Origin of the sequence: Herbaspirillum sp. SJZ107, assembly GCF_006715485.1 — a bacterium.
Taxonomy (GTDB): domain Bacteria; phylum Pseudomonadota; class Gammaproteobacteria; order Burkholderiales; family Burkholderiaceae_D; genus Telluria.
The window spans coordinates 1,874,990-1,930,549 of the sequence record NZ_VFNH01000001.1; the positions used below are offsets into that span (position 1 = coordinate 1,874,990).

Annotated in this window: 55 protein-coding genes (2 of these 55 only partly in view); 25 read left to right on the forward strand and 30 right to left on the reverse strand. The window is 68.5% G+C overall.

Going from position 1 to position 55,560, the window contains the following annotated elements; translation table 11 throughout:
* The 6 genes from FBX97_RS08375 to FBX97_RS08400 form a co-directional block, all read right to left on the reverse strand.
* Positions 1–401 carry the 5' portion of a hypothetical protein gene (locus tag FBX97_RS08375; protein ID WP_141830251.1) on the reverse strand. Its footprint begins 190 nt before the window's first position, so only the first 401 of its 591 coding nucleotides appear in the window; its start codon is at positions 399–401; its stop codon lies beyond the left edge, outside the window.
* The gene (locus tag FBX97_RS08380) at positions 389–1,579 is read right to left on the reverse strand and encodes a PilW family protein (RefSeq protein ID WP_141830253.1); all 1,191 of its coding nucleotides are present in this window, start codon (positions 1,577–1,579) and stop codon (positions 389–391) included. Before FBX97_RS08380 ends, FBX97_RS08375 begins: the two co-directional genes overlap by 13 nt.
* On the reverse strand, positions 1,576–2,016 hold the full coding sequence (locus tag FBX97_RS08385) for a prepilin-type N-terminal cleavage/methylation domain-containing protein (protein WP_255517355.1): 441 nt from the start codon (positions 2,014–2,016) through the stop codon (positions 1,576–1,578). The genes FBX97_RS08380 and FBX97_RS08385 overlap by 4 nt, the downstream gene beginning before the upstream one ends.
* Entirely contained in the window at positions 2,013–2,645 is a 633-nt protein-coding gene (locus FBX97_RS08390) for a Tfp pilus assembly protein FimT/FimU (RefSeq protein WP_185748509.1), read from the reverse strand. Before FBX97_RS08390 ends, FBX97_RS08385 begins: the two co-directional genes overlap by 4 nt.
* Positions 2,633–3,061 carry a type IV pilin protein gene (locus tag FBX97_RS08395; RefSeq protein WP_141830259.1) on the reverse strand — a complete coding sequence of 143 codons (429 nt, stop codon included), beginning with the start codon at positions 3,059–3,061 and terminating at the stop codon, positions 2,633–2,635. The genes FBX97_RS08390 and FBX97_RS08395 overlap by 13 nt, the downstream gene beginning before the upstream one ends.
* Before the next feature lie 188 nt (positions 3,062–3,249).
* Complete coding sequence (locus tag FBX97_RS08400; RefSeq protein WP_185748510.1) at positions 3,250–3,771, reverse strand: N-acetyltransferase; 522 nt, start codon at positions 3,769–3,771, stop codon at positions 3,250–3,252.
* A gap of 180 nt (positions 3,772–3,951) precedes the next feature.
* On the opposite strand from FBX97_RS08400, the gene FBX97_RS08405 reads away from it, so the two are divergent.
* Together FBX97_RS08405 and FBX97_RS08410 are read left to right on the forward strand one after the other, a co-directional pair.
* Positions 3,952–6,282, forward strand: a complete 2,331-nt coding sequence (locus tag FBX97_RS08405) for a GH92 family glycosyl hydrolase (RefSeq protein WP_141830263.1) — start codon at positions 3,952–3,954, stop codon at positions 6,280–6,282.
* Positions 6,283–6,321: 39 nt separating this feature from the next.
* Entirely contained in the window at positions 6,322–6,669 is a 348-nt protein-coding gene (locus FBX97_RS08410; protein WP_141830265.1) for a hypothetical protein, read from the forward strand.
* A 51-nt stretch (positions 6,670–6,720) separates the two neighbouring features.
* Here FBX97_RS08410 and FBX97_RS08415 read toward each other — a convergent pair whose 3' ends face one another.
* Positions 6,721–7,086 (reverse strand): hypothetical protein, encoded by a 366-nt coding sequence (locus FBX97_RS08415; protein WP_141830267.1) that lies wholly within the window; start codon positions 7,084–7,086, stop codon positions 6,721–6,723.
* A gap of 75 nt (positions 7,087–7,161) precedes the next feature.
* Positions 7,162–8,142, reverse strand: coding sequence for an aldo/keto reductase (locus tag FBX97_RS08420; protein WP_141830269.1), 981 nt, complete (start codon positions 8,140–8,142; stop codon positions 7,162–7,164).
* Between the two features lie 201 nt (positions 8,143–8,343).
* Here FBX97_RS08420 and FBX97_RS08425 point away from each other — a divergent pair, with 201 nt between their 5' ends.
* A complete protein-coding gene (locus tag FBX97_RS08425) occupies positions 8,344–9,054 on the forward strand; it encodes a hypothetical protein (RefSeq protein WP_141830271.1) in 711 nt (236 codons plus the stop codon).
* Between the two features lie 24 nt (positions 9,055–9,078).
* Positions 9,079–9,975 carry a DUF817 domain-containing protein gene (locus FBX97_RS08430; RefSeq protein ID WP_141830273.1) on the forward strand — a complete coding sequence of 299 codons (897 nt, stop codon included), beginning with the start codon at positions 9,079–9,081 and terminating at the stop codon, positions 9,973–9,975.
* Between the two features lie 29 nt (positions 9,976–10,004).
* Here FBX97_RS08430 and FBX97_RS29545 read toward each other — a convergent pair whose 3' ends face one another.
* Positions 10,005–10,160, reverse strand: coding sequence for a hypothetical protein (locus tag FBX97_RS29545; protein WP_185748511.1), 156 nt, complete (start codon positions 10,158–10,160; stop codon positions 10,005–10,007).
* Between the two features lie 274 nt (positions 10,161–10,434).
* On the opposite strand from FBX97_RS29545, the gene FBX97_RS08435 reads away from it, so the two are divergent.
* Positions 10,435–11,268, forward strand: coding sequence for a metallophosphoesterase (locus FBX97_RS08435; RefSeq protein WP_141830275.1), 834 nt, complete (start codon positions 10,435–10,437; stop codon positions 11,266–11,268).
* 15 nt (positions 11,269–11,283) lie between these two features.
* Here FBX97_RS08435 and FBX97_RS08440 read toward each other — a convergent pair whose 3' ends face one another.
* Genes FBX97_RS08440 through FBX97_RS08450 form a run of 3 tightly spaced genes read right to left on the reverse strand, consistent with a single transcriptional unit; the run spans position 11,284 to position 14,123 of the window.
* Positions 11,284–11,667: a nuclear transport factor 2 family protein gene (locus FBX97_RS08440; protein WP_141830276.1), complete on the reverse strand. Its 384-nt coding sequence runs from the start codon at positions 11,665–11,667 to the stop codon at positions 11,284–11,286.
* Positions 11,640–12,530: a protein phosphatase 2C domain-containing protein gene (locus tag FBX97_RS08445; RefSeq protein WP_141830278.1), complete on the reverse strand. Its 891-nt coding sequence runs from the start codon at positions 12,528–12,530 to the stop codon at positions 11,640–11,642. The genes FBX97_RS08440 and FBX97_RS08445 overlap by 28 nt, the downstream gene beginning before the upstream one ends.
* Positions 12,531–12,563: 33 nt before the next feature.
* Positions 12,564–14,123: an FAD-dependent monooxygenase gene (locus FBX97_RS08450; protein ID WP_141830280.1), complete on the reverse strand. Its 1,560-nt coding sequence runs from the start codon at positions 14,121–14,123 to the stop codon at positions 12,564–12,566.
* Positions 14,124–14,291: 168 nt separating this feature from the next.
* Between FBX97_RS08450 and FBX97_RS08455 the strand changes: the two genes are divergently transcribed.
* On the forward strand, positions 14,292–14,834 hold the full coding sequence (locus FBX97_RS08455) for a hypothetical protein (protein WP_141830282.1): 543 nt from the start codon (positions 14,292–14,294) through the stop codon (positions 14,832–14,834).
* A gap of 18 nt (positions 14,835–14,852) precedes the next feature.
* On the opposite strand, the gene FBX97_RS08460 is transcribed toward FBX97_RS08455, so the two are convergent.
* The gene (locus FBX97_RS08460) at positions 14,853–15,773 is read right to left on the reverse strand and encodes a LysR family transcriptional regulator (RefSeq protein ID WP_141830284.1); all 921 of its coding nucleotides are present in this window, start codon (positions 15,771–15,773) and stop codon (positions 14,853–14,855) included.
* Between the two features lie 139 nt (positions 15,774–15,912).
* Between FBX97_RS08460 and mdcA the strand changes: the two genes are divergently transcribed.
* From mdcA to mdcH, 9 genes are all read left to right on the forward strand, one after another.
* A complete protein-coding gene (gene mdcA / locus FBX97_RS08465) occupies positions 15,913–17,559 on the forward strand; it encodes a malonate decarboxylase subunit alpha (protein WP_141830286.1) in 1,647 nt (548 codons plus the stop codon).
* Positions 17,559–18,422, forward strand: coding sequence for a triphosphoribosyl-dephospho-CoA synthase (locus tag FBX97_RS08470; protein ID WP_141830288.1), 864 nt, complete (start codon positions 17,559–17,561; stop codon positions 18,420–18,422). Before mdcA ends, FBX97_RS08470 begins: the two co-directional genes overlap by 1 nt.
* A gap of 11 nt (positions 18,423–18,433) precedes the next feature.
* The gene (locus tag FBX97_RS08475; RefSeq protein ID WP_141830290.1) at positions 18,434–18,730 is read left to right on the forward strand and encodes a malonate decarboxylase subunit delta; all 297 of its coding nucleotides are present in this window, start codon (positions 18,434–18,436) and stop codon (positions 18,728–18,730) included.
* Positions 18,727–19,578, forward strand: coding sequence for a biotin-independent malonate decarboxylase subunit beta (locus FBX97_RS08480; RefSeq protein ID WP_141830292.1), 852 nt, complete (start codon positions 18,727–18,729; stop codon positions 19,576–19,578). The genes FBX97_RS08475 and FBX97_RS08480 overlap by 4 nt, the downstream gene beginning before the upstream one ends.
* Entirely contained in the window at positions 19,578–20,393 is an 816-nt protein-coding gene (gene mdcE, locus FBX97_RS08485) for a biotin-independent malonate decarboxylase subunit gamma (RefSeq protein WP_370457203.1), read from the forward strand. The genes FBX97_RS08480 and mdcE overlap by 1 nt, the downstream gene beginning before the upstream one ends.
* Positions 20,394–20,483: 90 nt before the next feature.
* The gene (madL, locus tag FBX97_RS08490) at positions 20,484–20,900 is read left to right on the forward strand and encodes a malonate transporter subunit MadL (protein WP_141830296.1); all 417 of its coding nucleotides are present in this window, start codon (positions 20,484–20,486) and stop codon (positions 20,898–20,900) included.
* Between the two features lie 11 nt (positions 20,901–20,911).
* Positions 20,912–21,676 (forward strand): malonate transporter subunit MadM, encoded by a 765-nt coding sequence (gene madM, locus FBX97_RS08495; protein WP_141830298.1) that lies wholly within the window; start codon positions 20,912–20,914, stop codon positions 21,674–21,676.
* Between the two features lie 13 nt (positions 21,677–21,689).
* Positions 21,690–22,343, forward strand: a complete 654-nt coding sequence (locus FBX97_RS08500) for a malonate decarboxylase holo-ACP synthase (RefSeq protein WP_141830300.1) — start codon at positions 21,690–21,692, stop codon at positions 22,341–22,343.
* Entirely contained in the window at positions 22,340–23,260 is a 921-nt protein-coding gene (gene mdcH, locus FBX97_RS08505) for a malonate decarboxylase subunit epsilon (RefSeq protein ID WP_141830302.1), read from the forward strand. The genes FBX97_RS08500 and mdcH overlap by 4 nt, the downstream gene beginning before the upstream one ends.
* 8 nt (positions 23,261–23,268) lie before the next feature.
* Here mdcH and FBX97_RS08510 read toward each other — a convergent pair whose 3' ends face one another.
* From FBX97_RS08510 to paoA, 5 genes are all read right to left on the reverse strand, one after another.
* The gene (locus tag FBX97_RS08510) at positions 23,269–24,264 is read right to left on the reverse strand and encodes an alpha/beta fold hydrolase (RefSeq protein ID WP_141830304.1); all 996 of its coding nucleotides are present in this window, start codon (positions 24,262–24,264) and stop codon (positions 23,269–23,271) included.
* A gap of 66 nt (positions 24,265–24,330) precedes the next feature.
* A complete protein-coding gene (locus FBX97_RS08515) occupies positions 24,331–27,417 on the reverse strand; it encodes a PAS domain-containing protein (RefSeq protein ID WP_141830306.1) in 3,087 nt (1,028 codons plus the stop codon).
* Positions 27,418–27,658: 241 nt separating this feature from the next.
* Positions 27,659–29,860, reverse strand: coding sequence for an aldehyde oxidoreductase molybdenum-binding subunit PaoC (paoC, locus tag FBX97_RS08520; RefSeq protein WP_141830308.1), 2,202 nt, complete (start codon positions 29,858–29,860; stop codon positions 27,659–27,661).
* 10 nt (positions 29,861–29,870) lie between these two features.
* Positions 29,871–30,824, reverse strand: coding sequence for a xanthine dehydrogenase family protein subunit M (locus FBX97_RS08525; RefSeq protein ID WP_141830310.1), 954 nt, complete (start codon positions 30,822–30,824; stop codon positions 29,871–29,873).
* On the reverse strand, positions 30,821–31,483 hold the full coding sequence (gene paoA, locus FBX97_RS08530; protein ID WP_141830312.1) for an aldehyde dehydrogenase iron-sulfur subunit PaoA: 663 nt from the start codon (positions 31,481–31,483) through the stop codon (positions 30,821–30,823). Before paoA ends, FBX97_RS08525 begins: the two co-directional genes overlap by 4 nt.
* A gap of 335 nt (positions 31,484–31,818) precedes the next feature.
* On the opposite strand from paoA, the gene FBX97_RS08535 reads away from it, so the two are divergent.
* A complete protein-coding gene (locus tag FBX97_RS08535; RefSeq protein ID WP_141830314.1) occupies positions 31,819–32,226 on the forward strand; it encodes a hypothetical protein in 408 nt (135 codons plus the stop codon).
* On the forward strand, positions 32,223–33,017 hold the full coding sequence (locus FBX97_RS08540) for a DUF2145 domain-containing protein (RefSeq protein ID WP_185748513.1): 795 nt from the start codon (positions 32,223–32,225) through the stop codon (positions 33,015–33,017). The genes FBX97_RS08535 and FBX97_RS08540 overlap by 4 nt, the downstream gene beginning before the upstream one ends.
* 9 nt (positions 33,018–33,026) lie before the next feature.
* On the opposite strand, the gene FBX97_RS08545 is transcribed toward FBX97_RS08540, so the two are convergent.
* Positions 33,027–33,839, reverse strand: a complete 813-nt coding sequence (locus FBX97_RS08545) for an SDR family oxidoreductase (RefSeq protein WP_141830316.1) — start codon at positions 33,837–33,839, stop codon at positions 33,027–33,029.
* Between the two features lie 193 nt (positions 33,840–34,032).
* On the opposite strand from FBX97_RS08545, the gene FBX97_RS08550 reads away from it, so the two are divergent.
* From FBX97_RS08550 to FBX97_RS08565, 4 genes are read left to right on the forward strand one after another with little or no spacing between them, the layout of a single operon-like run.
* On the forward strand, positions 34,033–34,722 hold the full coding sequence (locus tag FBX97_RS08550; protein ID WP_141830318.1) for a CerR family C-terminal domain-containing protein: 690 nt from the start codon (positions 34,033–34,035) through the stop codon (positions 34,720–34,722).
* Positions 34,719–36,017: an HlyD family secretion protein gene (locus tag FBX97_RS08555; protein ID WP_141830320.1), complete on the forward strand. Its 1,299-nt coding sequence runs from the start codon at positions 34,719–34,721 to the stop codon at positions 36,015–36,017. Before FBX97_RS08550 ends, FBX97_RS08555 begins: the two co-directional genes overlap by 4 nt.
* The gene (locus tag FBX97_RS08560) at positions 36,014–37,579 is read left to right on the forward strand and encodes an MDR family MFS transporter (RefSeq protein ID WP_141830322.1); all 1,566 of its coding nucleotides are present in this window, start codon (positions 36,014–36,016) and stop codon (positions 37,577–37,579) included. Before FBX97_RS08555 ends, FBX97_RS08560 begins: the two co-directional genes overlap by 4 nt.
* Before the next feature lie 18 nt (positions 37,580–37,597).
* Positions 37,598–39,112 carry an efflux transporter outer membrane subunit gene (locus FBX97_RS08565; protein ID WP_221631768.1) on the forward strand — a complete coding sequence of 505 codons (1,515 nt, stop codon included), beginning with the start codon at positions 37,598–37,600 and terminating at the stop codon, positions 39,110–39,112.
* A 138-nt stretch (positions 39,113–39,250) separates the two neighbouring features.
* Here FBX97_RS08565 and FBX97_RS08570 read toward each other — a convergent pair whose 3' ends face one another.
* From FBX97_RS08570 to FBX97_RS08580, 3 genes are read right to left on the reverse strand one after another with little or no spacing between them, the layout of a single operon-like run.
* Complete coding sequence (locus FBX97_RS08570) at positions 39,251–41,467, reverse strand: molybdopterin cofactor-binding domain-containing protein (protein ID WP_141830324.1); 2,217 nt, start codon at positions 41,465–41,467, stop codon at positions 39,251–39,253.
* A complete protein-coding gene (locus tag FBX97_RS08575) occupies positions 41,464–41,946 on the reverse strand; it encodes a (2Fe-2S)-binding protein (RefSeq protein ID WP_141830326.1) in 483 nt (160 codons plus the stop codon). The genes FBX97_RS08570 and FBX97_RS08575 overlap by 4 nt, the downstream gene beginning before the upstream one ends.
* Positions 41,943–43,250 (reverse strand): c-type cytochrome, encoded by a 1,308-nt coding sequence (locus tag FBX97_RS08580; protein ID WP_141830328.1) that lies wholly within the window; start codon positions 43,248–43,250, stop codon positions 41,943–41,945. The genes FBX97_RS08575 and FBX97_RS08580 overlap by 4 nt, the downstream gene beginning before the upstream one ends.
* Before the next feature lie 158 nt (positions 43,251–43,408).
* Between FBX97_RS08580 and FBX97_RS08585 the strand changes: the two genes are divergently transcribed.
* Positions 43,409–45,382 (forward strand): CocE/NonD family hydrolase, encoded by a 1,974-nt coding sequence (locus FBX97_RS08585; protein ID WP_255517356.1) that lies wholly within the window; start codon positions 43,409–43,411, stop codon positions 45,380–45,382.
* Positions 45,383–45,441: 59 nt separating this feature from the next.
* The gene (locus FBX97_RS08590) at positions 45,442–46,767 is read left to right on the forward strand and encodes an amidohydrolase (RefSeq protein WP_141830330.1); all 1,326 of its coding nucleotides are present in this window, start codon (positions 45,442–45,444) and stop codon (positions 46,765–46,767) included.
* A gap of 12 nt (positions 46,768–46,779) precedes the next feature.
* Here FBX97_RS08590 and FBX97_RS08595 read toward each other — a convergent pair whose 3' ends face one another.
* Positions 46,780–47,613 carry an SDR family NAD(P)-dependent oxidoreductase gene (locus FBX97_RS08595; RefSeq protein ID WP_141830332.1) on the reverse strand — a complete coding sequence of 278 codons (834 nt, stop codon included), beginning with the start codon at positions 47,611–47,613 and terminating at the stop codon, positions 46,780–46,782.
* 82 nt (positions 47,614–47,695) lie between these two features.
* Positions 47,696–48,811, reverse strand: a complete 1,116-nt coding sequence (locus FBX97_RS08600) for a hypothetical protein (protein WP_141830333.1) — start codon at positions 48,809–48,811, stop codon at positions 47,696–47,698.
* Positions 48,812–49,065: 254 nt separating this feature from the next.
* On the opposite strand from FBX97_RS08600, the gene FBX97_RS08605 reads away from it, so the two are divergent.
* Positions 49,066–50,154, forward strand: coding sequence for a DUF5694 domain-containing protein (locus FBX97_RS08605; RefSeq protein ID WP_141830335.1), 1,089 nt, complete (start codon positions 49,066–49,068; stop codon positions 50,152–50,154).
* Here FBX97_RS08605 and FBX97_RS08610 read toward each other — a convergent pair.
* From FBX97_RS08610 to FBX97_RS08635, 6 genes are all read right to left on the reverse strand, one after another.
* Complete coding sequence (locus FBX97_RS08610; RefSeq protein ID WP_141830337.1) at positions 50,151–50,504, reverse strand: DUF5710 domain-containing protein; 354 nt, start codon at positions 50,502–50,504, stop codon at positions 50,151–50,153. The genes FBX97_RS08605 and FBX97_RS08610 overlap by 4 nt on opposite strands.
* Before the next feature lie 135 nt (positions 50,505–50,639).
* Positions 50,640–51,539 carry an ABC transporter permease gene (locus FBX97_RS08615; protein ID WP_141831051.1) on the reverse strand — a complete coding sequence of 300 codons (900 nt, stop codon included), beginning with the start codon at positions 51,537–51,539 and terminating at the stop codon, positions 50,640–50,642.
* Entirely contained in the window at positions 51,539–52,369 is an 831-nt protein-coding gene (locus tag FBX97_RS08620) for an ABC transporter ATP-binding protein (protein WP_141830339.1), read from the reverse strand. Before FBX97_RS08620 ends, FBX97_RS08615 begins: the two co-directional genes overlap by 1 nt.
* A gap of 33 nt (positions 52,370–52,402) precedes the next feature.
* Positions 52,403–53,416, reverse strand: coding sequence for an ABC transporter substrate-binding protein (locus FBX97_RS08625; protein WP_141830340.1), 1,014 nt, complete (start codon positions 53,414–53,416; stop codon positions 52,403–52,405).
* A gap of 35 nt (positions 53,417–53,451) precedes the next feature.
* Positions 53,452–54,330, reverse strand: coding sequence for a TauD/TfdA family dioxygenase (locus FBX97_RS08630; protein WP_141830342.1), 879 nt, complete (start codon positions 54,328–54,330; stop codon positions 53,452–53,454).
* Positions 54,331–54,423: 93 nt separating this feature from the next.
* Positions 54,424–55,356 carry a polysaccharide deacetylase family protein gene (locus tag FBX97_RS08635; protein ID WP_221631770.1) on the reverse strand — a complete coding sequence of 311 codons (933 nt, stop codon included), beginning with the start codon at positions 55,354–55,356 and terminating at the stop codon, positions 54,424–54,426.
* A 142-nt stretch (positions 55,357–55,498) separates the two neighbouring features.
* Between FBX97_RS08635 and FBX97_RS08640 the strand changes: the two genes are divergently transcribed.
* Positions 55,499–55,560 carry the 5' portion of a glycoside hydrolase family 9 protein gene (locus tag FBX97_RS08640; RefSeq protein ID WP_141830344.1) on the forward strand. Its footprint extends 1,684 nt past the window's final position, so 62 of the gene's 1,746 nt are visible here — the first part of the coding sequence; its start codon is at positions 55,499–55,501; the stop codon falls past the right edge of the window.

The window sequence follows — 55,560 nt, forward strand, 5'->3', positions numbered from 1 at the left end:
TTGGCGTCGTCGTACGGCAGGCGCGCCAGGCACAGGCGGTGGATCACGTACTCGATCGCGCTGCCGTCCGGTGCGGCGATCGACTTGCTGCCGTCCCAGAAGGCGTCGTCGCGCGGCGACTTGCTGGTGTCGGTCAGCGCCACGTAGCCGTTGGCCGGGCTGTCGGCGTTGAGCAGCGCCTTGCCCGTGCGGGCCGTGGTCTGCAGCCAGTCGAAGCCGCTGTGCAGGCCGAGGTCGACCGACTGGCTCAGGGTGGCGTCATAGGCCAGGTTGCCGGTGGCGAGCGAGGTCGAATGGATCGACTTCATCAGGTAGATCGAGGACACCAGCATCACCGCCAGGATGATCAGTACCACCGGCAGTGCCACGCCGCGCTGGCGGGCGCGCATCACTTGTTCCATGCTTCGGGCCTCCAGCCGGCGTTGCGCAGGTTGACCACGGTCTCGAACACGCGGTAGCGGTAGCAGCGCCAGTCGTTGGGATCGCCGGCCACGGCGACGTCGACGGTGACCGGGACCGCGGTCACGCTCTGCGGGATGGCGGTCTTGAATACCTGCGGTTTTTCCGCGGTCGAGGTGCAGGCGCTGCCGGCAGCGGCGCGCTCCACCGCCTTGCTGCGCGCGACCACGGCCAGGCGCACCGCGGCAACGTGCTGGTAATCGATGGCGTTGCCGATCGTGCCGTTGGCGTCGGCGTCGATCATGGTCGACGACCAGCGCATCACCTGCATGCCGTTCTGCGGCTGGAAGGCGGTTCCGGTACGGGTATCGAAACCGTACTGCGCCTTGATCGACACGATGTTGTCGGTGACCGCCGCGGCGCCCGCCGACGAGCCGCTCAGGTCGGTCGAGCGCAGCTGCAGGAAGCCGTTCGATACCGACCAGCTATGGAAGGACAGGTCGTCCGGCTTGCCGAGGTTGAACATGCGCGCCTGGCCGCCGGTGAAGCCCACGCCCAGGTTGCCGCTGTTGAAGCGGTAGCCGGTGCCGAGCGCGACGTCGACGTACTGCGGCCCCGGCGGCGGCAGCAGGTCGCGCGGATTGCTCGACAGCTGCGCCAGCGCGCAGCGCCCGCCGCCCACCAGTTCCGGCGCCACCACGACCACGTCGCCCTGCGAGAAACCGTAGGGCACGCGGTCGACGGTGACGCGGGTGCCGCTGGCGTAGCTGGCCGTCAGGCGCAGGGTCGCGGTGCCGGTCAGCGAGCTGCCGGCATAGAAACTGATGCGGTCGGGCGCACTGCCGTTCGCTTCGATCACCACCGGCGCCAGCGGCGTGGTCCCGGCCAGCGCGCCGGGCGCCAGTGCGTAGCCGCCGGTGTCCGTGAGCCTGGTGTCGCAGCCGGCCAGGATCGAATCGTTCAGGCCGAAGCCGGCCTGGTTGGCGTCGCCGCTGATCGAAAACAGCGCCACCATCCCGTTCTGCATCGAATCGGAGCCGCCCAGTTCGGTCTCGCGGGTCTTTTCCGAACCGGCCACCATGCGCACCGCGAATGCGAGCGCCAGCATGCCGATGGCCACGCTGACCATCAGCTCGACAATGGAGAAGCCGCTGCTGCGGCGCAGGAAGCCGGGCGTCATGTGGCGGCCGCCAGATAGGAAGTGATGACGTGCTGGTTGGCGGCGGTATTCGCCTTGCGCATCCAGGCGATCGTGATCGTGACCCGGGTGCGGGTGGTGTTCGCGACCTGCGCCACCTCGACCTTGATGCCGGCGCCCGGGATCTGGCGCCGCGTCTCGTCGTACCAGGGCTGCAGGCGGCTGCCCGGCTGGCCGCCCATCGCCATCGCATAGGCGCCTGCGTTGGCCTGGTCGGCCGCCATCACGCCGAGCAGCTTGTCGGCGGCCATCGTCGCTTCGGCGCGCATGCTGGTGTCGGCCAGCGCCGAGTACGAGCGCGCCTGCAGGCCGACGATGCCGAGCAGGCCGACGCCGAGCAGCACCACGGCCACCAGCGCCTCCAGCAGGGCGATGCCGGCCTGGCGCCGGCGTGGAATGCGGAATGGGCGAACGATCATTGCGGTGGACATTTCTTGGGCGAGCGGTCGGCAGGATCGGGATTGCAGACGGTGGCGATGCCGCCCAGCGTCAGCGCCACCGCGATCGGGGCAAAGGCGCCGCTGCGGCGGGCCGAGGGCGCCAGCTGGATGCGGCTGATACGCGGCGACATGCGGCCGTCGACCCAGCCCAGCGGCGTGAAATACACCTCGTCCGCCCCTGCAGACAGCACGCTGCCGACCATGGCGTCCGACGGCGGCAGGTTCGATGCGCTGCGCAGCAGCGAACGGAAGCCGCCGGTCCCGTCGGGATCGTCGGCGCTCGGTGCGGTCGTGCTCGACCACGAACCGGTGCTGTCGGTGCACGGCACCGAATCGTTCGGGAAGCAGATGTCGACGCGCCAGTCCATCTGGCCGTTGGCGTTGTCGATCAGGACCAGGCGGCTGGCGCTGTTGTGCGACAGCGCCTGGCTGCGCGCCATCGCCAGGCCGTCCTTGTAGAAGCCGGCGGCGTCGACCGCCTTGCGCGCCAGGATCCAGTTCGACATGCTCGGCACGCCGACGGCCAGCACGATGCCGGAGATGACCAGCACCAGGGCCATCTCGATGAAGGTGAAGCCGGCGCTGCCGGCTGGCCTTACTGGACGCACTGCCCACCCTTGCGGTCGATCCAGCAGCTGGTGCTGCTGCCCCATGCGGCCGGCGCAACCGTGCCGCGCTTGCCGCCCTGGTCGATGGTATAGGTAAAGCCGGTGGCCTTGGCGCGTCCGGTGGCGGTCACGGTGTAGGCCGAATCGCTGGCGCCGCTGAAACTGAAGGTGAAATTCTCGCCCGCCGGCGGCATGCGCGAGGGCGTGTCCTGGTCGAAGCCGACGTAGGTGTGCTTGTTCGACCAGTATTCCTCGGCGCTGGTCTGCACCGACGCCAGGCCGGTGAAGGCTTCGGTCAGGCGCGCACGCATCACGTAATTGCTGTAGGCCGGGATGGCGATGGCACCGAGGATGCCGATGATCGCAACCACGATCATCAATTCGATCAGCGTGAACCCCGTAGTGTTTCGTTTCATGACGGCCAGTCTTTCACCATAAATTATTTCCGTAAGTCAATATTAGCGCAAAATGTTCGACAGTGGACCGTCGGAATGCGGCAACACATTGTTTTGTTGCGGAAAGTCGGCGCAAAAACTGCAAGCTTTTAGCATCCGATTAATGGGTTTTGACAAGGCGTCAACGGTTCGCGGCGCCGGCGCCCGGTTCAGTCCGGCGTGGCGCCGGTCAGGCGCTTCGTCATGTAAAGAGCGCTGCCCGGATAAGTCGCCAACCCGGCGCACGGCGGACGCCCGGCATCGGGCTCGAAACCCAGGCCTTCCCAGAAGCGCCGGGTGTCCTGCACCGACACCAGCGCCGCGTGCCGCAAGCCCTGCCCGGCCGCCGCGTCCAGCAACTGGCGCACCAGCCGCCGCGCCAGCCCGCGGCCGAGCGCCTGCGGCGCCACCGCCAGGTCGTGCAGGTAGAGCGTGTCGGGCCTGGCCGCCGGCGCGAACGGCGCATCCAGCGGCGTGACCCGGCCCAGCAGCGAGGGATAGGCGAACAGGTAGGCGCACACCGCATCGCCGTCGCAGGCCACCAGCGTGGTCGCCGCCGCCGCGCGCAGGCGTGCCAGCACCACCGCCGCCGGTTCCTGCATCGACGGCGGATAGCAGGCCGCCTGCACCGCCAGCACGGCAGCCAGCTGGTCTTCACCCATCGGGCGTATCTGCATCGCTTGCGCCGGCATTCCCTCTCCTCTTCTGTGCCGTTCGGTCAACCCGGCATTATGCATGAGGGTCCGCGGGCCCGCGCGGCGCCCTTTGTTTACTAGCGCCGCTAAATACAGCCCGTAAATCGTCTCTCTATTGCCTACATCAAACTTTTCAGGCTATGTTTCTACATTGACATTTCGATGCCTGGAGTCCGCATGATTTCTCGTCCCACCCTCGGTGCCATCGCGCTGGCTGCCGCAACCCTGTGCGCCGGCGCCGCCCACGCCGCCCCCGCCGGCAGCAAAGCCGCCGAAGTCAACGTCTTCATCGGCACCGGTGGCGACGGCCATACCTTCCCCGGCGCCACCCGCCCCTTCGGCATGATCCAGCTGAGCCCGGACACCCAGGTGCGCCACTTCAAGCAGAGCTATCCCTGGGCCGCCGGCTACCGCTACGAAGACGATTCCATCCTCGGCTTTTCGCATACCCACTTCTCGGGCGCCGGCCATTCGGACCTCGGCGACGTGCTCCTGATGCCGACCGGCGACGAGCTGAAACTCGATCCGGGCTATCCGGAACGCCCGTTCAGCGGCTACCGTTCGCGCTTCTCGCACAAGGACGAGCATGCCGAGCCGGGCTACTACAGCGTCAAGCTGCTCGACAACGACGTCGACGTCGAGCTGACCGCCAGCGAGCGCGTCGGCCTGCACCGCTACCGCTTCAAGCCGGGCAGCACGGCCAAGGTAATCCTCGACCTGCGCTCCTCGATCTATGACTACGCCGGCAAGAACCTGTGGTCGCGCCTGCGCCTGCGCGGCACCGATACCATCACCGGCATGCGCGAGACGCGCGGCTGGGCACCGGGACGCCAGCTCTACTTCGCCATCAAGTTCTCGCGTCCCCTGCAGGCACACCAGCTGCTGAACCGCGAGGAAGGCGTCGAATACCGCGGCTTCGCGGCACCCGGCAAGACCCCGGCCGAGAAAGTGCTGGTCGAAGGCAAGGCGCTGGAAGCGACCTTCGATTTCGGCCAGTTGAAAGATGCGCCGCTGCTGGTGAAGGTGGCGGTGTCCGGCGTCAGCGAAGACGGCGCGCTGGCCAACCTCGACGAGATGCCGGGCTGGGACTTCGACGCCGAGCGCCAGCGCGCCAGCCAGGCCTGGGAACAGGCGCTGGGCGCGGTCGACATCGAGGCGCCGCAGCCGATGAAGCGCATGGTGTACACCAGCCTGTATCACAGCCTGCTGGCGCCGACCCTGTTCATGGACCGCGACGGCAAGTACCGCGGCCCGGACAACGCCGTGCACCAGGCCGACGGCTTCCGTTTCCACTCGACCTTCTCGCTGTGGGACACCTACCGCGCCCTGCATCCGCTGCTGACCATCATCCAGCCCGAGCAGCGCAATGCCGACTTCGTGCGTTCGCTGATCGCCTCGCAACAGGCCAGCCCCTACGGCATCCTGCCGGTGTGGCAGTTCGCGGGCCTGGAAACCTGGTGCATGATCGGCTACCACGCGGTGCCGGTGATCGCCGACGCCTACATGAAGGGCATCAAGGGCTTCGATCCGAACCAGGCGCTGCAGGCCATGACCGCCAGCGCCGAATACGGCCCCTACGGCGGCCTGCAGCACTACATGAAGCTCGGCTACGTGCCGATCGACCTCGAACCGGAAGCGGCATCGAAGACCGTCGAATACGCGTTCGACGACTGGAGCATCGCGCGCATGGCGGAAAAGATGGGCAACAAGGACGTGGCGGCACGCTACTTCAAGCGCGCCCAGAACTGGCGCAACGTGTTCGACCCGAAGACCGGCTTCGTGCGCGCCAAGAAGTCGAACGGCGACTTCCGCACCCCGTTCAACCCGGTACAGTCGAATTTCGGCAGCGACTATACCGAGGGCAGCGCCTGGCAGTATTCCTGGTACATGCCGCACGATAACGCCGGCCTGGTGAAAATGCTGGGCGGCGACGCCGGTCTGGTGGCGAAGATCGACCAGGTGTTCGATGCCAAAGTCGATCCGACCGTATACGCGCACATGGAAGACATCTCCGGCCTGATCGGCCACTACGCCCACGGCAACGAACCCTCGCACCACGTCGCCTACCTGTACAACTACGCCGGCGCACCCTACAAGACCCAGGCGCGCCTGCAGCAGATCGTCACCAGCCAGTACACCGACGCACCCAACGGCCTGGCCGGCAACGACGACCTGGGCCAGACCTCGGCCTGGCTTGCCTTTACCTCGATGGGGTTCTACCCGGTGGCGCCGGGGACCAACGAGTACGCGATCGGCCGGCCCTTCGTCGAGCGCGCGACGCTGAACCTGCCGAACGGCAAGCGCTTCACGGTGCGCGCCGTCAATTTGTCCGATGCCAACCCGTATGTCGGCAGCGTCACGCTGAACGGCCAGCCGCTGGCGCGTACCTTCCTGCGCCACGAAGACATCATGGCCGGGGGCGAACTGGTGTTCACGATGCAGGCGCAGCCGAACACGGCCTGGGGCAAGGACAAGCGTGCACGTCCTTATACGCAGACCGCTTATTGAGCCGGCGTGACAATTCATCGACTCCTACGGGTTGCAGCCGTGATCGATCGCTCGGCACGCAGGCGAATCTCGCTGTTCGCCGCTGCCGGCGCGCTCGCCATTGCCGGCTGGGCGGCGCAGGCGCCGCAGGAAACGGTCCGAAAAGCGCCGCTGCCCAGCACCGAACCGGAATGTGTCGCGCGTGGCGGCGAGTGGATCTTTGCCGGGCCGCAGAACATCGTGAAGTACTGCGCGCTGTCCACGAACGATGGCGGCAAATCCTGCAAGACCTCCAGCCAATGCCAGAGCGAGTGCGTGGAAAGGGAGACCGGCAACGTCTGCGCCGACACCCACAGCGGATGCTTCGCGCCGACCGGCCGCGGTACGGCCACCCAGTGCGTCAACTGAAACGGCGCCCACGCCGGGCAGGCGGCCGCTGCTTGCCGCACCGGGGTAATCTCAGCCTGCCACCGGCGTCGCCCGGGTCCGCGCATGCGATTTGCCCGGCCTTACCCGCAAGGGTGCGCGCGGCGTGTCCGGCTTGACCGAGGCCAGAGGCCCATCGTACGGTACGACGCTCGGGTCGATCTCGACCGCGTCGGCGCCTCCATGGTCGCCGCGCAGGAACTGGGCGATCGCCAGGTTGACCAGCGCGCGTTTACCGATCCCGACATCGCCGTCCCTGTTCGTATGCAGGAACACGTAGGTGGTGCCGGCAGCCGTGGTGATCTCGACCTTCTTCGGCAACGAGAATCCATAGCGGCCGCTGGCCCACAGCTTGACGATGCAAGGCCCGCCGTCGGGTGAAAGAAAGCTGAAGTTCATGCTCGAAGCGTAACGCCAGCGGGGCCGGCGTACGCTTCGAATTTGTTCCAAACCGTAACAGGCATTCCTGGTGGCTTACACGAAACCGGCCACGGCGTGCGGCACGTACGGCGCCTCCAGCCGGGCGATCTCGTCCGCCGTCAGGTGCACCTCGAGCGAGGCCACCGCGTCTTCCAGGTGCGACAGCTTGGAAGCGCCGACGATCGGCGCCGTCACGCCGGCCTTTTGTGCCACCCAGGCCATCGCCACCTGGGCACGCGGAATGCCGCGCGCCTCGGCCACAGCCTTCACCGCTTCGGCGACGCGGCGGTCGGCGTCTTCGGTGGCGGCGTACAGCTTGCGCATGTAGTCATCGGTATCCGAGCGCTTGCTGGCCTCGTCCCAGTCGCGCGTCAGGCGGCCGCGCGCCAGCGGACTCCACGGAATCACGCCCACGCCTTCGGCCACGCACAGCGGCAGCATCTCGCGCTCTTCCTCGCGGTACAGCAGGTTCAGGTGGTTCTGCATGGTGGAGAAACGGGTCCAGCCATGGCGGTCGGCCAGGTACAACGCCTTGGCGAACTGCCAGGCGTGCATCGACGACGCGCCCAGGTAGCGCACCTTGCCGGCCTTGACCACGTCGTGCAGCGCTTCCAGGGTTTCCTCGATCGGGGTGTCGTAGTCCCAGCGGTGGATCAGGTACAGGTCGATGTAGTCGGTGCCGAGGCGGCGCAGGCTGGCGTCGACCTCGGTCATGATCGCCTTGCGCGACAGGCCGCCACGGTTCGGCCCTTTGCCCATCGGGTAGTAGACCTTGGTCGCGATCACGGTGTCCTCGCGCCGCGTGAATTCCTTCAGGGCGCGCCCGACGATTTCCTCGCTGGTGCCGTCCGAGTACATGTTGGCGGTGTCGAAGAAGTTGATGCCCAGCTCGACGGCGCGGCGGATGATCGGCCGGCTGTCGTCTTCGTTCAGGGTCCAGGGATGGGTGCCGCGCTCGGGCACGCCGAAGGTCATGCAGCCGAGGGCCAGCTGGGAGACCTGCAGGCCGGTGTTGCCAAGTCGTTTGTATTGCATGTTCGCCTCTCGTAAAACGTCCACCTTACCAGAGCGCGCGCCGGCTTGCCGGCAAGGTCCGGTTTACGTTCCCGTATAGACGCAGGGGTGCGTTTTTTAGACTTTTTTTACGGCCAGCGGCGCAGACTGGGTCTTCCTCAACAGCCAGGAACATGCGATGTCAACGATTCCCTTGTCCATTTGCCCGCTGCGGAGCCGCGCATGATCGCCGTCATCGCCAGCGAAACCGGCGGCACGCTCGACAGCCTGCTGGCCGAGAACCTCGCCGTGGCCTGCCGCCGCGCCGGCCGCCGCGTCCTGCTGGTCGACGCCGCACCCGAGCAGGCCTGCCGCGCCTGGGCACGGGCACGCGCGGCCACCCACCTGCGTCCGCTGCCGGACGTGCTGGGGCTGCGCGGCATGGGTTTCGGCGAGCGCCTGGCGCGCGAACTCGACGGCAATAGTGGCACCCGCCACGACGACGTGCTGGTCGGCGCCGGCAGCTGCGACAGCCCGGAATGCCGCAGCGCCCTGGTCGCAGCGCAGGTCGCCCTGGTGCCGATCGCCGCCGCCGACGCCGACCCGGCGCACCACTACCGCCTGATTGCACGCCTGAATGCGGCGCGCATGTTCAACCCGGACCTGCGCGTGCTGTTCGCCGCCGTCACCGACGACGGCACGCTGGCGGATGCCGACCTGGCGCGCGTGCGCGCCTACGCGCGCGAGGTGATGGGCGGCCGCCTGGCGCAGACGGTACTGCCGGCTGCGATCCTGCACGGCGCCGCCGTCGCCGCCGGCGCCTGCGCCTGCGATACGGACGGCGCCCGCGCCGCGCTGGACGCCCTGTGCGACGAAGCCTTCGGCGGCCGCCGCAGCCACCACCACGGACGCCACGAGGCACGTTGCGGCAAGGTGCAAACTGTGCAAGGATGAGCGGTCGCCACTTCCGCTCATCCCATGCGCCCCATCGCCGCCCTGTTTGCCCGCACCGCAGTGCGCGTCCCCGGCGGCCTGCTGGCCGCCTTCGATGCGCGCCTGGTCGACGCCCGCGCACGCGCGGTGGACGGCTGGCGCCGTGCCGGCGCCGAATTCCTCGCCTTCGGGATCAAGGAAGCGCGCGCCTGCCTGTTCGCCGGCCTGTTCTTCGCCGCGGTGGCGCTGGTACCGCGTGCCGGCATCCTCGGCCTGCCGCGCTACGACGTGCTGCTGGTGGCGGCGCTGGCGATCCAGGCGTGGATGCTGGGCACCGGCCTGGAAACCCGGGATGAACTGAAGGCGGTCTGCCTGTTCCACGCGGTCGGCTTCGCGCTCGAAGCCTTCAAGACGTCCGCCAGCGTGCAGTCATGGAGTTATCCGGATGTCGCTTACACCAAGCTGCTGGGCGTGCCGCTGTTTTCCGGCTTCATGTACGCGGCGGTCGGCAGCTACATCATCCAGGCCTGGCGGCTGCTGGACCTGCGCATCCGCCATCACCCGCCGCACTGGATGGCGGCGTTGGTGGCGCTGGCGATCTACGCCAATTTCTTTACCCACCATGCGATCGGCGACTACCGCTGGTACCTGGCAGCTTGTGCGCTCGGCCTGTATGCGCGCACCACGGTGGTGTTCCGCCCGCTCGACCGCGAGCGCCGCATGCCGCTGGTGCTGAGTTTCGTGCTGATCGGATTCTTTATCTGGCTCGCGGAAAACCTGAGCACGTTCTGGGGATTATGGCGCTATCCGAACCAGCTGGGCGCGTGGTCGGCGGTGCATGTGAGCAAATGGAGTTCGTGGTCGCTGCTGGTGATCATGACGTTCACGATCGTGGCGAACTTGAAGCACATCAAGGCGCGTATTCACGTGCCCGAGGCTTGACACAGAGCGCGGCCGGGAGGCCGCGCCCGTTACATCGAAGCGACTTCGAGCAGCGTCGGGATGCTGGCAAAGGCCACCGCTACCGGCAGTGCGCACAACACGAGCATCACGCCAATACGCACGCGGCGCGCACGCTGTTTCTGCTCGGCGAAACGGGAGAGACGAAAACCTGGATCGGATTTCATGGAGGTCCTTTCATGCATGATGAATAGCCAATCATAATACGAAGCCAACTTTACGCGCGACACGAATGGAACCCGGCGCGGTCAAAACGCTGACCGGTTGCACGCCGCATCCACCGTGCCGTTTTTCGCCACCGACCCCGGAACCGCAACCGAAATTTACGTGGCGAAAGAATCAGGTTACACCCACGGCGTGCGGAAAACCATGCCCAAGCAACATGAATTTGATTTAGGTCGGATTTCGTGTGTTTTCGGCCACGGGCCTTATACTAGGCGGATGCGCATACAGCTTTTTTCCGACCTCCATCTCGAACGCTACCCCGACTTCCAACCGCAGATCGCGCCGGACACCGACGTCGTCGTGCTGGCCGGCGACATCGGTTCCTACCAGTCGAACTCACGCCTGCAGGACGACGATTTCGGCCTCGGACGGTTCTCGCCGCGCCGCCCCGGGGCACAACGCGCACGGGTCCTGTACATCCCGGGCAACCACGAATTCGATTCGCTCGACTACGACGCCGCCTACGCACGCCTGCGCGCCACCTGCGCCGCCCTCGGCATCGAATGGCTGGACCGCGAAACGGTCGTCATCGGCGGCGTGCGCTTCATCGGCACCACGCTGTGGGCCGACTTCGATGCACTGGCCAGCCGCGAGACCGAACTCGCGCGCCAGCTCAAGGCGCGCGAGAAGGCCTTCCGCGCCGCCAACTATTACCTCAGCAAGAACACCACGCTGCAAGATGGCGTGCCGATGCTGGCCGAAGCCCAGCGCACGCTGTCGCTGGACTGCCAGGCCTGGCTACGCGCGGCATTGGCGACGCCGTTCGACGGCACCACGGTCGCGGTCACCCATTACGCACCGAGCCTGCTCAGCGCCGACCCGCGCTACGGCCTGACGCCGGGCACGGCCGGCTTCTGCAACGCGCTCGACGATTTGTTCCCGCATGCGCAGTTGTGGCTGCACGGCCACCTGCACTGCTTCAACGACTACACGGTCGAGGGCAGCCTCGATGGCCGGGCGTGGGCGTGCCGCGTGGTGGCCAATCCGCTCGGCTACCTGAGCAAGGGCGAGCAGGAAGGCTTCCGGCCGGAGCTCGCGATCGAACTCTGAACCGGCCGCTGACGTTCAGCTGCGGTCGACCAGCTTCGCGATGCGCTCGCCCACGAACGTGAACGCCGAGTGGCCCCGCAGCTCGAGCGTGGTGCCGGCGCGCGGGCCGTCCGGCACGTCGACTGCGAAGGTGCCGCGCCAGTCGATGTCCGCGTAGGCCGTGTCGCCGTCGAAGGCCAGACCGCCCAGCCGCTGCGCGCGCGCCGAAAACAGCCGGCGGCCCTGCTCGGCCAGGCTGCGGAAGGCGTCGATGCCGCTCGCTTCGGCGTTGACCGTCCCGCCGGCGACGTTCTCGAAACGCACATCGGGCGTCAGCACGGCCAGCATGCCGTCGATGTCGAAGGCATTGTAGGCGGCCAGGTAGCGTTCGATCACGGCCTTGCGGCTTGCGTTGTCCATGCATGCTCCTTCGGGTTGTGGGAAATCGTTGGCGCCGCGCTCCACAGGACGGCCGAGGCGTCGTCGGCAGCTTTTACCGACAGGCCGGCCGCCCCGCCGCCGCGCTCTGCGGCGCGCAGCTCGGCCAGCATGGCATCGAGTCCGCGCGCCAGGCAGGCGTCGAACAGCGCTGCCGGCGTGTACATGGCGTAGGGGTCGGCGAGGCGATAGAAGCCGTCGGTCATGCCCAGCAGGCAGGCCCCGGGCGCAAGCTGCAGCACGATGCGGCGCGCCGCGAACGGGCCGGCCGGCCGCAGGCACAGCACGGAAGGTGCGGCTGCCAGGTTCTGTTCTTCGCGGCGCGCGCGCAGCAGCGGCAGCAGGCGCGCCTTGCGCTCGGCGGGGTCGGCCGGCAGCGCCGCCAGCACGCGCTGCAGTACGGCTTCCTGCGGATTGATCCAGGGGTCGAGGTCGCGCACGGTGCCATCCGCCAGGCGCAGCAGGGTCTTGCAGTCGCCCAGGCAGAACAGCCGGGCTTGGTCTTGCTGTATGCGGATCCAGGTCAGCGCGGCGATCGGCCAGGCGTGGGGCGGCGCAGCGGCGGCGGCCCCGAGCCGCGCATAGCCGGCGCCGACGGCATCGACGGCGGCCGCCACCGCGGCATCCTGCGGCGTGTACGCATCGAGGTGCGGCTCCAGCGCCGCGGCGAAGGCGTGCACGAACCAGGCGACGTCGCCGCCATCGGCATCGACGTAGCCGCGCCCGGCCACCGAGGTCGCACCGTCGAGCACCAGGATGTCGGTCGTCCCGCCGTGGACGCGCACCACAACCAGATCCTCGTTTGCCCCGTTGCTCCCAGCTCCCGATACTGCCGTCCACGCCATCCGCACGCCCCGCCTCGTTGCACAGTGCAATCACTATACATGAGGTCGGGGAGCATGCGGCAGGATCCCGCGGGCGGCAAAGTACTGCGCCAGCCGCGACGGCGCACCGGCCGGATCGCACAGCGCGATGTAGCCGTCCGGCCGTACCAGATAGGTGGCGTCGCGCGCCAGGCCGGCGTCGTAGCAGGCCTGGGTCCACGGATAGACGTGCAGCGCCAACCCGGCGTCGCGGCACCAGGCGCCGAGGTCGGCCGCCGCTTCGCCGTACACGTGCGCCTGCCAGTCGATCGAAGCCAGCGGCGCGTGGTTGTCGGGGCCTTCGTGGCCGATCCAGGGCAGGCGTTCGCCACCGCGCACCTGGCCGGCCATGCCTTCGCTGAGCGGACTGTCGTGGTAGTGGATCGCGGTCTGCGACAGCACGCGGAACATCAACTCGCGCGTCGGCCCGATCGCATACGCGGCCGAGGCGAACAGCGGCACCACGTGGGTGCGCACGAAGTCGGCCGCGTTGCTCTGCCTGGTGACGAGGGAAAACACGCGGTCGGTGGTCTCGACCAGCTTGCGCGCGAAGGCGATGCGCTCGGCCTCGTAGGTGTCGAGCAGGGCCTGGGGCGCCCGCCCGCGCAGCACGGCGGCCAGCTTCCAGGCCAGGTTGACGGCGTCGCCGATCCCGGTATTCATGCCCTGGCCGCCGGCCGGGCTGTGCACGTGGGCGGCGTCGCCGGCCAGGAAGGCGTGTCCGCGCCGGTAGCGGCCGCTGACGCGGTGGTGCACGCGGTAGGTCGAGAACCAGTTGACCTTGCGCACCTGCAGCCCGAGGCTGGTAATCGCGTGCTGGCGCACGTCCTCGAACTGCAGCGCGTGGCCGGCCTCGTTGCCGTCGGCTCGGTCGAGGCGCACTGCCCCGATCAGCCGCCCCAGGCCGGTTGTGGTGTACGCCAGCAGGATCACGAAGTCGGCATGCTCCAGCGACAGGTGGATTTCGCCGTCGGCCGCCGCACCCTCGCATTCGACGTCGGCCACGTAGAACACCTGGTCGTAGGTGCCGCCCTCGAAGCCGGTGCCGAGCCCGTGGCGCACCACCGAATGGGCGCCGTCGCAGCCGGCCAGCCACTGGGCGGCGCAGGTCTGCTCGCTGTCCGGGCCGCGCAGGTGCGCCAGCACGCGGGTACCGGTGCCGTCGTTCACTTCCTCGAAACCGAGCAGTTCGGTGCGGTGCTGGACGCGCACGCCGGCGGCTTCCAGGTGGCGGATCAGGAGGCGCTCGTGGCGGTCCTGCGGAAAGATCAGCACGAAGGGAAACGGCGTCAACCGGGTGCCGGCATCGCCGAAATCCAGGCGCGCGCGGTGGCGGCCGCGGGCCCAGACGTTGACCGCCGGGTTGCGCAAGCCGGATTCGACCACTTCCCGGTCGAGGTCGAGCTGGCGGTAGAGTTCCAGCGTACGCGCCTGGACCGCCATCGCGCGCGAGGTCGCGCCCGGTCCCTCGCCCTTGTCGACGATGCGCACCCGGATGCCGAGCCGCGTCAGCCACAAGGCCAGCACCAGCCCGGTCGGTCCGGCGCCGGCAATCAATACCTCGGTCTCGTCCATTCGTGCCTCCGTGTCGGTGACAGCACCTTATTGTATTGACAATTTCGAACGCCAAGGGTTCGCCCGCGCGGCCCGCACCGCAGCGAAACAGTGCGTTACATGCGACTGGGTAGAATATGACTGTCGGGTCCGCAAGGATAGGCTTGCGGCCGTTTCAGGGAGAACGAAGTGAGAATAGCGTGTATCGCCTGGGGTTCGCTGATCTGGGAACCGCGGGAACTCAGGCTGGCGTCCGAATGGCACCCCGACGGTCCGCTGCTGCCGCTGGAATTCGTGCGCGACAGCGACGACAGCGACGAACTTGCCGTGGTGATGCACGAAGCGGCGCCGCCGATGCCGACCTACTGGGCGCTGCTGGACACGGGCGACCTCGCCACCGCGCGCGAGATGCTGCGCCAGCGCGAAAAGATCCGGCCCGAGTATCCGCAATGGGTGGGCAGCATCCCGAACCCCTGCGGCCCCGAAGACCCGCGCGTGGCCGCGTGGATGCGCGCGCACGAACTCGATGCCGTGGTCTGGACCGCGCTACCGGCCAAGTTCGCCAAGGTCAGCGAACGCGCGCCCAGCGCCCACGAAGCGCTCGCCTTTTTCGGGAGCCTGGAGGGCGAACAGCGCCGCAAGGCCGAGGAATACGTGCGCAAGGTGCCGCCCGAGATCAGCACCCTGTACCGCAAGCTGTTCGAAGAGAAACTGGGCCTGACGCCCGAGTAAGAGCTGCTGGCCGGCGCCTCAGGCCGGCAGTTCCAGCCGGCGCGCGCCGTACATGCGACACTCGGCCGCCAGCGCCAGCAGGTTCGGATCGCGCTCGCGGGTACGCGCCAGCAGCAGCGTGATGGTCTGGTGCGAGGCATAGCGCTCGTCCAGCGGCAGCAGATCGACGCGCGCACTGAAGCCGGCGACCCGTCCCGGCAGCAGGCTGTAGCCCATGCCGCCGCCGACCAGGTTCATCAGCGAGAATATGTCGCTCACCCGCAGCACCGTCTGCGGCACGTAGCCGGCCTGGCGGAACGCATGCTCGAAGCTGTGCGACGTCACGAAACCATCGCCCAGGGTAACGAACTTCTCGTCCTTCAAGGCCCGCAGGTCGACCGCGGCCTGGCCCGCGTACGGCGAGCCGAGCGGCGCCGCCAGGTAGACCTCGTCCTCGAACAGCGGCACCGCCAGCAATTGCGGATCCTCGGGCGCGCCCTGCAGGCCGATCACGATGGCGTCCAGCCGTCCTTCGTCCAGACTGCGCAGCAATTCCTGGTTCGAGCCCAGCGTCAGGTCGATCTGCAGTTCCGGCCGGCGCAGCTTGAGACCCATCAGCAGCCGCGGAATACAGCGCAGCGTCAGCGAGTACAGCGAGCCGATCTTGAGGCGGGTGCCGGCGAAACCGGCCATCTCGCGCACCTTGCGGATGCCCTCCTCGGTCTCGGCAACGGCGCGCTGGGCGTGCTTGGCAAAGGCGAAGGCGGCCGGCAGCGGCGCCAGGTTGCGGCCTTCGCGCCGGAACAGCGGGCAGCGCAAGCCCTCTTCCAGCGTGTGCAGCGCACGGTGCACGCTGACCGTGCTCTGGCCGAGCTCCTCCGCCACGCGCGACAGGCTGTGCAGGCGCATGAAGGCCAGGAACACTTCCAGTTTCTTTAACGTAACTTCTTCGTCGATCATCGCTTTCGTCTCCGGGCGCGGCCCCGCGAAGCTTACTCCAATCGTTAACCTGAGGGTAAACAATCGGCATCCGCGTTGATTGAAGTGGCAGGCCGGGCTTCCTATGCTGTGTTCAAACGCACCATACAAGGGAGACAACATGGAAAGCAAACGCTGGGACACGCGGCGCCAGGAAAAGCAGCGCCGCATCGACGCCGTGCGCCACCTGGCCGAGGGTCCCGTCATCGCTACCTCGCGCATGGTCGAAGCGCTGGAACGGCTGGTGGTCAGCGGCGACCGCGTGGTCCTCGAAGGGAACAACCAGAAGCAGGCCGATTTCCTGGCGCGCGCGCTGGTACAGGTCGACCCCGGCCGGGTAAATGGCCTGCACATGATCCAGCCCAGCGTCAGCCTGCCAGAGCACCTCGACCTGTTCGAGCGCGGCATCGCCAGCAAACTCGATTTCGCCTATGCCGGCGCCCAGAGCCTGCGCATCTCGCAATTCCTGCAGGAGGGCACGCTGCAGGTCGGCGCCCTACACACCTATATCGAACTGTACGCCCGCCTGTACGTCGACCTGGCGCCGAATGTCGTGATGGTGGCCGGCTACAAGGCCGACCGCGCCGGCAACCTGTACACCGGTCCCAGCACCGAGGACACGCCGGCCCTGGTCGAAGCCGCGGCCTTCCGCGACGGCATCGTGATCGCCCAGGTCAACGAGATCGTCGACGACCCGAAAGACCTGCCGCGCGTCGACATTCCCGGCTCCTGGATCGACTTCGTGGTGCAGGCCGACAAACCCTTCTATATCGAGCCGCTGTTCACGCGCGACCCGCGCCTGATCAAGCCGGTGCACATCCTGATGGCGATGATGGCGATCCGTGGCGTCTACGAGCGCCACCAGGTGCAGTCGCTGAACCACGGCATCGGCTTCAACACGGCGGCGATCGAACTGCTGCTGCCGACCTATGGCGAGCAGCTCGGCCTGAAGGGCAAGATCTGCCGCAACTGGACCCTGAACCCGCACCCTACCCTGATCCCGGCGATCGAATCGGGCTGGGTCGAGAGCGTGCACTGCTTCGGCGCGGAACTCGGCATGGAAGCCTATACCGCCGCCCGTCCCGATATCTTTTTCACGGGCCGCGACGGTTCGATGCGCTCGAACCGCGCCTTTTGCCAGCTGGCCGGCCAGTACGCGGTCGATCTGTTCATCGGCTCGACGCTGCAGATGGATGGCCTGGGCAACTCCTCCACCGTCACCCACGGCCGCCTGACCGGCTTCGGCGGCGCGCCCAACATGGGCCACGATCCGCACGGCCGCCGTCACTCCACCCCGGCCTGGCTCGACCTGGTGGAGACGGACGACCCGCTGCAGCGCGGCAAGAAGCTGGTGGTGCAGATGGTCGAGACCTTCCAGGACGGCAGTGCGCCGACCATCGTCGAATCGCTCGATGCCGTGGAGGTCGGGCGCAAGTCGGGCATGCCGCTGGCGCCGGTGATGATCTACGGCGACGACGTCACCCACGTGCTGACCGAGGAAGGCATCGCCTATCTATATAAAGCGCGCTCGCTGGAGGAGCGCAAGGCGATGCTGGCGGCGGTGGCCGGCATCACGCCGATCGGCCTGCGCCACGATCCGAAGGACACGCCGCGCATGCGCGAACAGGGCCTGATCGCCCTGCCCGAAGACATCGGCGTACAGCGCGCCCAGGCCACCCGCTCGCTGCTGGCGGCCAAGAGCATCGCCGAACTGGTCGACTGGTCGGATGGCCTGTACCAGCCGCCCGCCAAGTTCAGGAGCTGGTAATGACGGCGCTGAATTCCCTCCGCCACGCGGCCCGCGACACGCTGCGTGCCGCCCAGCTCGCCGGCCTGGCGGTAGACGCCCTGGTCGACGAAGCGATGCTGACCCCGAAGCCCGGCCTGGTCGACATGCGCGGCAGCGGCGCCCACAGCGACCTCACCTGGCTGCTGATGTGCCGCTCGGCCTGCGCGCTGCACCCCGCCTTCCTGCGCATGGCTGAAGCCGGCGCCGGGATCGACGATCCGGCGCTGCTGCGGCGCCGCATCGGCGCCATCGGCCGCGAGGCGGAAGCCGCGATGATGGCGGCCACCGGCGGCGTCAATACCCACCGCGGCGCGATCTGGGCGCTCGGCCTGCTGGTGACCGCCGCCGCGCGCAGCACCGGGATTGACGCCGCCGCCATCGCCCACCAGGCCGGCCTGCTGGCCTGCATCGACGACCCGGGCGCACCGGCCAGCACCGGCAACAAGGGCGAACTGGCCTGCCGCACCCATGGCGTCGGTGGTGCCCGCGGCCAGGCCAGAGCCGGCTTCCCGGCCGTGATCGGGGCCGCGCTGCCGATGCTGCGCCTGTCGCGCGCCCGCGGCGACGGCGAAGCGCAGGCGCGCGTGAACGCCCTGCTGGCGATCATGACGACGCTGGACGACACCTGTTTGCTGGCGCGCGGCGGCCGCCACGCCCTGCAGGCGACCCAGTCCGGTGCGCGGCGCGTGCTGGCGCTGGGCGGCATCGCCACGCCGCACGGCCGCAGGGCGCTGCGCGGATTGGAAGCACGCATGCGCCGGCTGCACGTGTCGCCCGGCGGTGCCGCCGACCTGCTGGCGGCGGCCCTACTGCTCGACCGCATCGACACCATACGGGACTAGAGGAGACAAGAATGGAAAAACTCGAATACAGCTTCGCCGCCGGCCAGCCGGCGCAGGGGCGCACTGTCACCGGCGTGGTCGCCTCGGGCGACCTCGAAGTACTGCTGGAGCCGGGCCAGGCCGGCACCACCACGGTGGCCGTCCAGACTTCGGTCGACGGCTACGGCGGCAACTGGACCGCGCTGCTGGAGCGGGTGCTCGGCCCGGGCACGCTGCCGGCGGCGCGCATCGAGATCAACGACAACGGCGCCACGCCGGGGGTGGTGCGGATGCGCATCGAACAAGCCTTCGAGGAAGTGAAATCATGACCGACATCGACAAATTCCTGCAGCGCGACAGCTTCATCGAGCGCAATGCCCGCAGCCGCGCGCAGGCGCTGCTCGACCCCGGCACCTTCCGCGAGCTGGCCGGCCCGTTCGAGCGCCTGTATTCGCCCTGGCTGGCGATGCAGCGCCTGGTCACCCAGGCCGACGACGGCGTGGTCGTGGCCAAGGGCTCCCTGGACGGCGCGCCGACCGTGGTGCTGGCCATCGAAGGCGGCTTCCAGGGCGGCAGCATGGGCGAGATCGGCGGCGCCAAGATCGCCGGCGCGCTGGAACTGGCGGCGCGCGACAACCGGCGCGGCACCCCGACCCAGGCCGTGATCCTGTTCGAGACCGGCGGCGTGCGCCTGCAGGAAGCCAACCTCGGGCTGGCCGCCATCGCCGAGATCCAGGCCGCCATCGTCGACCTGCGCCGCTACCGGCCGGTGATCGGGGTCAGCGCCGGCACCGTCGGCTGCTACGGCGGCATGTCGATCGCGGCCGGGCTGTGCTCGTACCTGGTCGTCACGCGCGAGGCGCGCCTCGGCCTGAACGGCCCGCAGGTGATCGAGCAGGAAGCCGGCGTGGCCGAATTCGACGCCCGCAACCGCGCGCTGATCTGGGGCCTCACCGGCGGCGAGCAGCGCGCCGCCACCGGCCTGGCCGACGCCTGCGTCGACGACGACAGCGCCGCCATCCGTGCTACCGTGGCGAGCCTGTTCGCACGCGGCGTGCCGGCGCGCCACCGCAGCGAACGGGCCGGCGAGTACCTGGCCGCGCTGGCAGGGACGGACACCGAGTCCCAGCCAACGCCGGCCGACGTCCGTGCCGTCTACACCAAAGGAGAAGCATGATGGGACAGCAAACCACCCGCGGCGCCATGTGGCTGCGCCTGCTCACCGGCGGTGCCCGTGCACTGCACGACTGGCCCTCGGTCCAGGTCTGCGATGCACCGCTGGCCGGCCAGCCGGCGCGCTGGATCGCCGTCGTACCCGATCCCGATAACCGCTTCCCGCGCGCCCGCAACGGCGAAGTCGGCCTGGTCGAAGGCTGGCAGCTGGCGCAGGCGGTGCAGGAAACGATCGCGCAGGACTGCGACGCCCCGGTCAAGCGCCCGATCGTCGCCGTGATCGACGTGCCGAGCCAGGCCTACGGCCGGCGCGAGGAGGCTTACGGCATCCACCAGGCGCTGGCCGGCGCCGCCGGCGCCTATGCCCAGGCGCGCCTGGCCGGCCATCCGGTGATCGGGCTGGTGGTCGGCCTGGCGATGTCGGGCGCCTTCCTGGCCCACGGCTACCAGGCCAACCGCCTGATCGCACTCGACGACCCGGGCGTGATGGTGCATGCGATGGGCAAGGCCTCGGCCGCGCGCGTCACGCTGCGCACCGTGGAAGCGCTGGAGCAATTGGCCGAGAAAGTGCCGCCGATGGCCTACGACATCAAGAATTACGCCTCGCTCGGCATCCTGTGGAAGGTGCTGCAGCTGACCAACCTGGCGCTGCCGGACGAGCAGGACCTGGCGCTGGTGCACGGCGCGCTGGAAGCGGCGCTGGCCGACATCCGCGACGACCCGGAACGTGGCCTGGCCAAACGGCTGCAGGGACAGCACCGCGCCGCCTCGCGCCGGGTCCGTGAACTGCTGGAGACGCAATGGGAGGCCGCCGACTGACGAACCCCTGACCCGATTGCAAGCGACCGCGCCACTCAATAACACAATACGCCGGCGCACACCTTTTTTCTTGAATGAAGAGGAGACGACATGATTATCTACGGAACCGCATTGCTGGCCGTGTGCCACCTGCTCGGCATCTTCCTGGGCGACCTGCTCGGGGCGCTGCTGGGCGCCAAAACCAACGTCGGCGGAGTGGGCATCGCCATGATCCTGCTGATCTGTGCCAGGCTTTACATGCACAAGCGCGGCCTGATGCCCGAGCATACCGAAATGGGCGTCGCCTTCTGGGGCGCCATGTACATCCCGGTGGTGGTGGCCATGGCCGCCAGCCAGAACGTGGTAGCGGCCCTGCGCGGCGGCCCGGTAGCGCTGCTGGCCGCCTTCGCCAGCGTGGCCGCCTGCGCCTGCTGCATCGCCCTGCTGAACCGCAGCGAACGTCCGGCCCCCGCCACCGCGGGTGCGGATGCCGACACCGAACCGGGCATCGACCCGCGCCACGCCTGAAGGAGACCATCATGCTCGAACTGCTCGAAAAAACCGCCAAGCACAATGGCCTGGTCACCGCCTTCGCCCTGGTCGGCCTGGTGATGCTGGTGTCGATGTTCCTGTCCAAGAAGCTCACCTTCGGCCGCGTCCACGGCTCGGCAATCGCAATCCTGATCGGCCTCGGCCTGGCCTACTGGGGCGGCATCCAGACCGGCGGCAAGCAGGGCCTGGCCGACGTCTCGCTGTTCGCCGGCATCGGCCTGATGGGCGGCGCCATGCTGCGCGACTTCGCCATCGTCGCCACCGCCTTCGAGGTGCAGGTGGTCGAAGCGCGCAAGGCCGGCCTGATCGGCGTGTTCGCGCTGCTGCTCGGCACCCTGCTGCCCTTCGTGGTCGGCGCCAGCGTGGCCTACGCCTTCGGCTACCGCGACGCCGTCAGCATCACCACCATCGGCGCCGGCGCCGTCACCTACATCGTCGGCCCGGTGACCGGCGCGGCGATCGGTGCCAGCTCGGAGGTGATCGCCCTCAGCATCGCCACCGGCCTGGTCAAGGCAATCATCGTGATGGTCGGCACGCCGATGGCGGCGCGCTTCCTGCGCCTCGGCACGCCGCGCTCGGCGATGGTGTTCGGCGGCCTGGCCGGTACCGTCAGCGGCGTCTCGGCCGGCCTGGCCGCCACCGACCGTCGCCTGGTGCCCTACGGCGCCCTGGTCGCGACCTTCCACACCGGCCTCGGTTGCCTGCTCGGACCGTCGCTGCTGTTCTTCGCGACGCGCGCGCTGGTGGCCTGAAGTGTGCACGGCCATGCACCCGTCCTGGCGTCCGCACGACCTGCTGTTCGCCAGCGCGCCGGACGGGTTCGTCGCGGCCGGCGCGCGGCCGGACTGGCTGGACGACGGCGCCTGGCTGGCCCGCGCGCCGCTGGTGGTGCGCCGCGATACCGTTACCGCCGGCCGGATCCCGGTCGGCGCCCGCGGCCCGCTGCGCAAGCAGCGCTGCGGCGGCACCCTGGCTGCGGACGCGGTGGCCCGCTGCGTCACCCCCGAGCAGCTGGCCGCGGCGGTGATCAAAGGGCCAGCGCTCGACCTGCGCGCCGCGGCCGACCGCCTGCCCTGCATCGCCGCGCTGCTCGGCCTGGCCCCGCGGCTGCATGCGCTGGGCCTGGCATGGGGGCCGGCCGGCGGCGCCGGCTTCTGGCTGGCGAGCGGCCTGCCGGTGCTGCGCCCTGACAGCGACCTCGATCTGCTGGTGCGTGCCCCGCAACCGCCGGCACCTGGCGTGATCGCGGCCCTGGCGGCGCTGCAGGCCGGTGCCGCCTGCCGCATCGACATCCAGCTCGACACCGGCCACGCCGGCTTCGCCCTCGGCGAATACCTGCGCGGCGGCCGCGTCATGCTGAAGACGGCCGGCGGCCCGCTGCTGGTGGCCGATCCCTGGCATACGCGGGCGGCTGCATGAGCGTCCTGTTCACCTTTCCCGGCCAGGGCGCCCAAAAGCCGGGCATGCTGCATGCGCTGCCCCAGCATCCCGAGACCGGACGCACGCTCGAGGAAGCCTCGGCTGCGCTCGGGCGCGACGTCGCCACCCTCGACAGCGATGCGGCGCTGCGCTCCACGGTGGCCGTGCAACTCTGCCTGCTGGTGGCCGGCGTCGCCATGGCGCGCGTGCTGGGCGCCCACGACGCCCGACCGCAGATGGTGGCCGGCCTTTCCATCGGCGCCTGGCCGGCGGCGGTGACGGCCGGCGTGCTGGACTTCAGCGATGCCGTGCGTCTGGTCGAACTGCGCGCGCGCCTGATGGAAGACGCCTACCCGTCCGGCTATGGCATGACGGCCATCGGCGGCCTGACGCGCCAGCAACTCGAACCCTTGGTGATGCAGGTGCACGGCCCCGCGGCGCCGGTCTACCTGGCGAACCTGAATGCGCCGCGCCAGATCGTCATCGCCGGCGCCCACGCCGCCATGGATGCCGTCGCCGCGCTGGCGCTCGAACACGGCGCCCAGCGCGCCGAACGGCTGGCGGTCGCGGTTCCCTCGCACTGTGAGCTGTTCGACGAACAGGCACGCACGCTGGCCTGCGCCATGGACCAGGTGCCCCTCGGCCGCCCGCGCATCACTTATATCAGCAGCAGCGCCGCGCGCGCCCTGTTCGACGGCCGCCGCATCGGCGCCGACCTGGCGGCCAACATGGCGCATCCGGTCCTGTGGGCCGACACCGTGCGCCACGCCTGGGAACGCGGTGCGCGCCTGGCACTGGAAATGCCGAGCGGCTCGGTGCTGACGAAGCTGACCGCGCCGGAATTCCCGGACGGGGTCGCGCTCAGCTGCGAAGGGGTACGGCTGGACAGCCTGGCGAGCGCAGTCCGCAACGCCTGACGCACTCGCTATCGACCGAGCTGTCCCAGCACCTCGTTCACCGCCTGTACCACGGCGTCCGGCTTGAAGTCCTGGATCACGTGGCCGGCCCCAGGCACGACGCGCACACTGGATCGTGTCGAGTACGCCGCCAGCTCCTTCTGCATCGCCAGGTGCTCGGCCTCGGTGGCCTTGTTCAGGGCGCTCTGCGGCCGGCCCGGCACCGCATACGGGCTGATGCCGCGCACCAGCAGCACCATCGGCAGGTCGCCATAGCTGCGCCGCGCGGCCTTCAACTGTTCCGCGCTGGCGTCGCCGCCGTCCATCTGAGACACCAGCGCCTGCCAATAGGTGGGCCGGGCCATCGTGGCGAGGCGCGCCGCCGCCAGTTCGCGGCCGTACAACTCGCCGGTGCCACCCGTACAGTCGACGAAGCCCTCGGCGCCAAGCGACCAGCCGCGCTGCCCTGCCTGTGCGCATTGGCGCATGAAGGCATCCATCGGCGCCATCGCCTGTTTCAGCTTTCCCTGCGTGACCTTGTCGAGGCGGTCGGTCTCGTCGTCGTGCGGTGCGTCCACCAGCACAAGACCCTTCACCTCGTCGGGATAACGGTAGGCGTACAGCTGGACGTTGTTCGCGCCGTAGGAACTACCGACCATGACGTAGGGCGGCGCGATGCCGGCCTTTGCCAGCAGCGCATGCAGGTCCGCCACCGCATTCGCGGACGTACCGGGCAGCGGCGACGGGTCGCTGAACCCGAGGCCCGCACGGTCATGCACGCAGGCGCGCGTACGTTTCGCCACCTCGGGCTGCACCGCGTGCCAGCTCCAGCCGCCCTCGGTGCTCGGCGCGTCGAATACCACCGTCACCGGACCGGTGCCGCTGCAGTACAGATTCAGGCGGCGCCCGCCGATATCGACCAATTGCTGGGGATGGGCGAATGCATGCTGTTCAATGTTGATAGCGGCGGCAGTGACGCTGCCGGCTACGCCAAAGAGCATGAGACCAGGGACGATACGATGCATGGGCGCTCCACAAACGGACAATCCGCCATACTATCCGCAAAGCCCGCTCTGGAAGCTATCGAAAAATCACGGCTTCGCCGCACGCGCACGCTCGGCGTCGGCCAGCAGCGCCATCACGTCGTTGCCCTGGATCGGCTTCACCACGTGGCGGTCGAAGCCGGCCGCCAGCGCCTTTTCCTTGTCCTGGGCCTGGCCGTAGCCGCTCAGCGCAACCAGCGGCAGGTTCTCGAGTCCCGGCATCGCCCGCAGCCGCGCGGCCAGCTCGTAGCCGTCGAATTCGGGCAGCCCGATGTCGAGCACGCACAGGTCGGGGCGCACGCCCCGCACGTAGTCCAGCGCCTCGCTCGGACGGTGCAGCACGTCGGCGCGGTGGCCGAGCGCTTCGATGAACATGGCCAGGATCTGGGCGGCGTCGATGTTGTCGTCGACGATCAGCACGCGCAACCCGGCCGCAGCGGGCGCCACTCCCTCGTCGTCGTCGGGCGCCGCCTCGGCGGCATGCTGGCGCAGGCGCGGCAGGGTCACACTGAAGCGGCTGCCCTGGCCCGGCCCGTCGCTGGCGGCCTTGACCCGGCCGCCATGCAACTCGACCAGCCTGCGTACCAGCGCCAGCCCGATCCCGAGCCCACCCTGCGAACGGTCGGCACTGCGCTCGCCTTGCGAGAACAGCTCGAAGGCGCGCGCCAGCAACTGCGCCGACATGCCGATGCCGTCGTCGAGCACCTCGACGTCGACCTCGTCCCCGCGGACGTCGATCCGTACCGCGATATGGCCGCCCTCCGGGGTGTACCTGGCGGCGTTGCCGAGCAGGTTGGCGAACACCTGCACCAGGCGCTTGCGGTCGCCATACACCTGCACGGTGTCCGGCGCCTGCTCCAGCGTCAGTACATGGCCCTTCGCTTCGACCAGCGGCCGCACCTGTTCCGCCGCCTCGGCGACCAGCGTCCCGATCGCGGCCGGCGCCTGGTCCAGGGTCACCTGGCCGCGCGTCACGCGCGACACGTCGAGCAGGTCGTCGATCAGGCCGGTCATGTGGCCGGCCTGGCGCGCGATCACGGCGGTCACCTCGCGCAGGCGCGCCCGGTCCGGATTGCCGATGGTGAGGAAATCGGCCGCCGCGGCGATCGGCGCCAGCGGGTTGCGCAATTCGTGCGCCAGCATGGCCAGGAATTCGTCCTTGCGCTGGTCGGCTTCGCGCAGCGTCTCGGCCGCTTCGCGCTGCTCGGTGATGTCGGTGTTGGTGCCGAACCAGCGCTGGATCACGCCGGCTTCGTCGCGCAGCGGCACCGCGCGCGACAGGAACCAGCGGTAGCTGCCGTCGCGCCCGCGCAGCTGGAAAGTGTCTTCCCACACCACGCCGCGGCGGATGTGGTCGAGGTACTTGGCCACCATCGTGTCGACGTAGTCGGGGTGGTGTACCTTCTTCCAGTCGGGCCCGCAGTTTTCCTGCGGTGTCGTGCCCGTGTACTCGTACCAGCGGTTGTTGTGCCACGAGACGCGGCCGTCGGCCTCGGTCATCCACGCCAGCTGCGGGATGTTGTCGGCCAGCGCGCGGAACTGCGCCTCGCTGCGCGCCAGCGCCAGCTGGGCTTCACGGATCGGCGAGATGTCGACCACATAGGCGATGCCCTCGGCGTTGTCATCCGTCGCGCCTTCGTCGACCATCGTCGCGCCCATCTGCACGCTGACCCGGCTGCCATCCTTGCGGTAGTACTCCTTGATCAGGTTGTCCATGCGCCCGGTCCGGCGCAGCTGGGCGACCGCGCGCTCGCTAGCCGCCTTCCAATCCGGCGGCGTGAGCGCGCTGGAAGACAGCCGGCCCGCCTCGACGTCGGCGCGGCTGTAGCCGAGCATGTCGAGAAAGGACTGGTTGGCGTCGATGATGCTGCCGTCGAGGCGATAGCGCAAAATGCCGATCACGTTGGCATCCACCAGGCGCCGGAAACGCGCCTCGCTGGCGCGCAGCGCGTCCTCGACTTCCTGCTGGCGCGTGATGTCGAGCGCGACACCGGGCATCCAGGCCGCATGGCCGGCCTCGTCGCGGGTCAGCTTGGCGCGCGCCAGCACATGGCGCCAGCTGCCGTCGGCCGCACGCACGCGGTAGCGCTGCTCGAAGGCCTGGCCGGTGGCGATGGTGGTTTGTATCGCCTCGCGCGCTCGTTCCAGGTCGTCGGGGTGGATCGCTTCCATGTATTGGGCGAGCGGGCCGCCGACGGCGGTCTCGGTGCCACCGAAGATCGTGGCCAGGTTGCGGTCGGCATACACGCGGTCGGCGCGGACATCGTAGGTCCAGGTGCCGATGTCGGCCGCCACCAGCGCGGCTTCCTGGCGCAGGCGGGCGTCGTGCAGGGCCGCCTGGTTGGCCTTGTGCTCGTGGGTATCGGTGCAGGTGCCGAGCCAGCGCACGATGCGTCCGGCGTCGTCGCGCACCGGGAGCGCGCGGCCCAGCGTCCAGCGGTATTCGCCGCTGACGTGGCGCAGGCGGTACTCGATCTCGTAGGGCGCCCCGGTTTCCAGCGAACGGCGCCACACCTCCCAGGTGCGCGCCCGGTCGTCCGGGTGCACGATCGCGCTCCAGCGCTCGTCGTCGGATTCGCCCTCGGCGACGCCGGTGAAGTCGTACCAGCGCCGGTTGAAGTAATCGTGGCGGCCGTCGGGCAGCGTCGACCACACCATCTGGGGGATAGCGTCGGCGATCGCGCGGAACTGCGGATCGTGGCCGTCGACCGCGACGCTGTGCAGCAGCGCGCAGCTGACACCGCATGCAGTGCCGTCGAGATCGCGCAGCGGCGCCAGCGCCAGCCGGGCGCCCAGCCCAGGCGGCTCGACCTGCAGCGCGGCGCCGGCCAGCACTTGTGCCAGCACCGGCTGCAGCGCTGCCGCCAGCGCCGGCCAGCCCTGCGCCAGCGGTTGGCCCAGCGCCTGCGGATGGCGCTGCGCCAGGTGCGGCAGGCAGGCATCGTTGTACAGCAGGCGCGATTCCGGTCCCCAGACCAGGAAGGCCGGGCTGCCGCTGTCAAGCAGGAAGCGGACGGCATAGCGCAAGGCTACCGGCCACGCGTCCATCGGTCCGAGTGCGCAGGCGCCGTCGCGCAGTGCGCGTTCGACGATGCCGTCGGAAGTCGTGATGGGGGGCCGGTCTTGATCTGTCATGGGGTAAGCAAAAAGCGCCTGCAAGGGCGAAAGATGATGGACGAATTCTAATGTTTACTAACGGAAATGAGCATGATCAGCCTATACGCCGACATGCTCATCAATTTCGTCAATTATATTACTTATTTCCAATTTGAAACATCTTTCCATCACGTTTTTGGTGCGAAAACGACACGGGCCCGGCATGCATTGCACGCCGGGCCCGCCCGGGTACTACCTGATGATCACCTGATCGGCAGGATCAGACGGCAACCGGCATCTTCGGCAGCAGCTTGTCGAGCGTGACCGGATAGTCGCGCACGCGCACGCCGGTGGCGTTGTAGATCGCATTCGCGACCGCCGCCGCCACGCCGCAGATACCGAGTTCGCCCACGCCCTTCGCCTTCATCGGCGAACTGGTCGGATCGGTCTCGTCGAGGAACACGACTTCCTGGTGCGGGATGTCGGCGTGCACCGGCACCTCGTACAGGGCCATGTCGTGGTTGACGAAGTAGCCGATACGCTTGTCGACCACCAGTTCCTCCATCAGCGCCGCGCCGACGCCCATGGTCATGGCGCCGATCACCTGGCTGCGTGCCGCCTTCGGATTCAAGATACGGCCGGCCGCGCACACGGCGAGCATGCGGCGCACGCGGATCTCGCCGGTGGCGGCATCGACGCCGACTTCGACGAAGTGGGCGCCGAAGGTCGACTGCTGCATCTTCTTGTCGAGGTCACCGTACTCCATGGTGTCCTCGCCGACGATCTCGCCCTGCGACGCCAGCTCGCGCAGGTCGGTGGCCTTGCCGCCGCCGGAGACCTTGCCGTCGCTGAAGTCGGCCTGGGCGGCATCGACGCCCGCCTTTTGCGCGATCGCTTCGCGCAGCTTGACGCAGGCCGCGTACACGCCCGCGGTCGAGCTGTTGCCGCCCCACTGGCCGCCCGAACCCGACGACACCGGGTACGCCGAGTCGCCCAGGCGCACATTGACGCGCGCCAGCGGCACGCCCAGCATCTCGGCCGCGGTCTGGCCGATGATGGTGTAGCTGCCGGTGCCGATATCGGTCATGTCGGTTTCGACGGTGATCATGCCGTCGCGCTCGAGGCGCACGCGCGCCGCCGACTTCATGTTCATGTTGTTGCGGAAGGCCGAGGCCACGCCCATGCCGACCAGCCAGCGGCCGTCGCGCACCTGCGCCGGCTTGGCGTTGCGCTTGCTCCACCCGAAGCGCTCCGCGCCCATGCGCATGCAGTCGACGAAGCGGCGCTGCGAGAACTTGCGCTTGCGGTCTTCCGGATCGACGGTGGTGTCGTTGATGACGCGGAAGGTGACCGGGTCCATCTTGAGCTTCTCGGCCATCTCGTCCATCGCGATTTCGAGCGCCATCATGCCCGGCGCCTCGCCCGGGGCGCGCATCGCGTTGCCTTCCGGGAGATCCAGCGTGGCCAGGCGCATCGTGGTCAGGCGGTCGGCGCCGGCATACAGCAGGCGCGTCTGGTTGACCGCGGTTTCCGGCTGGCCGCCCGGCAGGTCGCCCGACCAGCTGTCATGGGCGATCGCCGTAATGCGGCCTTCGCGGGTGGCGCCGATGCGGATGCGCTGGATGGTGGCCGGACGGTGCGTGGTGTTGTTGAACATCAGCGCGCGCTGCAGCTGCACCTTGACCGGACGGCCGGCCGCGCGGGCGCCGAGCGCCGCCAGCACCGCTTCCGAACGCAGGAACAGCTTGCCGCCGAAGCCGCCGCCGAGGTAAGGCGAGACCAGGCGCACGTTGTCCTCGGGGATGCCGAGGGTCTTGGCCAGGTCCTTCTTGCCCCAGTTGATCATCTGGTTGGCCGTGTACAGGGTCAGCTTGTCGCCGTTCCAGATGGCGATCGACGAGTGCGGCTCCATCATCACGTGCGACTGGTCGGGCGTGGTGTAGGTGGCGTCGAACTTGACCGGGGCCTTGGCGTAGCCGCCCTCGAAGTTGCCGGCGCGGGTGTCCGGCTTGTCCTTCTCCTTCGGCTTCTTGGCGGTTTCCTTGGCCTTTTCCAGGTCGTACTGGCCCTGCTCCTTGGCATAGCTCACGCGCAGCAGGGTCGAGGCGGCGCGCGCCTGCTCGAAGCTGTCGGCGACGATCAGCGCGACGGCCTGGTGGTAGTGCTCGACCTGGGGTCCTGCCAGCAGGTGGGCGGTATTGTAGTCGCCCTTCTGCAGCTTGCCGGCGTTTTCGTAGGTGACGATGGCGATCACGCCCGGTGCGCGCTTGGCGTCGGTGGTGTCGATCGACTTGATGCGGCCCTTGGCGATGCTGGCGCCGACGACGTAGCCGTAGGCGGCGTTCGGCGCCACCTTGTGCTGCTCGTAGGCGTAGGGCGCGGTGCCGGTGGTCTTCAGCGGACCGTCGATGCGGTCGGTCGGCTTACCGACGACCTTCAGGCGGTCGATCGGATTGGTGGTGGCGGGTGTCGTGAATTTCATGGTGTCCCTTTCATGCCTTGCGTGCTTCGGCCATCACCGATGCCAGGGTGCGTTGCACCAGCGGCACCTTGAAAGCGTTGTCTTCGGTGGTGCGGGCGCCGGCCAGCAGCTGCGCGGTGACCGCCTGGGCGCCTTGCGCCATCGCCTGGTCCGCCGCCGCCACGCGCCACGGCCGGTGCGCCACGCCGCCCAGGGCGACGCGGCCACTGCCGTCCGGCTGCACCACTGCCGCCACCGAGATCAGCGCGAACGCATACGACGCGCGGTCGCGCACCTTGTGATAGAAGTGCTTGCCGCCCAGCGGCTTGGGCAGCGTCACCGCCGTGATCAGCTCGCCCGGGGCCAGGTTGTTCTCGATGTGCGGGGTGTTGCCCGGCAGCCGGTAAAAGTCGGCGATCGGGATCACGCGCGCGCTGCCGTCGGGACGCACGGTTTCGATGCTCACGTCCAGCAGCTGCATGGCCACCGCCATGTCGCTCGGGTGGGTGGCGATGCAGGCCTCGCTCTGGCCGACGATCGCGTGGCTGCGGGTGTAGCCGCCGATGGCCGAACAGCCGCTGCCCGGCACGCGCTTGTTGCACGGCTGGTAGGGGTCGTAGAAATAGGCGCAGCGGGTGCGCTGCAGCAGGTTGCCGGCGGTGGTTGCCTTGTTGCGCAGCTGGGCCGAGGCGCCGGCCACCAGCGCGCGCGACAGCACGCCGTAGTCGCGGCGCACGCGCATGTCGGCGGCCAGGTCGGCATTGCGGACCAGGGCGCCCACGCGCAGGCCGCCGTCGCGGGTCGGCTCGATCTTGTCCATGCCGATGCCGTTGACGTCGACCAGGTGGGCCGGCGTCTCGATCTCGAGCTTCATCAGGTCGAGCAGGTTGGTGCCGCCGCCGATGAAGCGCGCACCCGGTACTTTCATGACCGCGGCCGCGGCTTCCGCCGGGCTGGTCGGACGTTGATAGGTGAATGCCTTCATGCCTTGCCTCCCACTTCGGTGATGGCGTCGATGATGTTGGAGTAGGCGCCGCAGCGGCAGATGTTGCCGCTCATGCGTTCGCGCAGCTCGTCGACCGACAGCAGCGGGCGCTGCGTGATGTCGCCGGTGACGTGGCTCGGCTGGCCCTTGCGGATCTCGTCCAGCACCGCCACGGCCGAACAGATCTGGCCGGGGGTACAGTAGCCGCACTGGTAGCCGTCGTGCTTGACGAAGGCGGTCTGCATCGGGTGCATCTTCTCGGGCGTGCCCAGGCCTTCGATGGTGGTCACTTCGGCACCCTCGTGCATCACCGCCAGGCTCAGGCAGGAATTCACGCGGCGGCCGTCGAGCAGCACCGTGCAGGCGCCGCACTGGCCCTGGTCGCAGCCCTTCTTGGTGCCGGTCAGGTGCAGGTGCTCGCGCAGCAGGTCGAGCAGCGTGGTACGGGTGTCGACATTGGCTTCGACACGCTGGCCGTTGACGCGCAGCGCGACCTTGTGGGTCACCGGCGCCGGCGTCACGGCCGCAGGAGCCGGGGTGATGCCGGGACCGGCCGTCTGGGCGGCGCCGACGCCGGGCATTGCCGCCGCGGTCACCGACAGCGCACCGCCGATCATGAGGCCGCGCCGGGTCTGGTTGATATCGCTGGGGTCGTCCATGGGTGCTTTCCTTTTTATTGATGGGTCACGTGCCCGATTGTCAATATTGCAGACTTCGTCACATTCATCATATTAATGGCAATTGGGTCGCAGGCTCCACACGGTTGCCAAACGACCAACTTACCCGATGGTAGCCTCTGCCGCAGCGCACAAATGGTGTCTTATTTGTATAGGGTTATGAATGCCACTCATCAATTGCTCAATTTGACGCTTAGTTGACGATGAGCGGTATCGATAGGTGCGACCGTGGGGCGCGTGTGTTGCGCCTGCTCAGGGCGGGCTTGCGGGTAAATCAACACAGGTGCATTATTTCCTTACATTAATACGGAGGTGCCATGAAACGTGTTTTGCTTGTCTCCCTGCTGTGCTTCGCCTGCAGCGGCGCCCATGCCGGCGGCAACGGCGATGCTTCCGCACCGTCGCGCCTGTCGACCGATGCCTCGGCGATGGTGATCGGCGGCTCGCTGCTGTCGGTGGCCGTGGCAGGCAGCGTGGTCGTGGTCAGCGTTGCGGCGTCCGCCGAAGGCGTGGTACTGGTACTGCAGGGGGCCGGCCAGGCCAGCACCGCCACCGTGCGGCTGTCCGGCGAGGCGGCGCGCGGCCTGTCGATCGCCGCCGGCACCGTGCTCGAGGTGGTGGCAACGTCGACCGGCCACGTGCTGGTCCTGTCCGGCAAGGCGCTGGCCTTCGTGCCGAACGAACTGGGCAAGGTGCTGCTGCACCACGAGCGGGCTGGCGCATGAGCGCGGCGCGCCCCGGCCTGCCCCTGCTGCTGGCCGCCCTCCTCTGTACCGCGCCGGCGCACGCCGGCCAGGCCTGCCGCGCCGAGCCGCTCAGCGCGCCCGAGGTCGTCAAGTCGATGGACCTGGCGAAGAAGACCTACGAGGCGCTGGACGCCAGCGGCGCCGCCGTGGCACTGGTGGCGCGCGCTGGCCAGGACCTGAGCAAATACGGCCAGCATTATTCGCACCTGGGCATCGTGCTGCGCGACCATCCGGCCGGGCGCTGGACCGTCGTGCATGAACTGAACGCCTGCGGCACAGCGTACTCGGACCTGTACAACGAGGGGATCGGCAACTTCTTCCTGACCGACCTGTACCGCTACGAAACGCGCATCCTGCTGCCCGGTCCCGCGCTGCAGGCGCGGCTGGCGGGCGTGATGGCGGGCCGGGCGCCGCGCCGCATGCACGAGCCGCGCTACAACATGCTGTCCTACGTGTACTCGACGCGCTACCAGAATTCCAACCAGTGGGTGCTGGAACTGCTGGCCTCCGCCGGCGCCGCGCCGGGCCAGGTCGAGACCCGCGCCGAAGCCCAGGCCTGGCTCAGGACCCGGCACTACGATCCCGCCACGGTCGAGATCCCGGCCGCGGTGCGCCTGGGCGCGCGCATGTTCCGCACCAACGTCGCCTTCGACGACCATCCGTTCGATCGCCGCATGGCCGGTCACATCGATACCGTCAACGCCGATGCCCTGCTGCGCTTCGTGCAGGCGCTCGACCCGCAGGCGCGGGTGCTGAGCGTGGCGCAGTAGTCGTATGTCTCATTTCTCCAGGCCGGAATCCGGCCTGGCGTCCTTGGCGTGCAGGTCGGCCTTGACCGTGTCCGGCGCCAGGTTGTTGATCACGTTGCCGATGAATTTGCTGCTGGTCATGCCGGCGACGATGCGGTCCTTCCCGGCCTTCATCGCTTCATAGCCTTCGCTGGCGACCTTGGTCGGCGCCGCCTTTTCGCCCAGGCCCAGCTTGCTGGTATCCATGTGGGCGCGGTGCCAGAACTTGGTGTCGACCTGGCCCGGCATCAGCAGCGTGATGGTGACGCCGCTGTCCTTGATCTCCGACTTCACCGCCTCGGCGAAGGAGATCAGGAAGGCCTTGGTAGCGCCGTACACGGTTTCGTAGGGCGTCGGCATGGTGCCCGAAATCGAGGCCGTGAACAGCAGCTTGCCGGCGCCGCGCGCGACCATGTCGGGCAGGATGCGCTTGGTCAGGTGAACCTGCGACACCGTGTTCAGCTGGATCATGTTCAGTTCTTCGGCCAGGTCGGTACCACCGACGAAGTAGCCGCCCAGCCCCACGCCCGCATTCAGCGCCGCCGCCTCCAGCGGCCGGCCGGTCTCCTTGATCGCCGCCGCCAAGGTTTCGACGCCCTCGTATTGCGTGAGGTCGGCGGCCACCACGATCGCCTCGGCGCCGGCCGCGGTGACGGCGGCGGCAGTGCGGGCCAGTCCCTCGACAGTGGTGGCGGTGATGATCAGGTCGTGGCCGTCGGCGGCGAACAGGCGTGCCAGTTCATAGCCGATGCCGCTGGAGGCGCCGGTGACCAGGGCGAGCGGGCGGGATGCTGGGGTGGACATGGTGGTTCCTTTCATCTGGTGAGCTTGTTCCCCTAATGTTGACCTGCCACCGGCTGCGTTGACGGTGCGCCCGCCAACGTAGCGCGGCCATCCCTGTCATGCGTATTTATTGCGCACGATTCAAAACGCATGATCAATTTATTAAGCGTACGATGTGTAAGTCAAACAGTCGTTTAACTAATTGTTCACCTACATGCATCCCCCATCACCGCAACCGACGCGCAAGCCGCGTGCCGACGGCATCCAGGCGCGCGAGCGCATCCTGTCCGCCGCGCTCGGCCTGTTCGTCGAACGCGGCTATGCCAGCACGCCGGTGCGCGACATCGCGCATGCGGCCGGGGTCAACATCGCCGCCATTGCCTACTACTTCGGCGACAAGGCCGGCCTGTACCGCGCCGCGCTGTTCGAGCCGGTGCACGGTGCCGGCGAAGCCCTGCCGCCCTTCGACGCACCCGGCCTGCCGCTGCGCGAGGCCCTGCATTTATATATGCGTACCTGCCTGCAGCCGCTCGTGCAGGGCGCCGACACCCTGCTCAGCGTGCGCCTGCGCCTGCGCGAATCCTTCGAGCCGACCGGCATGCTGCAGGAAGAGCAAGGCATCCGCGAACAGATGCATGCGCGGCTGCTGGCGCTGCTGCAGCGCCACCTCGGACTGGCCGCCCCCGACCGCGAACTGCAGGCATTGGCCTTCTCGATCTTCGCCCTGATCGCCTACCCCTATCACGGCCGCGACAAGATCCGCGCGGCCGACCCCGGCCTGCTCGACGCGCCGGATGCCATCGCACACTGGGCCGAGCGCCTGGCCGGCTATGCCGGCGCGATGGCCGACTTCGAAGCCGTCCGCCGCGGCATCGCCCTACCCACTCCCGGAAACGCCCCATGACCGACAATCCATCGATCCAAGAACCCAGGCAGGACACGGCCCGGCCCGACGCCGCGCCGGACAAGAAGCCGGACGACCAGAAGTCCGAGGACAAGAAGCCCGACGGCGAGAAAGATAGCGAGCAAAAGGACGGTGGCAAGAAGCCGGTCTCGCCCGAAAAGAAGCGCAAGATCCGGATGGTGCTGATCGGCGCCGGCGTGCTGGTGCTGCTGGTCGGGATCGGCTGGTTCGCGTACTACCAGATCGTCGGCAAATACCACGAAGAGACCGACGACGCCTACCTGCAGGCCGACGCCGTGACGATCGCGCCGAAAGTCGGCGGCTACGTCGAGGAAGTGCTGGTCAGGGACAACCAGGACGTCGCCGCCGGCCAGCCGCTGGTGCGCATCGACCCGCGCGACTACCGCGCCCAGACCGAACAGTTCGAATCGCAGATCGCCAGCGCCCATGCCAACGCCGACGTGGTGCGGGCCCAGATCGCCGAACAGGAATCCGCCATCGCCGAAGTGCGCGCCCAGCTGGCGGCCGCCCAGTCCAACGCCGCCTTCGCCGCCAATGAAGTCAAGCGCTATGCGCCGCTGGTCGAGATCGGCGCCGAGAACGCCGAAGCGCTGTCGGCGCGCCGCAACCAGGCGGCCCAGGGCGCCCAGCAGGTGGCGGCGCAGCGCGCGGCCCTTGCCAACGCCGAAAAACGCGTCGGCACCCTGCGCGCCCAGGTGCGCCAGGCCGAAGCCCAGGCCGGCAGCGCCGAGGCCCAGCTGAAGGCGGCCAGCGTCAACCTGCAATCGACCACGCTCACCGCCAGCATCGCCGGCCGTATCGGCGACCAGACCGTGCGCGTCGGCCAGTTCGTGCAGCCGGGGACGCGCCTGATGACGCTGGTGCCGGTGGGCAGCCTGTACATCACGGCCAACTTCAAGGAAACCCAGATCGGCCGCATGCGCGTCGGCCAGCCGGCCCACATCAAGGTCGACGCCTTGCCGGGCGTGGAACTCAACGGCCGCGTCGAGAGCGTGGCGCCCGGTACCGGCGCCCAGTTCTCGCTGCTGCCGCCGCAGAATGCGACCGGCAACTTCACCAAGATCGTGCAGCGCATTCCGGTGCGCGTGTCGGTCGAGGCCACGCCAGAGACGCGCCAGTTGCTGCTGCCGGGGCTGTCGGTGAAGGTGGAAGTCGAGACCAAGGGCGCCAAGGACGACACCAAGCGGATCAGGAAGCAGGAAGAGAACCACCAGGATGATGTAAAAGAGCGGGTCGAAGATCAACAGAAGGCAGCGAGCGAGGCACGCCGATGAGCGCCGCGCAAGCCGAAGCCGGCGCAGGTGCCAAAGGCGCCGAACCGCGCGCCGACGCCGGCGCCTGGCTGGCGGTGGCCGCCGGCACCCTGGGCGCGCTGATGGCGACGCTCGACATCTCGATCGTGAATTCCTCGCTGCCGACGATCCAGGGCGAGATCGGCGCCAGCGGCACCGAAGGCACCTGGATCGCCACCGGCTACCTGGTCGCCGAAATCGTCATCATCCCGCTGTCCGGCTGGCTCGAGCGCGTGCTCGGCCTGCGCACCTTCCTGCTGGTCGCGGCCGGGCTGTTCACCGCGTTCTCGGTGCTGTGCGGGGTGTCCACCACGCTGGGCATGATGATCGTCGGCCGGGTCGGCCAGGGCTTTACCGGCGGTGCGCTGATCCCGACCGCCCAGACCATCATCGCCACCCGCCTGCCGCGCAGCCAGCAGCCGATCGGCACCGCATTGTTCGGCGCCACCGCCATCCTGGGGCCGGTGGTCGGCCCGCTGATCGGCGGCTGGCTGACCGAAAACCTGAGCTGGCACTACGCCTTCTTCCTCAACGTGCCGGTGTGCGCCGGCCTGGTGGTGCTGCTGCTGGTGGGACTGAAGCACGAACCGGCCAAGCTCGACCTGATCGCGGAAGCCGACTGGCTCGGCATCTTCGGCCTGGCCGCCTTCCTGGGCGGCTTGACGGTGGTGCTGGAGGAAGGCGAGCGCGAACAATGGTTTTCGTCGAGCCTGATCATCTGGCTCAGCCTCCTGTCCTTTGCCGGCCTGCTGCTGCTGATGGCGGGCCAGCTCACCGCCAAGCGGCCGGTGATCCGTTTGAGCCTGCTGCTCGACCGCCAGTTCGGCAGCGTGGTCATCATGGGCATCACGGTCGGCATGGTCATCTACGGCACCTCGTACGTGATCCCGCAGTTCCTGGCCACGATCTCGAGCTACAACGCGCTGCAGTCGGGGAAGATCGTGGCCCTCGGCGGCCTGCCCAGCCTGATGATGATGCCGCTGGTGCCGCTGCTGATCCGCTATGTCGACATCCGGGTCGCGGTCGGCTTTGGCCTGATGGTGCTGGCCACCAGCGCCTATCTCGACACCGCGCTCAGTGCCCAGTCGGCGGGCGGCGACTTCGTGATCTCGCAGCTGATCCGCGGCGTCGGCACCATCTTCGCCATGGTGTTCCTGAACCAGGCGGCGATCCAGTCGGTCTCGCGCGAGAACGCCAGCGACGCCGCCGGCCTGTTCAACGCCGCGCGCAACCTGGGCGGCTCGCTGGCGCTGGCGGGCATCGCCGTGGTCCAGGACCAGCGCCTGTGGCTGCACTCGCGCCGGCTGGAAGAGTCGCTGAACGCCAACCGCGGCGGCGTCCAGGACTACCTGGCCGCCCAGGCACACGCGCTGGGCGGCATGCCGCAGGCGCTGCGCACGCTGGGCGGCACCATCCAGATGCAGGCGCTGACCATGACGTATATCGATTTGTTCTGGATCCTGTCGGTCGGCATCGGCTGCGTGATCCCGCTGGTGCTGTTCCTGCGTCCGCTGAATACCGGCGCGCCGGTCGCCGGCCATTGATTGAGGAGTGAGGTTTTGATGAAGAAGCAGATATCCTTCCGTCCCGCCATGGCCCTGCTGCCGTCCGTGCTCGCCGCCGCGCTGCTGGCCGGCTGCGCGACCGCCGGCAAGGATTATGCGGGACCGCCGGCGGCGGCCCCGGCGGCGTCGTTCGCACGCGCGGGCGACGCCGCTGCCGACGGCCAGGTGCTGGCACGCTGGTGGCCGGCGCTGAACGACGCCACCCTCGACGGCCTGGTCGACGCCGCCCTGAAGGCCAATCCGAATCTCGGCGTGGCCCGCGCGCGCCTGCGCCAGGCGCGCGCCGCGCTCGGCACCGAACGCGCCAATGGCCGCCCGAACGGCACGGCGACGGCGATGGCCGCCCACGTGCGCCTGCCGCCGCTCGGCGACGCGCTCGGCGCAGGTGCCGAAAGCGGCGCCGGCGCGGAAGGCGGTGCGGGCGGCGGCTTCGCGCTCCCGTCCTCGCTCAATCTGTATAGTGTCGGCTTCGACGCCACCTGGGAAATCGACCTGTTCGGCGGCCGCCGCCGCGCCGTGGAAGCCGCCGGCGCCGCCGCGGACGCCGCCGAAGCGCAGCTGGCCGACGCCCAGCTGAGCCTCACCGCGGAAGTCGCGTCGGCCTACATCAACCTGCGCAGCGTACAGCAGCGCATCGCGCTCAGCGATGCCGCCATCGCGCGCCAGCAGCGCATGCTCGACCTGACCGCGCGCCGGGTCCAGGCCGGCACCGCGTCGCAGCTCGACCTGACGCGCCTGCAGGGCCAACTCGAATCGACCCGCGCCGACGCCGAGCCGCTGCTGTCGCAGCTGGACGCCTACCGCGACGAACTGGCCACGCTGGTGGGGCTGGCGCCGGGCGCGCTCGACGCGCAACTGGCGGCAGCCGCGCCGGTACCCCTGCCGCCCGCATCGGTGGCGACAGGCGACCCGGCCGCGATGCTGAAACGCCGGCCCGACATCCGCGCCGCCGAGCGTACGCTGGCCGCGCGCAGCGCCCAGGTCGGCCAGGCCGACGCCGCCCGCTTCCCACGCCTGACCCTGCTGGGCCTGATCGGCATCGGCGGCACCCATCCGTCCGACCTGACCCACCTCGACGATTTCTCGGCCATCGCCGCGCCCCAGCTGAGCTGGAATTTCCTCGACTTCGGCCGCAACGCGGCGCGCATCGAGCAGGCCGAAGGGGCGCGTGACGAGGCCGAGGCGCAGTATCGGGTTGCCGTGCTGGGCGCACTGCGCGACGCCGAGGGAGCGCTGTCCCGTTTCAAGCAGCGCCGGGCGACCGTCGCCACGGTTGCGCGCGCCAAGGCGGCGGCAGAGCATGCGACCGAATTGATGGCGGCACGCCAGAAGGCGGGGACGGCGAGCCTGATCGATTTGCTGGATACCGAGCGGCAGCAGATTGCGGCCGAGCAGAGCCTGGCACAGGCGCAGGCGGCGTTGACCGGGGAGTTCGTGGCCTTGCACAAGGCCTTGGGATTGGGGTGGCAATCCGACAATCCACAAGCAACGCTACCCACCGGCGCCCCATGAGCCGTCGCCCCTGCGCAGGCGGGATAGCTGCGCTATCCCTCCAAGTTTTCCGAGCCGCCGAAACGCGTGCAACTTGGGCCCCCGCCTTCGCGGGGCGACGTTTACAGGTAGCGTGCCGAAACGAACCTTGAGGAAGGCTCAGCGCCCTGCCCGCAGCCGCGCCCGATCCAACGGCAAATCCCTTAACCGCAACCCGCAAGCATCCGCAATCGCATTTGCAATCGCCGCCCCGGTCGGCCCCTGCGACGCCTCCCCGGTCCCCAGGAAAGGCTGCCCCGGCCGGTCGATGATCTCCACCTCCAGCCGTTCGGGCACCTGGTTGAAGCGCAGGATCGGATACTGCGCCCAGTCGCGCGTCAGGATCTGGCGTTCGTCGAAGCGTATCCGTTCCAGCAGCGTCCAGCTGGCCGACTGGATGATGCCGCCCTCGATCTGGTTGCGCACGCCGTCGGGGTTGACGACTTCGCCGCAATCCACGGCCGCCATTGCGCGCGTGATGCGCACCATGCCGGTGTCGCGCGCGACCTCGACTTCGAGGGCGATGGCGCAGAAGGCGGCCAGGTTCTTGTAGCGGGCGAAGGCGAAGCCGCGTCCGCGCCGCGGCGTCTTCTTGTAGCTGTCCCAGCCGAACTTTTTCGCCGCGGCGCGCACCACGTCGACCGCGCGCGGATCGGCCAGGTTGCGCAGCCGGAATGCCACCGGGTCGACGTTGGCGGCGTGCGCCAGCTCGTCCATGAAGCTTTCGATCGAGAACACGTTGCAGTAGGCGCCGAGCGAGCGCAGGGCCGAACTGCGCAGCGGGATGGTGTCCTGGAACTGGTGCACCACGCGCGCGTTCGGCAGCACGTAATACGGAATCGCGTTGCGGTCGCCGCTGCCTTCCGGCTGCGGGCTGGGGGTCGGCGTGTCCGGCTTGAACGGCTTGTCGAGGTGGGTCGCCGCCAGCAGGTTGCCGGCCTTGCCGGGCCGCGTGTTGTGCGGCGGGCTCCAGACGTCGTACTGCCAGTCGACGATCTTGCCGGCACCGTCGAGCGTCGCCCGCGCCGAGGTCAGCATCGCCGGCCCGAAGGGTTCCCAGCCGTTTTCATCCTCGCGCATCCATTGCACCCGTACCGGACGGCCGGGAAAGGCGCGCGCCAGCAGGGCGGCGTCGGCGGCGACGTCGTCGGCGGCGTTGTGGCCGTAGCAGCCCGAGCCCTCGGTGTGGATGCAGCGGATCGTGGCCTTGTCCGCACCGAGCAGTTCCGATAAAGCATCGCGCAGCGGGTACACGCCCTGGCTGTGGGTCCACACCGTGTACTGGCCGTTCACCAGCTGGGCCACCGCGCACGATGGGCCGATCGAGGCATGCAGCTGGAAGGGTTTCGAATACATGGCCGCCAGCGTGCGCCCGGCGCTGCCGGGAACGCCGCGCTCCAGGATCGGATAAGGCCTGGCGGGCCAGGCGCGCACCATCGGCGCCGGCCTGGTGTCCGCCGGCAGCGTCGCCGGCGTGTCCCAGCGCGTTGCTTTGGCCAGCGCTGCCGTGGCCTTGACGGCGCGGTATTCGCCGTCGGCGATCACCGCCAGGAAGCGCCCGTCGCGCACCACTTTCAATACGCCCGGCAGGCGCGCGACCGCGGCGGTGTCGACATCGAGCAGGCGCGCACCCGGCGTCGGCGGCCGCACCACGCGCCCGTGCACCATGTTCGGCAGGCGCAGGTCCTGCACGTAGGCCGGCCCGCCGGTCACCTTGGCCGGGATGTCGATCCGCTGCAGCGGCTTGCCGGCGACCGTGTGGCCCTCGGGCGCGCGCACCGGAATGGCCGGGTTGCAGCGCAGGTGCAGCTGCTGGCCGGCGAGCAGCTCGCCGTAGCTGGCGCGGCGCCCGTCCGGCGCCTGGAACACGCCGTCGCGCACCGTCACCGCCGGGGCGCCGATACCGAAACGTTTTGCTGCCAGTTCACCCAGGATCTGGCGCACCTGGGCCGCCGCGTGGCGCAGCGCGGTGCCGCTGTCCTGCATCGAGTGGCTACCCGCGGTATAGCCTTCGTTCGGGGTGCGCGCGGTGTCGGCGGTGACCAGGGTGATGCGGCCGGGCGCCACCAGCAGCTCTTCGGCCGCCACTTGCAGCAGCGCGGTCTTGATGCCCTGCCCCAGTTCGGCCTTGCCGGTGAAGACCGTGATGCGGTTGTCGGCATCGATGCGGATCCAGGCGTCCAGCCACGGTTCCTTTTCCAGGCTGCCGGGCAGCTTGCCCTTGTTCATCGGGGTCTCGTCCTGGGCCCAGGCCGGCTTGACCGCGAATACCATCGTCAGCGAGCCGGCGGCGGCCAGCACCTGCCGGCGGCGCGGGCTTTCCAGGCCGGCCGTCATGCCTTGCCTCCCTTCGCCGGCAGCGCATCGGCGGCACGCCGCACCGCGCGCAGGATGCGCATGTGGGTGCCGCAGCGGCACAGGTTCGGCATCATGTGCTGGCGGATCTCGGCGTCGGTCGGCTTCGGATTTTTCGCCAGCAGGCTTTCGGCGCGCATCATCATGCCGGCGATGCAGTAGCCGCACTGCGCCGCCTGTTCGGCGATGAAGGCCTGCTGCAGCACGCCGGGCGCCTTGGTGGTGCCGAGGCCTTCGACGGTGCCGACCGCGCGCGTGCCGACCACCGACACCGGCACCAGGCAGGACATCACCGATTCGCCACCGAGGGTCACGGTGCAGGCGCCGCACTGGCCCAGGCCGCAGCCGAACTTGGCGCCGTTCAGCTGCAGGTCGTTGCGCAGCACATATAAGAGCGGCGTATCCGGATCGGTATCGACGGCGTGGTCGCGGCCGTTCACGCGCAGGTGGTATGTCGTCATGGCTGCTTCGCTTTCTTGACCTGGTCTTCGATGTGCTCCCACTGCGGCTGGCCGGCGCCGTAGCGGCGCAGGTAGGCGGCCAGCGCGCCGGTCTGCTCGTCAGTGAGGATGGCGGCGAAGCCGGGCATCCAGCGCGCCGGCTCGCCGTCCGGCGGCGTGATGCCGTCGCGCACGATGTGGATCAGGCTGCGCGGATCGGGGTCGTACAGCGCCACCGCCTTTTGCAGCTGCAGCGCCGCGCCCGAGGTGTTGTCGCGCCCGACCTCGTGGCAGCGCGCGCAGCTGTTGGCATACACGACGTGACCGAGCTGCATGCGCTGCAGGTCGGGGTCGTCGGCGGCCGGCGCCGGTAAGCCGCCAGGCATCGCGGCCCGGGTTTGGCGCACGGGTGCCTTGGCCAGGTAGCTGTGGATGTAGGTGGCGATGGCGTCGATATCCTTGGGGTCGGCCAGGCGCAGGTTCTCGACCGAGGCTTGCATCGGTCCGCCGGCGACCGCGTGGTCGGGCGCGATGCCGGTGCGCAGGTATTCGGCCAGGTGGTCGCGCGTCCAGGGAACCGGCGACGGGTTGTGTTCGTTCAGCGCCGGCACGTACCAGCCTTCGGCTTCGCCGCCGTCGAGGTGGCGGCTGAAGTCGGTGCCGCCCAGCTTGGTGCGCGGCGTGTGGCAGGCGGTGCAGTGGGCCAGCGCGACGGACAGGTAGGCGCCGCGGTTCCATTCGGCGCTCTGGCCGGCCACCGGCTGCCACGGTTCGCGCTTCAGGTACAGCATGTTCCAGAACGCGACCAGCGGGCGGAAGCCGAACGGGAAGGTCATCTCGTTCTTGTGGGCCGGCGCTTCCAGCGCCGGACGCGTCATGAAGTAGGCGTACATGGCGCGGATGTCGTCCTGCGCCAGCTGCGTGTAGTGATCGTAGGGGAAGGCCGGATACAGCAGGTGGCCGTCGCGCGACACGCCCTCGCGCAGCGCGCGCGTAAAGGCGGCTTCGCTCCACCCGCCGATGCCGGTACGGGCATCGGGCGTGATGTTGGTGCTGTAGACGGTGCCGAAAGGCGTGGCCAGGGCGAAGCCGCCGGCGTAGGGACGGGAGGGGTCGACCGTGTGGCAGGCGGCGCATGTCCCGACCATCGCCAGGCGCTGGCCGCGCTTGACGGTCGCCGCGTCGAAGACCGGCGCCGCCGTCTGCGCTTCGATCGCCGGCCGCCACATGATGGCAAAGGCGGCGGCCGCCATCAATACCAGCACGGCCAGCACGATCAGGCGGGTCCGTCGTTGCGGTGTGCGCGGGCGCGGTGCGGGGTCCATGCGTCGTCTCCGATGTAATGGCTTCGATTATGAACGCCTTTTATGAAGCCATCCGGAGCGCATCCGCTATTGTGCGCGCGTCAATACCATTGCCCCATGGCGAACATTGCTATTAAGACATATACTCGCTTTTTCACCCATCCTGCGCCCACGAACCCATGATCCGCCGCCCTCTTCCCGTCCTGACCCTGATGCTGTCGCTCGCCTTCGGCGCGCCCTTCGCCGGCGCAGCCGCCGCAGCTGCAGCCGCCGATTCCGCAGCCGACCAGGCCCCGGCCCCGCAGCGCGACCTGCGCGAGACCTACACCAAGTACGAGTACCACATCCCGATGCGCGACGGCACCCGCCTGTTCACCGTCGTCTATGTGCCGAAGGACAGCGCGAAGACCTATCCGTTCCTGATCAACCGCACGCCGTACAGCGTGGGCGTGTTCGCGGACGGCGAGCGCCACTACGGCGTCGACTGGTTCCCGAAGCAGATCGGCCCGTCGAAGGAGTTCGAGGACGCCGGCTACATCTTCGTCAAGCAGGACGTGCGCGGCCGCTACATGTCCGAGGGCAAGTGGGTCGAGATGACCCCGCACGGCAAGGACGTCACGCGCGCCGCCGGGGCAGGCACCGAAAGCCAGGACATGTACGACACCATGGAATGGCTGCTCAAGCACGTCCCCAACAACAACGCCAAGGCGGGCATCTACGGCATCAGCTACCCGGGCTTTTATACCTCGGCCAGCATCATCGATTCGCACCCGGCGATCAAGGCCGCCTCGCCGCAGGCGCCGGTGACCGACCTGTACATGGGCGACGATTCCTACCACGGCGGCGCCTTCATGCTGGCCGCCAATTTCGGCTTCTACGCCTCGTTCACCGAGCAGCAGAACCCGACCCCGCTGCCCAAGACCCGCAGCGAATTCGACTACGGCACCGCCAGCGGCTACGACTTCTTCCTGCAGCACCTGACGATGCAGAACATCCTGGGCACGATGACCGACAACCAGCGCGCCCTGCTGGCGCCGACCATCGACCACGATACCTACGACGACTTCTGGAAGATCCGCGCGATCGCTCCGCACCTGAAGAACGTCAAGGCGGCGGTGCTCACCGTGGGCGGCTGGTTCGACGCCGAAGACCCGCAAGGGCCGTTCACCACCTACCATGCGATCAAGAAGAACAACCCGAATATCTTCAACGGCCTGGTGATCGGCCCGTGGGTGCATGGCGGCTGGGCGGCCTACGACGGCAAGCGCCTGGGCCAGGTCTCGTTCGACCGCAAGACCGGCGAGGACTTCCGCGCCAATATCCAGTTTCCGTTCTTCGAACAGCAGCTGAAGGGCATCAAGCCCGCCCGGCCGATCGCCGAAGTGACGGCCTTCGAGACCGGTTCCAACGTCTGGCGCCAGTACAGCGCCTGGCCGCCGGTGCAGGCCAAGCCGCGCACGCTGTACTTCGGCGCCGGCGGCAAGCTGACCTGGCAGCAGCCGGCAGCAGCGACGGAATTCGACGAGTATGTGGCCGACCCGAAGAAGCCGGTGCCCTATGTCGCCTACGCCACCACCGACGTGCCGCAGGAATACATGGTGTCCGACCAGCGCTTCGCCGCCTCGCGTCCGGACGTTCTGGTCTACCAGAGCGAGGTGCTGGAAGAGGATGTGACGATCGCCGGCCCGGTCACGCCGAAGCTGTTCGTGTCCACCACCGGCACCGACGCCGACTGGGTCGTGAAACTGATCGACGTCTATCCGGCGGAATACCCGTCGGGCGCCGAGCCGCGCGAACGCGGCCATGACGTCGCCACGCCGTCCTCGCCGATGGCAGGCTACCAGATGCTGGTGCGCGGCAATCCGCTGCGCGGGAAGTTCCGCAACAGCTTCGAGAAGCCGGAACCCTTCGTGCCGGGCAAGGTGGAAGCCATCAGCTACCACCTGGGCGACGTCAACCACACCTTCCGCCGCGGCCACCGCATCATGGTGCAGGTGCAGAGTTCGTGGTTCCCGCTGGTCGACCTGAATCCGCAGACCTTCGTCTCGATCCCGAAAGCCAGGCCGGAGGATTTCAAGAAGGCGACCCAGCGCGTCTATCATGCGCCGGCCACGCCGTCGGGGCTGCAGGTGCTGGTGATGCCGGTCCAATGATGGCCATCCAGTAAGCGTCGTGCTACGCTTGCCTCTTACTTAATAGTAGAGAGGCAAGCTTGAACCATCCCGTCGTCGCCCGCCTTGCCGCGGCAGTCTCGCTGTCGCTGCTGTCCCTCGCCGCTGTTGCCCAGACAGCGGCCCCGCTCAAGACCGAAGTCGCCACCCGCGTCAACGCCATGTACCCGTGGCTGGACGCCACCTACAAGGACCTGCACGCCCATCCGGAGATCGCGTTCCAGGAAACCCGCACCGCCGCCAGGCTGGCCGCGGAGATGCGCAAGCTCGGGTTCACGGTGACCGAACAGGTCGGCAAGACCGGCGTGGTGGCGGTGCTGAAGAACGGCGCCGGCCCGACCGTGCTGGTACGCACCGAACTGGACGGCCTGCCGATGGAAGAAAAGACCGGCCTGCCCTACGCCAGCCGCGCCCGTACGAAGGCCGACGACAATTTCGTGACCCACAGCTGCGGCCACGACGTGCACATGGCGAGCTGGCTCGGCACCGCGCGCACCTTGCTTGAGCTGAAATCGCAGTGGCACGGCACCCTGGTCTTCATCGCCCAGCCGGCCGAGGAAGTCGTGCGCGGCGCCAGGGCCATGCTGGCCGACGGCCTGTTCACCCGCTTCCCGAAGCCGGACTACGCCTTCGCGCTGCATTCCTGGCCGCTGGCCTACGGGACGGTCGGCTACAACAGCGGACCGGTGTCGTCGAATTCGGACGCGCTCGAAATCCAGTTCAAGGGCCGCGGCGGCCACGGCTCGGCACCGGACAAGGCGCTCGATCCGATCGCGATCGCGGCGCGCTTCGTGGTCGACGTCCAGACCGTGGTCAGCCGCGAAAAGGATCCGAAGGAATTCGGCGTGGTGACCATCGGCGCGATCCAGGGCGGCACGGTCGGCAACATCATTCCGGACAACGTGCAGGTCCGCGGCACCATCCGCTCGTACAGCCCCGAAGTGCGCGCCAAGCTGCTGGATGGCATCCGGCGCGTCGCCAACGCCTCCGCCGCGATGGCCGGTGCGCCCGCGCCCGACGTACAGATCATCCCGGGTGGCGCCGCCATCGTCAACAACGACGACCTGGTGCGCAAGACCGAAGCCGTGTTCAAGGACGCCTTCGGCGCCGACAAGGCGCAGCGCATGCCGGCCATGACCGCCAGCGAGGATTTCTCGGCCTACGCCGACGAAGGCATTCCGTCGATGTTCTTCTTCACCGGCGTGTACGCGCCGGAAGCGGTGGCGGAAGCGGCGCGCCCGGGCGGCAAGCCGGTCGCGTTCAACCACTCGCCTTTCTATGCGCCGGTGCCGGAGCCGTCGATCAAGACCGCCGCCCAGGCCATGACGCTGGCGGTGCTGAACGTGATGGGAAACGCGGCGCGCTGACCGGCCGGCCGCTCAGCGCGCGGCCCCGTTGGCCCAGCCCGCGTTTTCCATCGCGGCTGCCGCAGCCTGCTCCGCGGGCAGCGCAGCGTCCCAGCGCGCCGCATTCAGGCGCGCGCCGGTGGTCGCTGCGGACGCGTCCGAGGCCAGCCACAGCAGCGGCTCGACCATCACTTCCGGGCGCAGCAGCTGGCTGCGCACGGCATCGGGTACGCCATCCGGGATCATGCCGGTATCGGTGGCGCCGCCGGGCAGCAGCCCGTTGACGGTGACCCCGGTGGCGGCCAGGTCCTGGGCCCAGATCACGGTCTCGGACTCGAGCGCGGCCTTCGATGGGCCATAAGGCGAAAAGCCGGCACGGCGCATGGTCTCGTGGTTCATCGTGATATTGATGACGCGGCCCCAGCCCTGGCGCAGCATGTGCGGCACGGCCGCCTTGGCCATCAGGAACGGCCCGTTGACGTTGGTGTCGACGATGGTGCGCCAGGTGTCGCTGTCGACTTCCCAGAACCGCGTCGGTTCGGTCAGGAAGGTCGGGCTCACGTATTTCATGCCGCGGCCGGCGTTGTTGACCAGGATATGCAGGCCGCCGAAAGCGGCAACCGCTTCGTCGACCAGGCGCCGGCAATCGGCTTCCCGGGTCACGTCGGCCTGCAGCGCCAGCACGCGGCGCGCGCCCAGCTCGGTGTTGATGGCGTCGGCAACGGCGCGGACCTCGTCGCTCTGGCGCGCGGCCGAGACGACGACGCTGGCGCCGGCGCGCGCCAGGCCCAGGGTCATCGCGTGTCCGAGTCCGCGCCCGCCGCCGGTGACGATCGCGACCTTGCCTTCCAAAGATGCCGTATTCATTGCTGCCTACCTCCATGGTCTGTCGCGCCTGGCGAACCGGGGCACCATCATACATCGGAGGGGCATCATGCGCTGGGCATGGTCAGGAACCGTAGCCGCTTGCCTTCAGGATCGCTTCGATGTCGCGCAATTCGAGCAGATCGCGGATGGCCGCGTGCTTGTCGCCCGCCCGTGCAACGTAGGCCTCCGCGATACGCATGCCGACCCAATAGCCTGCCTCGAACGGCCATCCTGCCGGCGCGGCATTGTAGTTGCCGATCCAGCGCCGGAAATGGGGACTCGCCATCGGATTACGCAGGCCCTCGCTGTCGGCGCGCAAGGCCGCGCGGTCGCGCTGGAATTCCTGCCACAGCCAGGACTCCCGCTGGCGCGCCCACGCATCGCGTGACAGCTCCGGGACTTCTCCGGTGACCAGGCTGGTAAGGTAATCGGCGACGCCTTCGCGCAGGGCTTCGCTCAGCAGCGGATCGGCCTGTTCCTGCGCAGTCCGGTCGCCCTGCCAGGTATGGGCCGTTTCGTGCGCAAAAAAGCCACGCATTTTGGTGCGGAACCCGGCGGGCGACGTTCCGGGCAGACAGACGACCTCCAGGCCGATGACCTGCGCCTCCGGGCTCGCGGTGCCGCCCGAATTACCGGCGCCGAAGACGATTTTGATGTCGGGTAGCGGACGCTCGGGAAGCAGACCCGCATACGCCAGGTAGATGGCCCGCAAATCGCTGCGCAATGCGGGCAGCTGCGGCAGGCAGTTCTGGATGGCGTAACGATAGTGGTCGGGCCTGGCGGTTATCGCCCGCGCCAGATGCCGGGCGTCGACGATGCGGTCCGGCGTAAATATCTTCACACCGGTTCCGGCTCGATCCAGATAATCGCGCTGCAGGATTTCCGGTGTGGGCGGGGTACCGTCCTTCATCAGATTCGCAAAGCGCAGCGCGTCGCTTGCATCGATTTCGGCTGCCAACGGATCCACGCCGCCGACGTGCGCACGCGCACGCGCCGCCGTGTCGATATTACGGATGCCGATGCCCGAGGACAGCGCCTGCGTGGGTTGCGCGCTGCCGGTGCCGGCCGCCGGCTTGTCGGCTGCCTGGCCCAGGCCGGCGACCAGCGCCAGGCCGACGGCGGTCACCAGGCGGCGCTGCATGCCACGGCGAGCGGTGATGCGATTCGATGTCTTTTCCATTTTATTCAGGCCGATCACAAGTAGACCAAAGCGGACAAGAATTGCCTAAATGCATTCTTATTTTTATTCTATGACGGCTTTGGCCAGAACGGCGACGTATGTATTCAAAATAATCTGCCGCGCATAAGGAAACGACATGGCGAATACGGCCCGGCCCCCATAAGCTGCAGCCGGCCCCGGCAAAACGGCAACCTGTCGCATCCGCCCGGCACGGACGTACCCGGTTCTCTACAGTCATTCGATAGTCAACCTGTCATGAAAGGAAACATCGAATGCTGCAACCACGTACGGCCATCATGCTGGCCACCCTGTTCTGCGCCGGCGCTGCGCATGCCCAGTCCACGCGGAACGCCTTCGACCCGAGCACGCTGAAAGGCCCGGCCAGGGGCGCACCGAACGAGGTGATGGTGCTCGGCACTGCCCACCTTTCCTACCTGCCGCCCCCGTTCCAGCCTCCCGCCCTGTCCGGCCTGAACGCGCGCCTGCTCGCCTGGAAGCCGCGCGCCATCGCCATCGAACGCCTGTCGGGCCAGCAGTGCGCCTGGATGCGCCAGTTCCCCACGCGCTTCAAGGACAGCGTCGACACCTACTGCTGGGACCCAGCCCCGGCGCGCGCCGCCACCGGCCTCGACGTCCCGGCAGCCACGGTCGAAATCGACCGCCTGCTGGCCAGCTGGCCGGCCAGCCCGGCGCCGGCCCAGCGGCGCCACCTGGCCGCGATGTTCCTCGCCGGCGGCGAACCGGTATCGGCGCTGGTCCAGTGGCTGCGCCTGCCGCAAGCCGAGCGGCGCGCCGGCGATGGCCTCGACGCCGGCCTGGTCGCGCTGCTGGAAGCCGGCAAGGTCGGACGCGGCAAGCGCAGCGAGGACACGCTGATCGCGGCACCGCTGGCGGCCGCGCTCGGACTGGAACGCGTATATGCGATGGACGACCATACCGGCTTCGGCCCCGAGCCGGATCAGAAAGCCTACGCCGCAGCCATCGACAAAGCCTGGAACAACAAGGCGAACGCCGCGCGCAAGGAGGCCGACGACCGCTTGAAAGCCGGGACAGGCACCGCCGACGGCGTGCTGGCGCTGTACCGCGCACTCAACGCGCCGGCAATGGCAAAAGTGATCTACGACAGCGACTTCGGCGCCGCACTGGAGGAAGCTTCAACGCAGCAGTTCGGCCGCGGCTACGTGACGTATTGGGAAACGCGCAACCTGCGCATGGCGTCCAACATCCGCGAAGCCGTCGGCGACACCCCGGGGAACAGGATGCTGGTGATCGTCGGCGCCAGCCACAAGTGGTATCTGCAGGCCTACCTGGACCAGATGCACGATGTGCGGATCGTGCCGACGGATGCGGTGCTGCGCTAGCGCTTGAGGCCGGAAAGCGAATGCAGCAGGCTGGCGCGCGCGGCCGTCCAGCCGCTGCCGGCGAGCTGCGGCGCGCATTCGGCGCAGGGTTCGAAGGGATTGCAGTCATGCGCGATCTCGACGTACAGCGAGCCGGTCACCAGCTTGGCGGCATAGGCATCGACCCGGCCGCTGCCCGGCTTGCCGGACCCGCCGGCGGCAGGCGCTTCGCCTTCCTTCGGCATCCACTTGGCAAAGGCGTCGAGCGCGACGCCGTTCGGCACGTACCAGCGCTTCTTTCCGGGGTTCCAGCGTGCGCCGAGCGCGCGGGCTTCGTCTTTTTCTGCGTAGGGGACGTTCAGGAAATTCATGCTGTTCGGGTGCGGATGCGTGGGGCGACGATGCTAACGTATCCGGCCCGAACAAGCAAACCGCCCCACTGCGCGACGGCGTGACGTTGCCGCGTTACCGTTGCGCCTTACCTCTGCCGCATTACCTTTGCCGCATTACCTCTGCATCCCCCAGCGCCGCACAGTCAGCCGCTCCACCTGCTGGAACACGATATTCTCGAACAGCAGCCCGATCAGGATCACCGCCGCCAGCCCGGCAAACACCTTGTCGGTGAACAGCTCGTTGCGGCTCTGGAAGATGTACCAGCCCAATCCGCCCTTGCCGGAGGTGGTGCCGAACACCAGCTCGGCCGCGATCAGCGTGCGCCAGGCGAAGGCCCAGCCGATCTTGAGGCCGGACAGGATCGCCGGCAGCGCCGCCGGCACCAGGATCTGGGTCACCATGCGCACGTTGCCGAGGCCGTAGTTGCGGCCGGCCATGCGCAGGGTTTCCGGGACCGAGCGGAAGCCGGCGTAGGTGTTCAGCGCCAGCGGCCACATCACCGAGTGCATCAGCACGAAGACCAGGCTGCCCTTGCCGAGGCCGAACCACAGCAGCGCCACCGGCAGCAGCGCGATCGCGGGCAGCGGGTTGAACATTGCTGTCAGGGTTTCCAGCAGGTCGCGTCCGACCCGGGTCGAGATCGCCAGCGTCGTCAGCAGGAAGGCGCCCGCGACGCCGGCCAGGTAACCCTGCAGCAGCACCGCCAGCGAGACGCCGATGTAGCCCGGCAGTTCGCCGCTCGCAATCCCTTCGACCAGCGCCTTGGCCGTCTGCAGGAAGCCCGGCAGCAGCAGATCGTTGTCGGTCCAGCGGGCGATGGCTTCCCACAGCGCCGCGATCAGTGCCAGCAGGACGCCCTTGCGCAGCCAGCCGGCCTGTCCCAGGCGTTGCAGCGGCGAGACCGGCGCCACGATGCTGGCCGCGGGAATGTCCGCGGCATGCGCCGACGCCAGCGGCACCTCGTATTCCGGCCGTACCGGCGGCTCCCATTTCACATTCACACCTGCAGTCATCATTGCACCGCCCTTCCTGCTGCCGTTTCCTCGACATGCGCACCGGCGCCCGCGCCGAACAGCAGATGATGGATGCGGCCCGCGGTCGCCTGGAATTCGGCGCCGCCCGCACTGTGCAGGCCGAACTGGTGGCTGTTGATCTCGGCCCGGACCCGTCCCGGATGCGGCGACAGCAGCAGGATGCGGTTGCCGACCACCAGCGCTTCCTCGATCGAGTGCGTCACGAACAGCATGGTGAACGGCGATTCCTCCCACAGCGCCTGCAACTCCTCCTGCATGCGCCGCCGCGTGAGCGCGTCCAGCGCGGCAAAAGGCTCGTCCATCAGCAGGATCTCGGGCTGCATCGCCAGCGCCCGCGCAATCGCGACGCGCGCCTTCATGCCGCCCGAGAGCGTGTGCGGATAGGCGTCGGCGAACGGCGCCAGGCCGACCTTGGCCAGCCAGTCCATCGCGCGCGCCTCGGCTTCCTTCCTGGGCGTGCCGCCGGCCAGCAGCGGGAACATGACGTTCTGCTTGACCGTCTTCCACGGCGGCAGCTGGTCGAACTCCTGGAACACGACGATGCGGTCCGGCCCCGGCTTGAGGATCGGCTTGTCGTCCAGCTGGAGGCTGCCGGCGCGCGGGGCGATGAAGCCGCCGACCGCCTTCAGCAGCGTCGACTTGCCGCAGCCGGATGGCCCCAGCAGCACGAAGCGGTCGCCGCGCCAGACCTCGAAGCTGACGTCGTGGGTGGCGCGCACGGTGCCGCGCTCGGACTGGTAATCGATGGTGACGCCGCGTGCGCGCAGCAGCGGCTCGTTTTGCACAACCTGGAAAGGCAGCACGTTCATGGTCAACTCCCTTTGTGATGCCTGCAGCCCCGTTCAGCTGCCCTTGGCCAGCGCCGGATGCTCGAAGAAGTAATCGCGCCAGCTGGCCGGCTTGTTCTTGATGGCGCCAGCCCCGTGCAGGAAAGTCGCCATGCCCTGGGTGTTCTGCGGCGCGACCTTGAACTGGATCTGCGGGTTCTTGATCACTTTCAGCAGGAAAGCGCGGTCGATCTTGCCCTTGGTGACGCGCAGGTAGGCGTCGGCCGCCAGCTCGGGATTCTTGGCGATCAGCTGGGCCGCCTCGTCCAGCGCCTCGACGAAGGCACGGTAGGTCTTGGGGTTGTTCTTGACGTATTTTTCGGTGGCGTACAGCACCGTCGACGAGCTCGGGCCGCCCTGCACGTCGTACGAGTTCAGGACGATGTGGGCCTTCGGGTTGCCCGCCAGTTCCTGTTCCTGGTAGGGCGGCGTGGCGAAGTGGCCGTTGATCTCGGTCTGGCCGCCGATGATGGCGGCGGTGGCGTCCGGGTGCGGCACCGACTGCGTGAGGCGGTCGAGGCGCGTGAACTGGCCGGTGCCCCACTGCTTGGCGGCCGCCATCTGCAGGATGCGCGACTGCACCGACACGGTGACGGCGGGCAGCGCGATGCGGTCCTTGTCGCTGAAGTCGGCGATGGTCTTGACGTTCGGATTGGTCGAGACCAGGTAGTACGGGAAGTTGCCGAGCGACGCCACGCCCTTGACGTTCTGGCGCCCCCTGGTGCGGTCCCAGATCGTCAGCAGCGGGCCGACGCCGGCGCCGGCCACGTCGATCGAGCCGGACAGCAGCGCATCGTTGACGGCGCTGCCGCCGGACAGCTGGACCCACTCGACCTTGATCGGCACGCCGAGCTGCTGGCCGTGCTTTTCGATCAGTTTCTGGTCTTGCGCCACGTTCAGCAGCAGGTAGACGATGCCGAACTGCTGGGCGACGCGCAGCTGGCCTTCGGCGAATGCGGAGGCGGACGGCAGGGCGACGGCGGCCGACAGCGCCAGGGTGGCGGTGAGTTTGGTCAGGGTGAAACGCATTGGTGATCTTTCGCTGGCAGTGGTCAAAAGGCGGCTCAGAACGGCACGTCGCCTTCGATGGTGGTGCGGTACAGCTTGCGGCGCTGGTCGTCGGGGCAGCCGGCCGCCAGGTGCATCAGCGAGCGGTTGTCCCAGAACACCATGTCGTGCGGCTGCCACCGGTGGCGGTAGATATGTTCCGGGCGCGTGCTGTGGTCGAACAGTTCGGCCAGCAGCGCGCGGCTTTCGTCTTCCGGCAGGCCGACGATGCGGGTGGTGAAGTGCTCGCTGACGAACAATGCCTTGCGTCCGGTTTCCGGATGGGTGCGCACCACCGGGTGCACCACCGGCTTCACTTCGTCGATCTGGGCCTGGGTCAGGTTCGGACGCCACGGGCTTTTCTTCTGCAGGTCGGCGTAGCGCGCCAGGTAGCTGTGTTCGGCCTTCGCGTCCTCGACCGCGCGGCGCAGGTGGGCCGGCAGCCGTTCCCAGGCGGTGTGCTGGTTGGCGAACAGGGTGTCGCCGCTGCCGTCCTCCGGCAGTTCCTGCGCGTGCAGCATCGAACCCAGGCTGGGGGTCTCTTTATAGGAGAGGTCGGAATGCCAGAAGTGGCCGGCGTCGCCGAGGCCGATCGGCTGGCCGTTTTCGCGGATGTTCGAGACGATCAGGACTTCCGGCTGGGTCGGCAGCTGGAACTGGCGCAGCACGTGGATCTGCAGCGGGCCGAAGCGGCGGCTAAAATCGACCTGCTGCGCCGGGGTGATGTGCTGGTCGCGGAAGACCAGCACATGGTGCATCAGGTGGGCCCGGTGCAGGCGCGCGAAATCATCGTCGCCGAGCGACAGCGACAGGTCGAGGCCCAGGACTTCCGCACCGAGGGCGGCGTCGAAGGGCTTGATGACAAATTGTTGGCGTGTTTGCAATACGGCGGACATGAAAAGCCTTGCTGAGTCGTGATGCGCTCAGGTTAAGGGCGCACGTCATGTCCGGCAACGAAGCTTTTCGAGCATCGTCATGCATTTTTTGTACTAGCGGCAGAGCGCCTCCAGCGCCATCACCGGATCTACTGCCGGCAAGCCATCGAGCTTGACCCCGGCATCCTGCGCGCGCCGGTCCATCAGCAGGCCGTCGCCGGCGCGCGGACTCGGTGCGCGGTAGGCCGGGTCGCCCTGGGCCGCGTCCAGCGCGACGTAGCGGGCGCCGGCGCCGTCCAGCCTGGCCATCACGTCGGGCAGCGTGGCCGCGCTCCAGGCGCCGAGGTGGGTCAGCAGCACTTGCGGGATCATGCGGCCGTACACCCGCTGCGACACGGCGCGGGTGCGCGCGATGGTCTGGTCGACCCGTTTCAGGTAATCGGCCTTCATGGCCGCGATCGCGCCCTGGTCGCCCTTATTGCGGCAGCGCGCATAGGTATCGGTGTAGGCCCAGTCGTCGAAGCTGATGCTGACGTCGGCGATGCGGTAGCCGCGCCCCTTGAGCCAGGCGGCGGCGCCGTCGTGGCGCGCCGGGTCCTTGCCGGCGTCCAGGAAGGGGTAGCGCAGTACCTTCCAATCCTGGCCGCGCATGCGCGCCGCAATGGCCGGCTCGCCGGCGGCGACGTCGTCCTGCCAGGCTTGCAGCGATGGCGCCTGGCTCAGGCCCAGGTGGGTGTTGCTGTGATTGCCGAGCGGGTAGCCGGCGCGGCGCCAGGCGTCGAGCGCGGCTTCGCTGGCCGGCTGTTCGGCGATCCGCCTGGCGTTGACGAAGCCCCACGCTTCCGGCACGCCATGGTGCTTGAGCGTCGCGATGTAGTCACGCGCGATGCCCGGCCAGTCCATGCCCTCCGGCAGCGGGCCGTGGACCGGCAGGTCGTCGACGGTGACGGCAAGGTCGAACCGTTCCACAGGGTCGGCGGCGGTGGCGGGCACCATGGCGGCGGCCGCGCCCAGGGCCAGCGCGGCGGTGATCAGCTTGGTCTTCAAATGATGTCTCCGGATAAGATACGCGATTGACTTTTTATAATCCTGCGCATTACGATGGGTGTGATTTGAAATCGATTTCAATGGTAGCGCACGCGGCAGTGCCGTGCTCGCTATATATAACAGACAAGAACCAGGAGACAAGATGACCCGCCCCGCTGCCATCCATCGGCCCACCCTTCGCACCCTCGCCGCCGCCCTCCTGCT

Bases quoted from the DNA above. Each gene is read 5' to 3' on its own strand.
- FBX97_RS08380 (WP_141830253.1), bottom strand. From the start codon at position 1,579: ATGACGCCCGGCTTCCTGCGCCGCAGCAGCGGCTTCTCCATTGTCGAG.
- FBX97_RS08385 (WP_255517355.1), bottom strand. From the start codon at position 2,016: ATGATCGTTCGCCCATTCCGCATTCCACGCCGGCGCCAGGCCGGCATC.
- FBX97_RS08395 (WP_141830259.1), bottom strand. From the start codon at position 3,061: ATGAAACGAAACACTACGGGGTTCACGCTGATCGAATTGATGATCGTG.
- FBX97_RS08400 (WP_185748510.1), bottom strand. From the start codon at position 3,771: ATGCCGGCGCAAGCGATGCAGATACGCCCGATGGGTGAAGACCAGCTG.
- FBX97_RS08405 (WP_141830263.1), top strand. From the start codon at position 3,952: ATGATTTCTCGTCCCACCCTCGGTGCCATCGCGCTGGCTGCCGCAACC.
- FBX97_RS08415 (WP_141830267.1), bottom strand. From the start codon at position 7,086: ATGAACTTCAGCTTTCTTTCACCCGACGGCGGGCCTTGCATCGTCAAG.
- FBX97_RS08420 (WP_141830269.1), bottom strand. From the start codon at position 8,142: ATGCAATACAAACGACTTGGCAACACCGGCCTGCAGGTCTCCCAGCTG.
- FBX97_RS08425 (WP_141830271.1), top strand. From the start codon at position 8,344: ATGATCGCCGTCATCGCCAGCGAAACCGGCGGCACGCTCGACAGCCTG.
- FBX97_RS08430 (WP_141830273.1), top strand. From the start codon at position 9,079: ATGCGCCCCATCGCCGCCCTGTTTGCCCGCACCGCAGTGCGCGTCCCC.
- FBX97_RS29545 (WP_185748511.1), bottom strand. From the start codon at position 10,160: ATGAAATCCGATCCAGGTTTTCGTCTCTCCCGTTTCGCCGAGCAGAAA.
- FBX97_RS08435 (WP_141830275.1), top strand. From the start codon at position 10,435: ATGCGCATACAGCTTTTTTCCGACCTCCATCTCGAACGCTACCCCGAC.
- FBX97_RS08440 (WP_141830276.1), bottom strand. From the start codon at position 11,667: ATGGACAACGCAAGCCGCAAGGCCGTGATCGAACGCTACCTGGCCGCC.
- FBX97_RS08445 (WP_141830278.1), bottom strand. From the start codon at position 12,530: ATGGCGTGGACGGCAGTATCGGGAGCTGGGAGCAACGGGGCAAACGAG.
- FBX97_RS08450 (WP_141830280.1), bottom strand. From the start codon at position 14,123: ATGGACGAGACCGAGGTATTGATTGCCGGCGCCGGACCGACCGGGCTG.
- FBX97_RS08460 (WP_141830284.1), bottom strand. From the start codon at position 15,773: ATGATCGACGAAGAAGTTACGTTAAAGAAACTGGAAGTGTTCCTGGCC.
- mdcA (WP_141830286.1), top strand. From the start codon at position 15,913: ATGGAAAGCAAACGCTGGGACACGCGGCGCCAGGAAAAGCAGCGCCGC.
- FBX97_RS08470 (WP_141830288.1), top strand. From the start codon at position 17,559: ATGACGGCGCTGAATTCCCTCCGCCACGCGGCCCGCGACACGCTGCGT.
- FBX97_RS08475 (WP_141830290.1), top strand. From the start codon at position 18,434: ATGGAAAAACTCGAATACAGCTTCGCCGCCGGCCAGCCGGCGCAGGGG.
- FBX97_RS08480 (WP_141830292.1), top strand. From the start codon at position 18,727: ATGACCGACATCGACAAATTCCTGCAGCGCGACAGCTTCATCGAGCGC.
- mdcE (WP_370457203.1), top strand. From the start codon at position 19,578: ATGGGACAGCAAACCACCCGCGGCGCCATGTGGCTGCGCCTGCTCACC.
- madL (WP_141830296.1), top strand. From the start codon at position 20,484: ATGATTATCTACGGAACCGCATTGCTGGCCGTGTGCCACCTGCTCGGC.
- madM (WP_141830298.1), top strand. From the start codon at position 20,912: ATGCTCGAACTGCTCGAAAAAACCGCCAAGCACAATGGCCTGGTCACC.
- FBX97_RS08500 (WP_141830300.1), top strand. From the start codon at position 21,690: ATGCACCCGTCCTGGCGTCCGCACGACCTGCTGTTCGCCAGCGCGCCG.
- mdcH (WP_141830302.1), top strand. From the start codon at position 22,340: ATGAGCGTCCTGTTCACCTTTCCCGGCCAGGGCGCCCAAAAGCCGGGC.
- FBX97_RS08510 (WP_141830304.1), bottom strand. From the start codon at position 24,264: ATGCATCGTATCGTCCCTGGTCTCATGCTCTTTGGCGTAGCCGGCAGC.
- FBX97_RS08515 (WP_141830306.1), bottom strand. From the start codon at position 27,417: ATGACAGATCAAGACCGGCCCCCCATCACGACTTCCGACGGCATCGTC.
- paoC (WP_141830308.1), bottom strand. From the start codon at position 29,860: ATGAAATTCACGACACCCGCCACCACCAATCCGATCGACCGCCTGAAG.
- FBX97_RS08525 (WP_141830310.1), bottom strand. From the start codon at position 30,824: ATGAAGGCATTCACCTATCAACGTCCGACCAGCCCGGCGGAAGCCGCG.
- paoA (WP_141830312.1), bottom strand. From the start codon at position 31,483: ATGGACGACCCCAGCGATATCAACCAGACCCGGCGCGGCCTCATGATC.
- FBX97_RS08535 (WP_141830314.1), top strand. From the start codon at position 31,819: ATGAAACGTGTTTTGCTTGTCTCCCTGCTGTGCTTCGCCTGCAGCGGC.
- FBX97_RS08540 (WP_185748513.1), top strand. From the start codon at position 32,223: ATGAGCGCGGCGCGCCCCGGCCTGCCCCTGCTGCTGGCCGCCCTCCTC.
- FBX97_RS08545 (WP_141830316.1), bottom strand. From the start codon at position 33,839: ATGTCCACCCCAGCATCCCGCCCGCTCGCCCTGGTCACCGGCGCCTCC.
- FBX97_RS08550 (WP_141830318.1), top strand. From the start codon at position 34,033: ATGCATCCCCCATCACCGCAACCGACGCGCAAGCCGCGTGCCGACGGC.
- FBX97_RS08555 (WP_141830320.1), top strand. From the start codon at position 34,719: ATGACCGACAATCCATCGATCCAAGAACCCAGGCAGGACACGGCCCGG.
- FBX97_RS08560 (WP_141830322.1), top strand. From the start codon at position 36,014: ATGAGCGCCGCGCAAGCCGAAGCCGGCGCAGGTGCCAAAGGCGCCGAA.
- FBX97_RS08565 (WP_221631768.1), top strand. From the start codon at position 37,598: ATGAAGAAGCAGATATCCTTCCGTCCCGCCATGGCCCTGCTGCCGTCC.
- FBX97_RS08570 (WP_141830324.1), bottom strand. From the start codon at position 41,467: ATGACGGCCGGCCTGGAAAGCCCGCGCCGCCGGCAGGTGCTGGCCGCC.
- FBX97_RS08575 (WP_141830326.1), bottom strand. From the start codon at position 41,946: ATGACGACATACCACCTGCGCGTGAACGGCCGCGACCACGCCGTCGAT.
- FBX97_RS08580 (WP_141830328.1), bottom strand. From the start codon at position 43,250: ATGGACCCCGCACCGCGCCCGCGCACACCGCAACGACGGACCCGCCTG.
- FBX97_RS08585 (WP_255517356.1), top strand. From the start codon at position 43,409: ATGATCCGCCGCCCTCTTCCCGTCCTGACCCTGATGCTGTCGCTCGCC.
- FBX97_RS08595 (WP_141830332.1), bottom strand. From the start codon at position 47,613: ATGAATACGGCATCTTTGGAAGGCAAGGTCGCGATCGTCACCGGCGGC.
- FBX97_RS08605 (WP_141830335.1), top strand. From the start codon at position 49,066: ATGCTGCAACCACGTACGGCCATCATGCTGGCCACCCTGTTCTGCGCC.
- FBX97_RS08610 (WP_141830337.1), bottom strand. From the start codon at position 50,504: ATGAATTTCCTGAACGTCCCCTACGCAGAAAAAGACGAAGCCCGCGCG.
- FBX97_RS08615 (WP_141831051.1), bottom strand. From the start codon at position 51,539: ATGACTGCAGGTGTGAATGTGAAATGGGAGCCGCCGGTACGGCCGGAA.
- FBX97_RS08620 (WP_141830339.1), bottom strand. From the start codon at position 52,369: ATGAACGTGCTGCCTTTCCAGGTTGTGCAAAACGAGCCGCTGCTGCGC.
- FBX97_RS08625 (WP_141830340.1), bottom strand. From the start codon at position 53,416: ATGCGTTTCACCCTGACCAAACTCACCGCCACCCTGGCGCTGTCGGCC.
- FBX97_RS08630 (WP_141830342.1), bottom strand. From the start codon at position 54,330: ATGTCCGCCGTATTGCAAACACGCCAACAATTTGTCATCAAGCCCTTC.